Raw genomic sequence first — 57,671 nt, 5'->3', positions numbered from 1 at the left:
CCGCGTACGCCACACCCGCGCACGCGCATGCCGACACCTGCGCACCCGCGCACCGTCACGACTCGACGCTCGCCGTCGCGACGCAGCGCACGACCCGGCCACCGGCGGCGCGGACGGCACGGACCGCCTCCGCCATGGTCACCCCGGTGGTGACGACGTCGTCGACGAGCACCACGTCACGCCCGGCGACCCCGACCGCCCGGAGCGTGCCGACCGTGGCGTCCACCCGCTCGAGCGCCGTCCGCTCCTTCTGGCCCGCGCCACGCGGCCGGGCACCGCGGAGTCCGACGCCGGGCGGCCCGGCAGCACGCTGCCGCCGCAGCCGCCCGGTCCGGCGGACACCCCCGCGAGCGAGGAGCAGCACCACGGTGTCGAACCCGCGCCGCCGCCGCCCACGCGGTGACGGCGGCACCCGGAGCACGAGCGTGCCCGGCGGAGCGTCCGCCAGTGCCCGGCGCACCAGCGCCCCGGTCGGCCGCCCGAGCGGCGCCGCGACGTCCACCCGCCCTCGGAGCTTCAGTTCGAGCACCAGGGTGCGGACCAGCCCCTCGTACTCGAAGGCCGCGTCGAGGCGGACACCCCCGACGAGCCGGACCCGACCCGGACGCTCCGCGAGGTCGGCGCGGCAGGAGTCGCACAGGGGCCGGTCGCGCGCACCGCAGCCGAGGCACGAGACGGGCAGGAACAGGGCGACGACGGCGAGGAACGCGTCGCGCCAGGGGTGTGGAGCGGTGGTCATGGGGCGATCCTCGCCGCGGGAGGCACCCGGCCGGGCGGATCGTGCGGAACGGTGGACGGGCCTCCCGGCCGGTGCTCCTGTGGAGGAGCGGACGGTCAGCGCTGCGTGCCGAGCACGGACGCCGTGACGCCCGTGCGGTCCCAGCCTCCGCCCGTGGACTGCAGGACCTGCCCGTCGGCGGTCCGCAGGAGCAGCGTGCCCCCGCTGCCGCCGGCGATCTGCGTGGCCCGGCCGTCCGGCCGCTGCAGCACCGTCGACTGCCCGCCGATGGTGGAGCGGACGATGCTCGGACCGCTCGAGGTCTGCCCGAGGGACGCGACGTCGAGGTCGCTCACCCACGTCGCCCCGACCGCGGTGCCGGACGCCGCCTGCAGCCGCACCGGGGACCCGAGCGCCGTCGGTGTGCGGTCGGAGTCCCGGGTGATCGCCATCACGTACAGGGCGGGCCCGTCGTCGGTGTCGATGAGCGCGAGCGCCCGGGTGGAGTCGCGGGACACCTGGAACGACACGAGGTCGCCGTCCGGCAGCGTCGAGGACACCTGGTGCGGGTCGCCGCCGAGGCCGTACGCGGTGATCGCCCGGGTGTTCGTGGACTGTGCCGTCCACACGAAGCCCTGGTCGTCGATGGAGGGTGCGATGAGGTGGTCCCGCGCGTCGATCCGGAGCGGCTTCTTGCCGCTGCGGACCACGAAGACGCCGTCCGCGTCCCCGACCGCAGCGTCGGCACCGGACGCGCTCAGCGCGATCGACGTCGGGTCGAGCTTCGCGATCGCGTCACCGAGGCCGCTGCCGAGCTTCGCGACGTCGCCCGTGCCCGGGGCGGCGAAGCCGACGGCGCCGTCGTCCTCGACGAGGGGACGCGGGTCGACGTCGGGGTTGACGACGGCGCTGGTGCCGCTGGAGTCGGGCACCGAGAAGCTGGCGCCCTCGATGGTGAGCTCGACCGAGGAGATCGTCGCGACGGACGACAGGGACCGGGCGAGCTGCTCCCGCATCCGGACCTTGTCCACCGTGGTCGCCCGGAGCGCGTCGCTCGACAGGTCGACCTGCGCGCTGCCGTTGTCCACGGTGACGGCGTTCAGCGAGAGCTGCGTGCCCTCGGGGAACGAGGACACCACGGCGCCCTTCAACCAGTCGGCCGGTCCGGAGAGCAGCGCGCTGGCGATGCGGGTGCTCGTGGAGGAGCGGGCGAGGAACCAGCGCTCGTCGGGCACGAGGTAGCGGTACGTCGGGTCGTAGAAGTACAGCGCGTGCGCCTGGAACACCTGCTCGAAGCTCACCGGCGTGAGGATGACGCCGTCGGGCGCGTAGGCGATCCGCCACTCGCCGTCTTCCTTCACGAACTGGAAGGTCAGCGTCGAGGAGGTCGGGCGGACGGCCTGGGTGTACTCGCCGTCGGCGTCCACCGTGGCACTCGCGGTGAGCGTGTACGTGAGCTCCCGGGTGCCGGTGCGGTCGACCGCGCCGCTGCCCTGCCGGATCGTGACGCTCTGACGGGGGTTCCACTTCTGGGCGAAGGAGTCGCTGAGGAACTCCCGGGCGATCGCGTAGTTGTCCTGCGCACCGGTCGCGGCGTCGATGAACTGCCGGAGGATCGTGTCCTGGTCGGCGCCGGGCGTCGGGCTGTTCGGGCGGAAGTCGACGCCGGAGACCGATTCGTCCTTGAGGCTCTGGCCGTCACGGACGGGGCCGCCGGTCGGGATGGCGGCGCACCCGGCGAGCACCACGACCGCCACGGCGGCGAGGACTGCGGCGAGCGCGCGACGAGGACGTGTGCTGGTCATCGGGGGCCGCCTTCCCGGGGTCCGTCGTACGGTTCGTCGAGCTCCGGCAGCGGGATCGCCGACGTCGCCGTGGGCTCCTGGCCCTGCCGCGGCACGGTGAGCACGAAGGCCGAGCCCTCCCCCGGCCGGGACCACACGTCGATGCGGCCGCCGTGCAGGTTCGCGTCGCCGAGGCTGATCGCGAGTCCGAGCCCGGTCCCGCCGATGGTCCGCTTGCGGCTCGGGTCCGCGCGCCAGAACCGGTCGAACACCCTGGCGGCGTCTTCCGGCGGCATCCCGACCCCGTGGTCACGGACGGCGATCGCGACGGTCCGGGCGTCGCTGTCCACGACGACGTGCACGGGCTTGGCGTCCCCGTGCTCGATCGCGTTGCCGACGAGGTTCCGGAGGATGCGCCGGATCCGCCGGGCGTCGAGCTGCATGGTGGTGTGGCCGCCGGGGGTCGCGAGCCGCAGGTCGACGCCGAGGCGGTCGGCGAGCGGCCGGAACTCGTCGACGATGTCGGCGGTCAGTGACGCGGGCTGCACCGGCTCGGTCTCGAGCTCGACGGCCTGGGCGTCGTACCGGGAGATCTCCAGCAGGTCGGCGAGGAGCAGTTCGAACCGGTCGATCTGGTCGTGCAGGAGCTCGGCGGAGCGACCGACGGCGGGCTCGAAGGCGTGGCGGGCGTCGTAGAGGACGTCGCCGGCGAGGCGGATCGTGGTGAGCGGGGTCCGGAGCTCGTGCGAGACGTCGGACACGAAGCGCTGCTGCACTCGGGAGAGCTCGGCGAGCTGGGTGATCTGCCGGCTGACCGCGTCCGCCATGCCGTTGAAGCTCCGCGCGAGGGTGGCGACGTCGTCCTGTCCCTTGACGGGGATGCGTTCGTCGAGGCGTCCGGCCGCGATCTTCCGGCTGGTCTCGGCAGCACCGCGGATCGGCACCACGACGAGCCGGACCACGAGCGAGGTGACGAGGGCGATGAGCACGATGAGTGCGACACCGCCGATGGAGAGCGTCTGCGACACGAAGTCGAGGGTCTGCTGCGCGTCGGCGAGGTCGTAGACCAGGTAGAGCTCGTACTGGCCGGCGCTCGGGATCTGCAGCGTCGACCCGACTGCGAGGCCCGGTTCGCTCCGGCCCTCGTCCTCGAGCCGGACCGCCTGCAGGCTGAGGTTCCCGGAGTTCTTCCCGACGGCCTTCCGCAGTGAGTCGGTGATCACCGCGTCCGGGAAGTCCTGGCTCGCGATGTTCTGCAGCGTCTGCGCCGTCGACTGGTTCGGGGACCGCTCGATCGCGATGCTCGTGCCGCCCGGGCTCGTCGTGTTCGACAGGATCGCCCGCTGCGCCTCGTTCTGCAGGGTCTCCAGCTCGGACTGGTTGTTGTCCTCCGCGGCGGTGGCCGCGTCGAAGATCCCCTGCGCGACGTTCGTCGCACGCGCCGACTCCGCCTCGATCTGGTCGCGGCGCTGCGCGTACACGTTGCTCGAGATGCTCAGCATCACCGCGGTGCCGATGATGGCGACCGCGAGTCCGGTGGTGGTGACGGTGATCGCCACCGACCGGAACATCAGCGACCGGCGCCACAGGTACGCGATGCCCCGCCAGCCCCGCCGTGCCCAGGTGCGCAGGCGGCGGCGCGCCCGACCGAAGGACGTCAGGCCGGACGATGCGGGCACGGTGCTCAGGCTCCCCCGGCGCGGTAACCGACGCCGCGGACGGTGGTCACGATCCGCGGGTTGTCCGGGTCGTGCTCGATCTTCGCGCGGAGCCGCTGGACGTGCACGTTCACAAGGCGGGTGTCCGCCTTGTAGTGGTAGCCCCAGACCTGCTCGAGCAGCATCTCGCGCGTGAACACCTGGTTCGGCTTCTCGGCGAGGGCGCGGAGCAGGTCGAACTCGAGCGGCGTCAGCGCGATGACGGCCTCGTCGCGGCGGACCTCGTGCCCGGGCACGTCGACCGTGAGGTCACCGACGTGCAGGACGGCCGCGTCGGAGGCGGTCGGGCGCAGCCGGGTGCGGATGCGTGCGACGAGCTCCTTCGGGTTGAACGGCTTCACGACGTAGTCGTCGGCGCCGTTCTCCAGGCCCGCGACGACGTCCGAGGTGTCGCCCTTCGCGGTGAGCATGATGATCGGCGTGCCGCTCTCCGCGCGGATGCGCCGGCAGACCTCGATGCCGTCGATGCCGGGGAGCATCACGTCGAGGAGCACCAGGTCGGGCTTCGTCGCGTGGAAGGCGTCGACGGCGTCGTTGCCGTCGCCGCTGAACTCCGGCTCGTAGCCCTCGGCGCGGAGGACGATGCCGATCATCTCGGCGAGGGCCTGGTCGTCGTCGACGACGAGGATGCGCGGTGTCATGTGATGTGGACTCCGGGTGGCGTGCGGTGGTGCCGGGCAGGCACCTCTCGTTCACAGTAGCCGAGGGCCTGCCCGAACACCGCGCGCAGCGCGCACCCGCGTGCGAGCGCGCAGCGCGGGCAGCGCACAACGCGCGCGAGCGCGCAGCGCGGCCGGGGTCAGTACCGGTAGTGGTCCGGCTTGAACGGCCCCTCGACCGGCACGCCGATGTAGGCGGCCTGCTCCGGGCGGAGCGTGGTCAGCCGCACCCCGAGCGCATCGAGGTGCAGGCGCGCCACCTTCTCGTCGAGGTGCTTCGGCAGGACGTACACCCCGGTCGGGTACGCGTCGTGCCGGGTCCAGAGCTCGATCTGCGCCAGGACCTGGTTCGTGAACGAGTTGCTCATCACGAAGGACGGGTGCCCCGTGGCGTTGCCGAGGTTCATCAGGCGCCCCTCGCTGAGCACCAGGATCGACCGGCCGGTGGGCAGGCGCCACTCGTGCACCTGCGGCTTGATCTCGATCTTCTCCGCACCGGGCAGTGACTCGAGCCCTGCCATGTCGATCTCGTTGTCGAAGTGCCCGACGTTCGCGACGATCGCCAGGTGCTTGAGGCCGAGCATGTCGTCGACGCCGACGACGCCGAGGTTGCCCGTGCAGGTCACGACGATGTCGACCTCGCCGATGACGTCCGAGAGCCGTGCGACCTGGTAGCCGTCCATCGACGCCTGCAGCGCGCAGATCGGGTCCACCTCGCTGACGATCACACGGGCACCCTGGCCGCGCAGCGCTTCTGCCGCGCCCTTGCCGACGTCGCCGTAGCCGACGACGAACACGACCTTGCCGCCGATCAGGACGTCGGTGGCGCGGTTGAGGCCGTCGGGCAGCGAGTGCCGGATGCCGTACTTGTTGTCGAACTTCGACTTCGTGACGGAGTCGTTGACGTTGATCGCGGGGAACTTCAGTTCACCGGTGCGAGCGAGTTCGTACAGGCGGTGGACGCCCGTGGTGGTCTCCTCGGTCACGCCCTGGATGTCCGCTGCGATGCGGGTCCAGCGGTCCGAGGACTCCGTCAGCGAGGCTGCGATCGTGTCGAGCACGATCCGGTACTCGGCGCTGGCGTCCGGGCCGGCGTCCGGCACCCGGCCGGCCGCTTCGGCGTCCGCGCCGGTGTGCACGAGCATGGTGGCGTCGCCGCCGTCGTCGAGGATCAGGTTCGGACCGGCCCACTCCGCCCCGGCTTCGGCTGCTTCGGCGCTCCAGTCGAAGATCCGGTTGGTGCACCACCAGTAGTCCTCGAGCGTCTCGCCCTTCCACGCGAACACCGGGACGCCGGCGGGGGCGTCCGGGGTGCCGGTCGGGCCGACCGCGATCGCCGCGGCGGCTTCGTCCTGCGTGGAGAAGATGTTGCAGCTGGCCCAGCGGACCTGTGCGCCGAGCGCCGTGAGCGTCTCGATGAGCACGGCCGTCTGCACCGTCATGTGCAGCGACCCCGCGATGCGCGCACCGGCGAGGGGCTGCGACGCACCGAACTCCTCACGCAGGGCCATGAGGCCCGGCATCTCGTTCTCGGCGAGGCGGATCTGGTGACGACCGGCCTCGGCGAGGCCGAGGTCGGCCACGCGGAATGCTGCTGCGGCCTGGGTTTCGGTGGGCATGGGGTCAAGTCTCCCACGGTGACCGTGAGCGACGTCACGGACGCGGGTCGCGCCTCCAGACCGGCCGGGAGGCTCGGATCACCCGGGTGGGCCGGCCTGCGCGGCGGGTCGTCCGCTCAGTCGACCGCGCGCTCCTCGCGGAGCGGCTCACGGCGGATGACCTGCCAGCCCTGCGGGACCCGCAGGCGGGCGGCGTGGCGCGCGCAGAGGTCGTACCCGTGCGGTTCGACCCGGGTGGAGAGCGGTCCGACGACCACCATCGAGTCGCCGTAGTCGTACGTCAGCGTCGCCGAGGCGCTCGCCCCGCAGGCGACCTTGCTGCAGATCCGCACTTCCATACCGATGTCGACCATACCGAACCCGTCCGTGTCCGTGCCGCCGCGTACGATGTGGGGATGCGCCGCAAGCCCCGACTCGTCACCCCGGTCGACCGCGCCCGGGGGCGCTCCCGGCACGGCCGCGGGTACCGCTCGAGCATCACCGGACCCGACCTCGCCCCGATCATCACCCGGGCCGAAGCGTTCGACCGCATCGTCGGCGACACCGCGCACTACCTGCTCGGCCTCTGGCCGGACGAACTGCACGGCGTCGTGTTCCAGGTCGCGGACATGCCGACCGACCCGACGCTGCCGGACCGGATGCCGCGCTGGCGGGTCGAGCACGACGCCCGCCGGGTGACCGTCTTCCGGATCCCGGTCGAGCGCGTCACACGCTCCCCGGAGAAGGACGACACCGACCGGCGGGTGATCGTCGAGACCGCCGTGTTCCGCGCGGTGGCCGAGCTCATCGACAAGGACCCGTGGGACCTGGCGCCCGACCGCTACCGGCACTGGTGAGCGCCGGGGGCCGCGTCCGGAGTGGACGCGCACCGGCGCGTCAGGGGTAGACGCGCACCGGGGTGGAGACCTCGGTCGACGCGCGGATCGGGAACCCGGCGACGCCGCCCTGTCCCGCGTACGTGACCCCGGCGACGAGTCCCTTCGCACCGGTGATCGTGAGCTGTCGGCTGTAGGCCACGCCCACCGTCTCGGTCGATCCGCTCGGGACCTGCACCGTGGACCGGTCGTCGCCGGAGCGGATCACCACGGAGGCGTCCTCGGTCGTCGGGTTGACGATGTTCAGCAGGCCACCGTCACCGGGGGCGACGGCGGTCGTGGTGGTCGCGCCGAGCGGCTCCGCGGACGCGAACCAGCCGAGGTCGGTCTGCTCACCGTCGGTGGTCGTCGTGGTGCGGGCGCCGGCGACGACCGGGACGGTCGAGCTGACCGTGAACGAGTAGCGCCCGTCCGGGAAGTCGTCGAGCGCCACGTCGGTGACCACGCCGGGTTCGGCGGTGGTGTTCACCGTGGTGCCGCCGCCGTCCGCGGTGGTGATGCCGAGCGTGACCCTGGCGGCCGTCGTGCCGGGGACGAAGAGCCGCACGATCGGGGCTGCGTCGGCGGTGTCGTCGCCGCGCTGCGCGTCCTCGGCGCCGCGGAGGACGACACCGGGGATGACCTGGCTCCGCGCGGGAGCAGCGCCGCCGGAGACGATGTCGAACCCGCCGGGGGTCAGCGTCCGGACGACGGTCTCCTGCATGTGGGCGACGATCTGCCCGCCGGAGGACGCCACGTGCACGACGGTCGAGCCCTGGTCGGAGACGAAGCCGGAGAGCGGCACGACCTTCTGCGAGTTCGGCGCGACGACGATGCCGGTGGTGCCGGGCGCGCTGACCGTGCCGGTGGCGTCGTAGATCGTCAGGTCGACGGTCGCGTTGACGTCGGTCGGGTTCGCGAGGGTGATGAGGCTCGTCCGCCCGGTCTCGGTCGAGCCGCCGACGAGCCAGGTCGACTGGGTCGGGTCGTCGCAGGACGCGGCCGCGACGCCGACGAGGTCCCCGCTCGACACGCTCTGGTAGCTCGACCCCGCGACCTGCGGCGTGGTCTTCCCCGCCGGGGCCGTGAGGAGGGTCGGGTCGCTGCTGCCGGTCGACGATGCGGCGAGGTCGGACCGCTCGACGGTCCGGCCGGTCGTCGCGGTGGCGACCGTGGCGGTGCCGACGGTGCTCGCGGTCGTCGCGTCGTTGCCGGCGTCGTCGGAGAGCCGCAGCGCACTGCCGGCGCAGACGCGCTCGGCGTCGGCGGCGACCGGGGTGACGGTGCGGCCGGCCGGCTGCCCGGGGGCCTCCGTCGTGCCGATGGCGTTCGCGGCGGCGATGGTGCCGGCCGCGACGACCACGGCGATCGCGGTCGCGGTGCCGCGCAGGATCCAGCGGCGAGCGGGGGTGGTCATTCGTCGCGCTCCTCGTCGAAGGTGGTCGCCGGTTCGTCGGCCTCGAGCACGTTCGAGGTCGCCCGACGGCGGCGCGGTGCGGTGGGGACGGCGAGGAGCGCAGCTGCGCCGAACACCACGCCGAGGACCACGAGGTAGAGCGCGTGGGTCGCCTTCGCGGCAGCCGAGCCGGTCCCGGTGCGGTCGACGTCGCCCTCGTAGTGGAACAGCGACCCGGTGGTGGTCTCGCCGATGCTCGTGAACAGCGCGTTCTGGCCGATGGCCCCTGCTGCACGGTCGTGGACCTGCTGGGCGAGGTCGTCCTCCGGGGCGTCGTCGAGCAGCACGAAGCTGATCCCGAGCTCCTTGAGCGCCGGCCTCGGGTCGTAGCCGCTGCGGCTCGCGAGGTTGCCCGCGAGCGTCGCCAGGCGGGAGCCGGCGGGGCTCAGGGAGAGTGCGGTGGCGTCGAGCGTCGACTGGTCGTCGAGCGTCGAGCCCTGCCCGCGTTCGAGCGACACCGCGAGGGATCCGTCGGTCTGCGGGTCGACCACGAGCGTGCCGACGTCGGGGTTCGCCTGCGCCTCGGCGTTCACGTACGCGCTGAGGACCCGTCCGGTGGTCGGTTCGATGACCGCGTTGCCGAGGTAGAACGCGGCGAAGGCCGGTGCGACCGCGACGCCGGCGAACACCGTCGCGACGAGACCGACGACGGGCGCCTGGCGCGGCACCGTGTCGATGCCGATGCAGGCGGCCACGACGATCGCGAACCAGTACACGCTCAGCCCGCTGCCCGGCCAGACGATCGTGGTCGTCGCGCCGACACCGGTCACGGTGAGGTGCGTGGCACCGAACGCGGTGGCGAACCCGAGCAGCGCGGCGATCAGGGCGAACCCGGCGACCGACCAGCGGTGTCCGAGCATCGACCCGATGGCGGTCGCGGCGATCGGGAGCGCCAGGACCGCCAGGGCGATCGGCAGCGCGGCGACGACGACGTCGAGCGGCGTGCTGACCGGCAGCCAGCCGTTCCAGTCGGGCAGGGGCTGGCCGATGGCGAGCTGCAGCGCGGAGGGTGCACGGGTGGCGGAGGGGACGCCCGGGTCGGCGAAGACCGCGAGCGGGTTGCCCCTGGCGACCTGCGCGAGCACGAGCGGCACGAAGAGGACCGCGGCGGGCACCGGGATGAACACCCGGCGGTGGGCGTGCCGCCAGCCGACGGCCAGCGCGACGAGCCACCCGACGAGCAGGACCGGCAGGAGCGACGGCGCGGACGCGGCGACCCCGGCGAAGAGCAGCGACGCACCGGAGGCCGAGGCCCACGAGCGGTGCGCCTCGAGCACCGTGAGGAACAGCCAGGGCAGGAGCACGTGCGCGATGACCGCGCCGAGGTGCCCGGTCGTGACGCCGCCGACGAGCGCCGGGGCGATCGTGTAGAGCGCCGCGCCGATCACCGGCACCCACGTGCGGGTCGTCAGCTTCCGGACGACGAACCAGGCGCCGAGCGCCGAGACCGGGAACGAGAGGAGCACCACGATGACCACCGCGGTCGACGGGGACCAGAACGTGATCGACCCGAGGACTGCGAGGACCGCGGCGAAGGGGTCGCTCGGGCCGGTGAACCCGGTGCCGAGCGTGTGCCAGCCGTAGCCGACGTTCTGCCACAGTTGCGACACGGTGGTCGACAGGGGCAGCAGCCCGCCGCCGGTCAGCGCGGGCGAGCCGAGCAGCGGGAAGAGCGTGACGACGCTGAGGAGCGCCGCCGCGAGCACGACCCAGATGCCGCCGTCCCCGAGGAAGGACGCGCGGGCGACCGGGGCGTCCTCCACCCGGGCGAGCTCGACGTCGCGGGAGGTGGTCCGGTGCTCGTGGACCCGCCGCCAGCTGACGCGCAGGGGTTCCACGGCGGCCCAGCCGAGCTGCTTCGTGCGGGCGAGGGACTTCCGCGAGCGTCCGGCTCCACCGCCGAAGGCGACGGCGAACGCGGCGGCGAGCTCCCCGGACACGGCCGCGGGGTGCTTCGCGACGAGGTGCCCGATGGCGCGGCCGATCGCGAAGGGCACGAGTGTCAGCCAGTGGATCCAGAGGACCCCGGCCGGCGCGTACGTCATTCGGCGGTGCAGCTGGGCCTGGCGGTGCAGGCGGACACGACGGCCCTCGGAGACGCGCTTGCGGCCGAACTCCTCGATCGGGCCGGCGCTCGTCGCGCGGGCGTCCGGGACGACGGCGACACGGTGGCCGGCGAGACGGACGCGCACGCAGAAGTCGAGTGCGGCGTCGACGTCCGGCAGGGCCTGGTCGAACCCGCCGAGGGCGACCCAGACCGAACGACGGACGAGCATCCCGCCGGCGGCGACCGCCAGGACGTCGGTGTGCCGGTCGTGCTGGCCCTGGTCGAGCTCGTCCTGCACGAGGGTCAGGGAGCGGCCGAAACGGGTCATGCTCTCGCCGAACGCGCGGATGCGCGCCGGGTCGGTGTCGGAGACGAGCTTCGGGCCGGCGACCGCGACGGACGGGGCGATCTCCACGGCGGCGAGCATCTCGGCCAGCGCGGTCGGGGCCGGGGCGTTGTCGTGGCCGACGAGCCAGAGCCACTCGTCCACGGCCTCGTCGGACTCGGGGTGCGGCGCGGCCTTCTCGCCGACGGCGACGGCGTCGCCGAACGAGCGGCCCGCCGGGATGCGGGTCAGCTGGGCGGATCCCCCGAACTCCAGCTGGGCGGTCGACCCGTCGGTGGAACCGACGTCGACGACGACCAGGTTCTCGGGGTGGCGGGTCTGGTTCGCGAGGGCGGCCAGCGTCCGGTCGAGGTGGTCCGCCCCGTTCGCAACGACGAGGATCGCGGTGACACGGGGCTGAGCGGAACTGGGCTGCATGACGGGCGTCACTCTACGGTCTGGAGGCCCGGCAGCAGTCCGACGGATCGGCGTGCCGTGAACCTGTGGCCGGGATCAACGCCCGGTGCACGCCTAGGCGCGCTTGCGGAGCTTGCGGCGCTCACGCTCGGAGAGGCCGCCCCAGATGCCGAAGCGCTCGTCGTTCTCGAGTGCGTACTCCAGGCACTGCGACCGGACCTCGCACGAGGTGCAGATCTTCTTCGCTTCGCGCGTCGAGCCGCCCTTCTCGGGGAAGAAGGCCTCCGGGTCGGTCTGCGCGCAGAGGGAGTCCGCCTGCCAGGCGAGCGGGTTCTCCTCGTCGTCGGTCTCCGGACGTCGGACGCCGGGGACGCCGAGCGCCACGGGGTCGACGTGCCAGTCTTCCGGAACTCCGGCGTGGAAGTCGGAACCGCTCACCCTGATCACCCCTTGGTTCATCTCGCTCGGTCGTCATCTCGGGACCCTGCCGTGATGTCGTTGCCTGTAATTACAGCGGTGTGATTCCCTGGAGTCAAGTCGCGGATCATAGAAGGCACTGACCGTTCCGGCGTGTCATGTCCCCCATTCGGGCGTGTCGCGCCGGTTCTGTCGGCACCTCGGGGGACAGTCCGCGCGGGCGGTGGCGCCGCGCCCGCGCCCGCGGTGGGCCCGCGCCCGCGGTGGGCGCGCGCCCGCGGTGGCCCCGCGCCCGCGGTGCGGACTGGCTTCGCACAACCGGAAGCAGCCCGAACCACGAACGTCCGTGGTTCGGGCTGCTTCCGGTAGTGCGACGCGTCGGGGCGCGATCCCGTGCTCAGCCGACGCGGCGGCGGGCCTCCCAGGCGCTGGTGACCATCGCGTCGAGCGTGTGGCGCATCGCCCAGTCGAGGTCGCGGGCCGCTGCCTCGCCGGTGGCGACGATGCGCGCCGGGTCGCCCGGACGACGCGGGGCCACCTCGGGCTCGAACGCGATGCCGGTGCCCCTGGCCATGGCGTCCATGATCTGCCGGACGCTCACGCCGTCGCCGCTGCCGAGGTTGTAGGCGCGGTCGAGGGTCTCCCCCGCCTCGAGCTTCGCCGCCGCGATCGCGTGCGAGTGCGCCAGGTCGGCGACGTGCACGTAGTCGCGCACGCAGGTGCCGTCGGGCGTCGGGTAGTCGTCGCCGTTGATCCGCGGGGTGCGGCCGGCGAGCAGCGCGTCGAAGACCAGCGGGAAGAGGTTGTGCGGGCTGGCGTCGTAGAGGTCCGGCTCCCCCGACCCGACCACGTTGAAGTAGCGGAGCGACGTCGTGGTGAAGCCGCGTGCGACCTCCATGTCCCTGAGGAGCCACTCGCCGATGAGCTTCGACTCGCCGTAGGGCGACTCCGGGTTCTTCGGCGTGGACTCGACGACGGTCTCGACGTCCGGCGTGCCGTAGACCGCGGCGCTCGAGGAGAACACGACCTTGTCGACGCCGGTGTCCGCCATCGCGCGGAGGAGCGTCGCCATGCCGGTGACGTTCTGCTCGTAGGTGTGCAGCGGCCGCTCGACGGAGACCCCGGCGTACTTGTAGCCCGCGACGTGGACCACACCCGTGACGCCGTGCTCACGGATGGTGCTGGCGAGGAGGTCGCCGTCCAGGATCGTGCCCTCGACGAAGGGAACGTCGTCGGGCACGAACGCCCGGAACCCGCTGGAGAGGTCGTCGAACGCGACCGTGTCGATGCCGGCCGAGCGCAGCGCCCGGACGACGTGGGATCCGATGTACCCGGCACCGCCGGTGACCAGCCAACTCATGTCCGCCACGCTAGCGGACGGGCGGGCGCGGGCAGCCGCGCGACCCGTGCGCGATCCCGCACGGGGTCTACACGCCGGTGGCGATGAAGACGGTCGAGGTGAGTCCGCTCGTCGAGTCCGCCTCCACCGTGACGTCGCCCTCGTCCGGCGTGATGAAGCACGACTCGCCCTGGCGCAGCAGCGTCGCGGACTGCGCGCCGACGAGGGTCACGACGCCCTCGGTGCAGATCGCGATCGAGGGTCCGGCCAGCGGGGCGACCCCGCCGGTGCTCAGGCCGACCGGGCGGCCGTCGCCGGTGACGCGGACGAGCGCGAAGCCCACCCCCTGCGGGGCGAAGCGGTCGACGCCGACGGCGAGCTGCTCCGGCTCGAGCACGGGTGCGGGGTACGCGGTGAAGTCGAGGACGCGGAGGAGCTCCGGCACGTCGACGTGCTTCGGCGTGAGGCCTCCGCGGAGCACGTTGTCCGACGGCGCCATCAGCTCGATGCCGAGACCGTCGAGGTACGCGTGGATGTTCCCGGCCGGCAGGTACATCGCCTCGCCGTGACGGAGGGTCACGCGGTGCATCAGGAGCGACACGACGATGCCGGGGTCACCCGGGTACGACTCGGCGAGCTCGGCGGCCGTCGCGGTGTTCGGGGAGTGCTCGGCGGCGTCCTGCGCGAGGTGGCTCACCGCGTCGACGATCGCGAGCGCCGAGGGGTCGGCGGTCTCGAGCCACCGGACGGTGTCCTCGAGGCCCTGCTGCAGGTGTGCGGTGAGGGGGCCGAGGCGGCCGCTGCCGGCGTCGAGCGCCGCGACGTCGGCCATGGTCTCCTCGACCGGGCGGAAGCCGCTCAGCGCCTCGAACCGCTCGCTGAGCGCGACGACGAGCTCGGGCTTCGGGAACGGGTCCTTGTAGTTGCGCGCCGGGTCGTCGATCGGGACGCCCGCCGCCTCTTCGCGGTCGAAGCCCTCACGGGCCTGCTCGGGCGTCGGGTGCGCCTGCAGCGACAGCGGTGCCGCCGCGGCGAGCAGCTTCAGCAGGAACGGCAGCCCGGTGCGGTCCGTGCCGAGCGCGGTCTGCGGCTCCGCGGCGATCCAGTCGAGGACCGTGTCGGCGCCGCCGACCATCGCGGGGTTGACGACGACGCTCGGGCTGCCCGGGTGGGCGCCGAGCCAGAGTTCGGCCTGCGGGGCGCCCGTGACCGTCCGTCCGAGGAGCTCGGGGATCGCGGTGACGGAACCCCAGGCGTAGTCACGCGGGGTGTTGGTGATGCCGAGGAACATGTGCAGAGCGTATCGGCCGGGCGCACCGCGTTAGCCTGGACCCCGTGACGAACACCTGGCCGTTGGCCCGCGGAGCCGTGCCCGAGCGGGAGGCCTTCGCCTTCGGCGCCACCGTCCTCTTCGTCGTGTTCGCCGGTGACGCCGTCCCGAACACGCTCACCTGGTTCGGCGCGGCCGCACTCTGGGCCCTGGCGGCGGTGTGGGGCATCACGATCACCGTCCGCGCGAAGCCGACGATCGCCCGGACGCCGCGGGCGCTCTGGATCTTCCTCGGCTGGTGTCTGGTCTCGGTCGTCTGGTCGCACTGGTGGGCCGCGACGCTCGCCAGCATGGCCGCGCAGGTGCTCTGCGCGCTCGTCGCGTTCGTGATCGCCTCCACACTGACGTGGCGCCGGATCCTCGACGCGGTGAGCCTCGCGATGCGGTGGGTGCTGATGCTCTCGCTGCTGTTCGAGGCCGCCGTCGCGGTGTTCGTCCGGCACCCGATCGCGCCGATCTGGACCCACTACGGCAACCGGGACATCCCGGACGCGTTCTACTTCTCCCGTGCCGAGCTCTTCACGGGCGGCCGCATCCAGGGGCTGCCCGGCAACGCGAACCTGCTCGCGATGGTCGCGCTCCTCGCAGCCATCGCGGTCGCGATCCAACTCGCCGAGGGCCGGATGCGCCGCAACCAGTCGATCGGGTGGCTCGTCGTCGCCGCCGCGGTGTTCGTCCTGACGCGCTCGTCGACGGTGATCGTCGCCGCGGCCGTCGTCGCCGTGGTGTTCCTGCTGGCGGTGTGGATCCGCCGGGTCCCGACCGAGCGGCGCACCCCGCGGTACCTGCTGATGACCGGGGTCGCCGTGGTGATCGTCGTCGCGGGCGTGCTCGGTCGCGGTGCGATCGCCGGTGTCCTTGGCAAGAGCTCGGACTTCACCGGCCGCGGCGAGATCTGGACGAAGGTCCTCGGGCTGATCGACGTGCACCCGGTCGTCGGGTGGGGGTGGATCGGCTACTGGTGGCCGGACGTCTCGACGCTCGCCGACCTGGCGCACCGGAAGGGCGTGACGTACCTGCAGGCGCACGACGCGTACCTGGACCTGTGGATGCAGACCGGGCTGATCGGGCTGCTCCTCTTCGCGATCTACGTCGTGACGACGCTGTACCGCTCGTGGGCGTGCGCCACCCGGGTCGGGTTCGACGCCGGACTCCGGCCGCGGCCCTTCGACCCGGTGTCGCTGCTGCCCCTGCTGGTCGTCGTCGCGCTGCTCGTGCAGTCCTTCGCCGAGTCGAGGCTGCTCTACCAGGGCAACTGGATCCTCTTCGCGCTCATCGCGATCAAGTCGCGCATCGTGCTCGTCGGCGAGGAGCCGGTGTCGGTCGGCGACGGCCCCAGGACGCCCCCGGCGAAGCGCGAGTTCCGCTGGGCCGCGACGCGCTGACGCCGACCGGCTGACGCGGTCCCGCCGACCAGTGACCGCTGGTCAGCGGCGGTCGAGCAGGACGCTGCACGGCAGGGTGGCACCCCACGGGGCCGTCCGCACCTCGACCGACCCGGCCGGGTCAGCACGGCAGACCTCGAGCTGCGCGGTGATCTGCGGCGCCCAGAGCGGACCGTCGTCGCGACGGGTGTTGCCGGGCGCGACGGACGACACCGCGGCGGCGACGACCACCGCGATCGCAGCCCACCCCACCACCGCGGCGACGACCGTGCCGACCCTGCCGGCGGTGCGGCCGGCCGCCCGCGACCCGCGTGCCGGGACCCGGACGGACCAGTTCCGCCGGTCGATCAGGACCGACGCCGCGACGACGACCGCGGACACGAGCAGCATCGCCGCCGCGGCCGCGTAGCGGAGCGGCGCCGACGCGGTGAAGTCGGTGACGGGCAGTTCGCCCCAGCGGAGGTCGGCGGACTCGTTGGCGACGAGCGCCGCGGTCCAGACGACGACGGACCCGGCGGCGAGCGCGGCGACGAGGACGCGGGCCCGCCACTGCCCGAGGACGACGGCCGCCACGAGCACGACGGCGATCGCCACCAGGGGCCAGACGAGGACGCCCCAGCCGTGGTGCACCACCGCGGTCGCGACCGAGCTGAGGTCCCAGGTCCACGCGCCGGCGAGCGGCTGCAGGAGGTACCCGTGCACGACGTCGGCGACGGTGGGGTGCCCGGGGCGGGAGATGCGCGTGTCGGTCAGCGCGGAGACGACCTGGACCGCGCCGGCGAGCACCGTGACGACCGTGACCGGCAGGGCCAGCAGCCGGGCACGTCCGCGCCACCACGCGAGGACGAGCAGCGGCGCGAAGAACAGCGTCTGCGGCTCGGTCAGCACCGCGCCGAGCGCGAGCGCCGCGACGGCCGCGGACCCCCACCACGTCCGTGCCCGGTACGAGAACAGCCACGGGACCAGCAGGAGCATGTACCAGTGCAGGTTCGCGGCGTTCCCGCCGACCTCGTACGGCGCGATCGGCAGCACGACCGGCACGGCCGCGAGCACCACGCGCAGCGGCCACGCGGGCACGACGTCGCGGGCGAGCAGGAACACCGCGGCGGCGACCACCCCGACGATGAGACAGGACGCCGCGGAGACGGTCACCGCGTAGTCCTCGACCGGGCGGCGGAAGCCGAGGTCGACGACGAGTCGGGGCAGCAGGTGCAGGTACCCGGCGTACGGACGGAACAGTGAGCCGGCCTCGCCGTACGCGAGGCGTTCGCGGAGGAACACCCCGCCGTCCTCGGCCCACACGGTCCCCCGCGTCGTGGGCCCGAGCCGGTACCAGGCGAGCGCGGTCGCGGCGACGGCGACGACCACCGCGGCGAGCGCCGTCAGCAGGGTCCTCCGAGCGCGCTCCATCGCGGATCGACGTTACCCGAGATATCGCACCTCGCGATATGCAGGGGCGCGATACACACCGGGGGTGCGAGAGGATGGTCCGGTGACGGACGGCAGGGTGACGCGGCGAGCGCTCGCACGCCGGTACCTGTCCGCCTGGATCGGCTTCTCGGCCGGCGGGCGCTTCAGCCAGGCCCTCGCGACCGTGATCCTGCTCTTCGCGTTCGGGCAGCCCACCGTCCAGGCGCTCGTCGGCAGTGCCGGCACCTGGGCCATCACCGTGACGCTGGTCGTCCTCGCCGGCCTGAGCCTCCTCGGGCAGCGCTACCGGATCGAGTGGCACGGCGTCCTCCCGCTCTCCCTGATGGCCTTCGTCGGCTACTGCGCGCTGAGCGTGCTGTGGAGCCAGTACTCGTGGGTGGCGCTCCGCGGGTTCGTGGCGACGGCGTGCTTCATCGGCCTCGGCCTGTACCTGGCGCTCGGCCGCGACCTGGTGCAGGTGATCCGGGCGTCCGGCGACGCGTTCCGGATCCTGCTCGTCGTGGCCCTCGGCCTCGAGGTCCTCTCCGGCCTGGTGCTCGACGTCCCGATCCCGGCCTTCGGCATCCACGGCGACATCGCGTACGGCGGCCCGATCCAGGGCATCGGCGGCACCCGCAACTTCATGGCGTTCGTCGCGGCGATGGCGCTGGTGACGTTCGTCGTGGAGTTCCTCACCCGATCGGTGACGATGTGGCGTGCGCTCGGCTCGACCGCCCTCGCGGTGATCGCCCTGATGCTCTCCCAGTCCCCCATCTCCGGCCTCGCGATGATCGCCCTCGCCGTGACGGCGCTCGCGCTGTGGTCACTCCGGCACGCTCGCGCGTCGACCCGTCCGGTGGTGAACGGGGTGCTCGGGGGTGCCGTCGTGCTGATGCTCGTCGTCGCGGTGCTCTTCCGGCACCGGGTGCTCGCCGAGATCGGTGCTGCCGGCGGGACCGCGACCCGGCTCGGCCTGTGGTCCCAGATCCGCCTGCTCACCGAGCAGTACCCGATGCAGGGCTGGGGCTGGGTCGGCACGTGGCCGCACGAGCCGGTGTTCCCGTTCGTCACGCTCGTCGACCCGGACGGCGCGCGGTTCACCTCCGGCCTGAACGCCTTCGTCGACGCCTGGCTGCAGATCGGCCTGGCCGGGGCCCTGATCCTCCTGATCACGGCCCTCCTCGCCTTCGGTCGCGCCTGGGTCACCGCGACGACCTTCCCCGGCGTCGCCTACGTCTGGCCGGCCGCGGTGCTGGTGCTCCTCGGCGTGACGAGCGCGGCGGAGAGCTACCTGCTGCACGGTGCCGGACTGATGGTCTTCACGACGGTGCTGGTCGTCGCGGCACGACGTCGGTCGTGGCGTCGGCACCTCCCGCGCTCCGAACACCTCTCCTGAGCCGCTAGCGTGGCCGGGTGCACCCCCGACTGCTCGAACGGACCGCCATGTGCGTGGTCGCGGCCGTCTTCACGGCGCTCAACCTGCTGCTGAAGCTCCCGTGCTCGGTCCCCGGGCCGGCCGACGTGCCCCGCGGCGCGTTCGTGTCGCAGTACGGCTGCTGGTCCGACGTCGCCGCGCTCTGGAACAACCGCCAGCTCGCCGGACACGTCTTCCCGTACGTCACGGGCTCCGAGCTCGGCAACGGGACCGTCGAGTACCCGACCCTGACGGGGGTCTGGGTGTGGCTGACCGGGTTGCCGGTGGGCTCGGCGCGCGGGTTCCTCGTCGTCACCGCGGTGGTCGCCGCGGTCCTCGCCGTCGTCGTCACCCTGCTGCTCATCCGGGTCGCCGGCCGGCGCGCCTGGATCTGGGCGGCGACGCCCCCGCTCGCGCTGTACGCGGTCTACAACTGGGACCTCCTCGCGGTGGTCTGCACGGTCGCCGGGGTCGTCGCGGTGCTCCGCGCACCGGCGTCCTGGTCGCCGCTCGTGCGGTACACGGTGGCCGGTGCGGCGTTCGGCCTCGGGGGTGCGTTCAAGCTGTACCCGCTGATGTTCCTCGCCCCGCTCGCCGTCGCCGCGCTGCTGGACGCGGACGCCGCACTCGGTGCCCGGGTCCGCCGCACGGCCGCCGCGCTCGGCGCCGGGATCGGGGTGCTCCTCGCCGCGAACGTGCCGTTCATGCTGATCAACTTCCCCGGGTGGGCCTCCGTCATCCGGTTCCAGGCCGACCGACCGATCGGGGCCTCGACCCTGTCGATCTGGTACTACGGCTTCCTGCCGTGGTCTGGCGACCTGGACGGACCGTTCCAGCACACGATGAGCGTGATGTCGACGGCCGCCACCGCGATCGGCATCCTCGTCGTGCTCGCGGTCACCGTGGTCCTCGGGCTCCGACGCGGGACCACGCCCTGGGTGCAGTCCGCCGCGGCGCTCCTGGCGGTCTACATGGTCGCGAACAAGGTCGCGTCACCGCAGTACGTGCTGTGGCTGCTGCCGTTCCTCGTGGTGCTGCGCATCGGGGGCTGGTGGATCGCGGCGTACCTCGTCGCGGACGTCTGCGCGGTGGTCGGGTTCTTCCGGAACACGTACTACACGGCGCTCGGCGCCGGGATGCAGACGTGGGCGTACCAGGCGATGACGGTGGGCATCTGGGGACGTGCGGCACTGCTGGTGGCGTTCGTCGTGCTGTTCCTGCGCGCCGAGGTCGTCACCCCGCCACTGCTGCGCGGAGCGGACGAGCAGCCGCAGGCCGACGACCAGCAGGGCGACGAGCAGCAGCTGGACGGCCAGCCGCCTACACGCGGACGGCGGAGCGCCCGAACCGTCGCTGCAACCCCCACTGCGTGACCCGGAGCATCGCCTCGACGACGATGGCCTGACTCATCTTGGAGACCCCGCGCACGCGGTCCCGGAACCGGATCGGCACCTCGACGATCCGCCCGCCGAGGTCGTGCACCCGCAGCGTCATGTCGACCTGGAAGCAGTAGCCCTTCGAGTCGATCTCGTCGAGCGCCATCCGGGCGATCGTGTCCGAGCGGTAGACCCGGAAGCCGGCGGTGATGTCCCGCACGTCGATCCGCAGCATCCACCGTGCGTAGGCGTTCCCGCCGCGACTGAGCGCCTGGCGGTACCAGGGCCAGTCGACGACCGAGCCACCGGGGGTCCAGCGGGACCCGATCGCGAGCATCACGTCCTCGGAGCCCTGCACCGCGTCGATCAGCGCCTGGAGCCGGTCGGCCGGGTGCGACCCGTCCGCGTCCATCTCCACGAGCAGGTCGTACCCGTGCTCGAGTCCCCACCGGAAGCCGGCCACGTAGGCGGTGCCGAGCCCGAGCTTCCCGGTGCGCCGCAGCAGCCGCACGCGGTCGTCCCGCGCGGCGATCGCCTCGACGACGTCCCCGGTGCCGTCCGGGCTGGCGTCGTCCACGACGAGCACGTGCGCGTTCGGGACGGCGTCCAGCACCGCGGCGACGATGTGCGCGACGTTCTCGGCCTCGTCGTAGGTGGGGACGATGACCAGGGCCGTACCAGGGGTCATCGGTTCGTGATGCGGTGCTTCACCTTGGCCGCGACGCTCCGGGGCCCCTCGGTGCGCAGGTAGTGCGCGACCCGGCCGATGTCGTAGCGGACGCCGTACAGCTTCTGCCGGTCCGGCACGCGGACCCGCATCTCGTGCGGCGCGGGCAGCCCGGCCTGGGCGCGGACGGTCTTGTCCGCCGCACGGACCGGGTTCCGGCAGAACTCGACGAGCGGCTCGAGCACGTTCTGCCAGGTGAAGTCCTGCCGCACGCGGGTGACGTTCTCCAGGTAGGTGGCACGGGCGTCGTCGTCGAAGAGCACGGTCTCGAGGGCGTCGGCGATCGCGGTGGCGTCGCGCTCGTGCACGACCTCCCCCAGGTGCTCCTGCGCGACGAGCTCGGCGAACGAGTCCCCGTCCGTCGTCACGATCGGCAGGCTCGCCCAGAGGTAGTCGAGGATGCGCGTGCGGAACGAGAACGTGGTCTCGAGGTGCTCGTAGTGCGTGGAGACGCCGGCGTCGGCCTCGGCGAGGTACGCGCCGCGCTCCTCGTACGGGATCCACGACTCGTTGAAGAAGACGTTCTTGCCGGTGAGCCCGAGGTCCTCGGACTCCTTCCGCACCTTGGCGACGATGTCCATCTCGGGGACGTCGGGGTTCGGGTGCTGGACGCCCATAAAGAACAGGCGGACGTTCGGTCGGCGCTCGGCGAGCTCGCCCATCGCACGGACGAGCGTGATCGGGTCGAACCAGTCGTAGATGCCGCCGCCCCAGACGACGAGCTTGTCGTCCGGGCCGATGCCGGGCACGACGCCCTTGACGACGTTGTGCGTGTGCACGGGCGGGGTGGCGGACAGGCCGAACGGCACGACGCCGATGAGGCTCCGGAGCTCCGGGTCGCGCGAGTAGGTCCTGGCGTTGATGCGCCCGGACCCGGCGAGCTGGCCGAGCCAGAACAGGCGCTGCCGCTCGGAAGCGCAGATGAAGTAGTCGCCGAGCTCGAGCTGGTGGTTCAGCGTGTCCGAGGCGTCGAGGATCTGGCGGTCCCAGGCGTCGACGTCCTCGCTGCGGCCCTGCTCGAGCTGCTCGAGGTGCAGCGGGTCGTAGACGTCGACCACGAGGATCTTCGCCGTCGACTCGAGCACCGGGAACAGGCGGAGCGCGTGGCCCTGCACGATGATGACGTCGGCCCAGGCCTCGTGCTCGACCATCTGGCGCGGGTGGCGGTGCGGGACCGTCACGACGTCGTAGGCGGGGTCGATCTGCACGGAGCGGGTCAGGCTGATGACGCGGACGTCGTGCTCGCCGGAGAGCTCCTTGGCCATGTTCGTGGCGCGGATCGCGGGGCCGGCCATCTTCTCGCCGATGGCGTCACCGGTGACGATGAGGATGCGGCGACGCTGCCCGACCTCGAGCACGCCGAGCGAGTGCACGATCTTGTCGTACCCGGCGAGGTAGTGCTCGATCGGGTAGGCGGGCTCGTCGCGGTTGCCGAAGAGCCCGAGGAGTTCCCGGTCGCTGCGCACGCGGGTGGCCTGCACGAGGCGGCGGGACTCCGTCATCGAGGGCAGTTCCTCGACGAAGCGGTCGATGCCGAACACGCCGGCCATCGTCGTCTTCGACACCGGCATGGTCGACTCGGCGTCGTTGCCGGGGCGACGGATGTCGAGCGAGGCGGAGTCGAGCTCGCCCCGGCCGACGGCGCGACGGACCGCGAGTGCCAGGGCACCGGGCAGCGCGGTGCGCAGCTGCTCGTCGCCGAGGTTCTTGTAGAGCGTGAAGAGGGCGTTCCGCTCGAGCAGGTACGTCTCACGGAAGTCGCCGAGCTTGTTCATCGACGCGTGGTGCTTGTGGAACGCGACGGACTTCGGCTGGTAGCGGAAGCGCCAGCCGAGCAGGTTGAGGCGCCACCCGAGGTCGACGTCCTCGTAGAACATGAAGTAGCGGTCGTCGAAGCCGTCGAGCTGCTCGAACAGGTCGGCGCGGATGAACATCGCGGCGCCGGTGCCGAACAGGACGTCGGTCTCGTTCTCCCAGCGGCCGGTGTCGGGCGAGCCGGCGAACGGCTTGTAGCCCATGCCGTACCAGGTCATCGCCGCTTCGGTGAAGTCGACGTTGACGCCCTCCCAGTCGAGGACCTTGCTGGCGACGGCGCCGATGTCGCGACCGGACGCGAAGGTCGCCATCGCCTCGCGGATCCAGCCGGGGTCGGGGCGCGCGTCGTTGTTGAGGAACGCGACGTACTCGCCGGTGGTGTTCGCGACGCCGAGGTTGCAGCCGCCGGTGAAGCCGAGGTTGCCGCCGGACTCGACGAGCGTGAAGGGGAGGTCCGACGCCTTGAGCCGGCCGACGTGCTCCGGACCGGAGTCGTTGTCGACGACGATGATCTCGAGGCGGTCCGCCGGCCAGTCCTGCTCGGTCAGACCGACGATGCTCGTGAGGGTGTCGTCGGTGCCCTTGTAGTTCACGAGGACGACCGAGACGACCCCCGTCCTGCGCTCGCTCACTCGAACCCTTTCGTCACACGGATGTTTCCCGCACGGTTCGGCCCAGAGCGGACCGTCACGACCGGCGTCGTGCGGTGAACACCCTACAAGGCCGGGCCGTGAAGACGGACCGGACACGGACCGGGAGCGAGACCCGGACCCACCGGCAGCGAGACCCGGACCCACCGGCAGGGAGACCCGGACACGGACGGCCAGCGACACCGGGCGCCGAGAGGACTGGGGCATGATGGACGGATGCCCGCTCCGCTCTCCCCCACCGGGACCGAGACCCCCGGGACCGAGGCCGTCCACCCGGACGACCGCGGTGCCGGTCTCTACCGCGCCCTCGCTGCCGGCGACCGTCGTGTCGGCCCGCGCGGCACCGTCGCCTTCGCCGTCTCCACCGCCGACGTCGACTCCGGCGCCGGTGACGTGTACGTCGCGCTCGGACTGGGCAAGTACCTCGAGCGGCTCGGGTGGGGCGTCCAGCTCTGGCCGATGGAGCAGTGGGACACCCCGGTCCCCGAGGACGTCACGGTCCTGGTGTCCATGGTCGAGTCGTTCGTGCCCGGGCTGGTCCCGGAGCACACTGCGCTCGTCGCCTGGGTCCGCAACTGGACCGACACCTGGGCGGACCTGCCGTACCTCGACGAGTTCGACGCCGTGTGGGCGTCCTCGACCCGTGCGGTGGAGCGGATGGCCGCGAAGCACCGTCGCCGCGTGTCGCTGATGCCGATCGGCGTCGACCTCGAGCTCTTCGACGGCACGCAGCACCAGAACGACACGACGCACCAGAACGGCACGCAGCCGCAGAACGGCACGCAGCACCAGCCGCAGGACACGCACCGGGGCACGCACCCGATCGACGTCGTCACGACCGTGAACTTCTGGGGCGCCGAGCGCCTCGGCACCGCCGCCATCGACGTCCTCGCCGAGTCCCGCGACGTCGTCTGGTACGGCGCGAACCGGGAGCACCTGGTACGGTCCGAGCGCATCGACCACCGCGGCATCGCGTCCTTCTTCGACCTCCCCGCGGTCTACGCGTCGAGTGCGTTCGTCGTCGACGACCTCATCCCGCCCGCCCGGAAGTACGCCACGCACAACTCCCGGCTGTTCGAGGGCCTGGCCTCCGGCGCGCTCGTCGTGACGAACTGCGCCGACGGTCTCGCGGACCTCGGCCTCGAGGACGTCCCGACCTACCACGACGGCCCGTCCCTCGTCGACGCGGTCGGCGAGCGGGACGACGACCTGGTCGCACGCCTGCGTGCGGTGGTCGTCGAGCGGCACTCGTACGCGGCACGCGCGGCGGTCGCGGACGCCGCCCTCACCGAGATCGTCGCGGAACGCGCGGGTCGGCCGGGTGCCCACCGCGGCGCCTTCCTGACCTGGACGACGCACCTCCGCGAGCAGCTGCGCCGGACCGAGCGCGAGCGCGACACGCACCTGTCGGGTGTGCACGACATCAACGGCCGGCTCATCACCGCCATCGAGGACGCCCAGCGCGCCGCCGCGGCCTCCGACGCCACGATCCGCACCCTCAGCGAGGAGCGGGACCGTCTGGCACGACGCCTCGACGAGGTCACCCGCAGCCGCACGTTCCGCCTGGCCGAGCGCATCGCCCGCATCACCGGCCGACGCTGACCCGGACCGGCAGGACCGGTCACCACGCGCCATGGGCGCGACCACGGACGGACGGGAGGCCCGGTACCAGCTGGTACCGGGCCTCCCGTCCGTCACGTGGTGAGGATCACCGCATCACTTGACCGTGAGCGTCTGGCAGACGCTCACGTTGGCGCCCGCCCCCGTGTTGATCGCGAACGCGCACACCTTCGTGGACCCGGAGGCCTTGCCGGTGAGCGTCGTCGAGAACGCGTGTCCCGAACCGAACGCGCTGTAGGTCGTCGCGAGCGACGCCTTCGCCTGGTCCGCCGCGATCGACGCCGCAGCGGTGTCGTTCAGGTAGACGTGCACGCGGATCGCGTCCTTGGTGTCCGGGTCGATCGCCCAGCCACGGACCTTGACCTGCCCGGTGGCCGGCGAGGAGACCTCGTCGAGCAGCAGGGTCGGGGACCCGGTCGCCGCGGCGACCTTCTGGCAGGTGCTCGTGTTCGATCCGCCGCCGGTGTTCTTCCCGATCGCGCACACCGTGTGCGTGCCGGGGCCGACGCCGCTGAGGGTCTGCGTGAACGCGTGGTTCGCGCCGTACCCGGGGTAGGTCGTCGCGAGCGACGCCTTCGCGGTGTTCGCACTGCCGGTCGCCACGGTCTTGCCGTCCACCGTGTAGGTCATCGCGACCGCGGACACGGTGTCCGGGTCCACGGCGGAACCGCTGATCGCGATCTTGCCGAGACCGGCCGATGCCGCCGAGTCGATGCCGACCTTCGGCGAACCCGTCGGGGTCGAGAACGACTTGCAGATGCTGGCGTTCGAGGTGCCGGCACCGACGTTGATCGCGATGATGCAGAGCGTGTGCTTCCCGGCGGAGATGCCCGGACGCTCGAGGCGGTAGGCGTGCTGGTCGCCGTAGCCCGGGTAGGACGCGTTCAGGTTCGCCTTCGTCCCGTCGGCGGCGATCGAGGTGAGCGCCTTGCCGTCCAGGTAGAAGTGGACGCGGACGGTCCCGGTCGAGTCGGGGTCGATGGTCCAGCCGCGGGCGAGGAGCGTGCCCGGCGACTTCGAGGCGACCTCGTCGACCGCGAGCCACGGGTAGCCCGTCGGCTTCTTCACGGACTTCGACCCGATCTGCTTCCAGACGCCGGACGAGGTGTCCTTCGCCCAGGCCGTGATCGTGTGGGTCCCGCCCGCGACGCCCTTCCAGGTGCCGGTGTAGCCGTGGTTGTCGCCGTAGCCCGGCTTGACCTTGCCGACGTCGGCGCGCTTCGCGTTCGCGGTCAGGGTGCTGACGGCCTTGCCGTCGACACGGATCTGCACGGAGATCGACGCGTTCGTGTCCGGGTCGATCGCCCAGCCCCGGAAGGACAGGGTGTCCGCGGCGACGCTGGCGGCGTCGAGCGTGCCCATCGGCGTCCCGGACGGGACCGTCACGTCGCGGCAGTTCAGCAGCGAGTTCGCGCCGGCGCCGGTGTTGATGGCGAAGGTGCAGAGGTTGTGCTTGCCGGCGCTGACCCCGGTGAGGGTCGTCGTGAACCCGTGCGCGGTGTTGTTCGCGCCGAGGCGGCTGGCCAGGTCGGAGCGGGTGTTGTCGGCGGCGTCCGTCGACTTGCCCTTGCCGTCCAGGTAGTAGGCCACGCGGATCGGGGCGGTCGTGTCCGGGTCGGCGGCCCAGCCACCGACCGTGATCTGCCGGTAGCCGGCGGTCGCGGAGTCCACGCTGCCGATCGGCGACGACCCACCGGTCGGCGAGCCGAACCAGTCGGTGTACATCCGCCAGAAGTTCCGGTTGCCGTACGCGGAGCAGCTGTCGCCGGTGCCGTAGAGGTTCGACATCGCGGCGGTGTTCGGGGTGTACGGCGTGTAGATGTACAGCCCGGCGGTCGCCTGGTTCTTGATGTAGACGGTCTTCGTCCCGCACTTGCCGTTCGGGTTGTAGAGGATCGCGTTGTTGCGGCCGGCCTGGTACGCCCACGAGGTCGGGCTGGCCTGGTAGCGCTTGAACTGCAGCGCCGCCGCGTAGACCTGCTGGCCGAAGCCGTAGTACGCCGGGTCACACGGAGCGGTGTCCGGGCAGGCGAAGCCGGTGGCGTGCAGGTACATGTACGACGTCGGCTTCGACGTCGTGACGATCCCCTGCTCCTTCTCGAGCAGGACGAGGAGCACCTTCTGGCTGATGCCGCACGCGGCGCCGACCTGCGCGATGACCGTCGCGGCGGACTTGCTGCCGCCGGCGATCGCCGCGCACCGGCCGGAGACGGCCTTGATCGCGCTCATGTTCTGCGTGAAGTTCTTCAGGCAGGCCGGCCCCCCGGATGCCTGCTTGCAGCTCGGTGCCGCGCTGTTCAGGAACGACTGCACGCTCGAACCGCTCATCGCGGACCCGTTGTAGAAGTTCGCGTCGCTGATGATGTTGCCCGGGTCGAAGCCCGCAGCGGTGGCGGCTGACGCGGACTGCGTCGTCGTCGCCTCGGAGACGATCGTGCCGAGGGTCAGCCCGCTCGCGGCGACGGCGAAGGACGCCAGCAGCGCGAGCGTGGCCCGGAATCGGGGCCGAGACGCTGATCCGTCTCGGTCCCTGGTCATGAACAGTCGCATCACGGCACCTCCGCCGTCATCGGGTCGGATGTCGTCGACTGCGTGCCGACGGTGTACTTGAGCGTGACCGACCAGTTCCCGGTGCTGATCTGCCCCGCGGGGAACGTGGCCTGCGCGCAGCTCACGGACGAGGCGCTCGCGGACGGCGCGCTCGTCGTGGTGCGGGTGGTGCCGCCGTTCTTCGCGGTGAAGGTGCAGGTGCCCTTCGCGTTCGTGGTGCCGGAGACGAGTCCGGCGGTCTGCAGGGTCTTCGAGCCGGCGTCCCAGGACGCGAAGGTCACGATCGCCGTCGCCGGGAAGTCACCGGGGTCGGTGTCCGCCTGACCGGTCGAGCCGGTCCCCGGGAAGTCGCCGAGGTCGGTGTCGTCGTCGGAGGGCTCCGACGCGACGGCCGAGGGGCTCGTCGACGTGCTCGCGGACGAGGTGGCCGTGGGTGCGACCGTCGCCGACGAGGTCGGCGTCCGGGACGCCGACTTGGTGGGTGAGGGAGAGGGGTCGTCGCCGCCGGCGGAACAACCCGCCGAGAGGAGACTGAGTACACCGACCACCGCAAGCGCAGCGATCGGCCGAGACACGTGGTGCATGCTGCGGGCCGTCCTGTGGATGTTGACAAGGGTCCGGGTTGCGTCAACGGTAACCCCAAAGTCGAGCCTGAGGGTTGGATCTGCGCGCTTTCACCCCCGCACGGGGCGCACGGGACGCCCCGGGAGGGGTGAGTATGCTGTTCCGGTCCTGCCCCCACGAACGAAGAGACGCATGGTCGATCAAGCCCGCATGGCGACGCTCGCCGAGGAACCCCTCGTCGTGATCGGTGCTCCTCGGAGCGCCATCCGTGGAACGTGGCGGGAGCTCCGGGACGTCTTCGCGCAGCGCGAGATGCTCGGCATGCTCATCCGCCGCGACCTCAAGGCGCGCTACAAGGACTCGGCGCTCGGCTTCGTGTGGACGCTCGTCCGGCCGCTGACGCAGCTCCTCATCTACTACTTCGTGATGGGCCAGATCCTCAACGCCGCGAAGGGCATCGACAACTTCGCGATCTACGTCTTCACGGGCCTGACGGCGTACACGCTGTTCAGCGAGATCGTCGCCGGGTCCACCGGATCGATCGTCGGCAACAGCGGGCTGATCAAGAAGGTCTACGTCCCGCGCGAGGTCTTCCCGCTCGCGAGCGTCGGCGCCGCGATCGTGAACTACGCGATCCAGTTCGCGATCCTCATCGCCGCGACCGTGGTCCTCGGGATGTTCCCGTGGCACGGCGGACTGGTCTACCTGGTCCCGTCGCTGCTCGTCATCCTGGTGTACGGCTCCGCGGTCGGTCTCGTGCTCTCCGCGCTCAACGTCTACCTGCGCGACGTGCAGTTCGTCATCGACGTCGGCCTCATGGTGCTGCTGTGGGGATCGCCGATCGTGTACTCGTACTCGATGGTCGTCGACCGGCTGCACATCGGCTGGCTGCTCGCGATCTACACGAACAACCCGCTGACGCTCTCGGTGCTGGGACTCCAGAACGCGATCTGGCTGCACAAGCCGGGCATCGTCGACTACCCCGACCACCTCATGATGCGCCTGCTCATCGCACTGGTGATCGGGCTGTTCTGCCTCCTCGGCGCGCAGCGGGTCTTCTCCCGCCTGCAGGGCAACTTCGCACAGGAGCTCTAGACCATGGCCATCAGCACCCCGGTCGCCACGACGACCGCCACGGAGCCGGAGCGCCCCGAGGTCATCGTCGTCGACCACGTGACCAAGCGCTTCACCGTCCGCAAGGACAACACCATCCGCGAACGCATCGTCACGCTCGGACGCGCCGGCCGGAAGCACCGACAGGACTTCTGGGCGCTCGACGACGTCAGCGTCACGATCCGCGCCGGTTCCACGGTCGGCCTCATCGGCCAGAACGGGTCCGGCAAGTCGACGCTGCTCAAGGCGATCGGCGGCATCATCCAGCCGACGTCCGGCACGGTGTCCCGCCGCGGTCGCCTCGCCGCGCTCCTCGAGCTCGGCGCCGGCTTCCACCCGGACCTCTCCGGCCGCGAGAACGTCTACCTCAACGCGAGCCTGCTCGGCCTGAGCCGCAAGCAGACCGACGAGCGGTTCGACGACATCCTGGCGTTCTCCGGGATCGGCGACTTCATCGACACCCAGGTGAAGTTCTACTCGTCCGGCATGTACGTGCGACTCGCCTTCGCGGTCGCCGTGCACACCGACCCCGACGTGCTCCTCGTCGACGAGGTCCTGGCCGTCGGCGACGAGGCGTTCCAGCGCAAGTGCCTCGACCGCATCCGCACCTTCCAAGAGGCGGGCAAGACGATCATCATCGTCACCCACTCGCTCAGCCAGGTGCAGGAGATGTGCGACCGCGTCGTCCTCCTGAACAAGGGGAAGGTCCTGCACGACGGCGACCCGATCGGCGCGGTCAGCATGTTCCGCGACGTGCTCGAGGAACGTCGCGCCGGCGAGCTCAGCAAGGACGTCGCCGTCGGCCGTGGCACCGTGCTCGGCGCGACCGTGCACGCCGAGGGCAAGGGCACCCGCGACGGCGTGTACCCGGGCGACGACCTCGTGGTGGACATGGAGTTCGAGCACCTCGACGGCGTCACCGACTGGGAAGCCGCGGTCCAGATCAACAACACCGCCGGCCAGGTCGTGTTCGGCACCACCACCGGCATCATGGGGGTCCACCTGCCGCCGCTGCACGGCCGGAAGAAGCTGCGCATCCGGATCGCGGACACCGCGTTCGGCACCGGCAAGTACTTCATCAACGTGTCGATGATGGACTCCGCCGGGCGGCACCTGCACGACCTGCCGGAGTGCGACTCGTTCGAGGTCCCGGCCTTCGGCAACGCCGTCGGCACGGTCTACGCCGAGCCCTCGCTCGAGGACGTCGACTGACCCGGACCGCGGTCGTCGTCGTCAACTGGAACCACGCCGACCTGACCGTCCGGGCCGCGCGCGCCGTCCTCGCCGACGGTGCCGCCGACGACGTCGTGGTCGTCGACAACGGGTCCTCCGACGACTCGGTCGCGGTGCTCCGGCGCGAGCTGCCTGACGCCACGATCGTGGTCCGGGAGCACAACGGCGGATTCGCCGCGGGGGCGAACGCGGGCATCACGGCGACCGGTGCGGACATCGTGGTGCTCCTCAACAACGACGCGGTCCCCGCTCCGGGGTTCGTCGGGGCGCTCCGTGACCACCTGACGCACGCGGCGCCGGAGGTCGCGGCCGTGACGGGCCGCATCGTGCTCGCCGGACGCTGGGCGAGCCTCCCGTCCGGTGCCCGGCCCGGGCCGGACCAACGCGCGCTGGCCGGGCACGACGGCCGCCTGTGGGTGCCGTCGCCGGACGGGTCCGTCCGCCTCAACTCGACCGGCGTCCGCGTCGACCGGGTCGGCAACGGCTCCGACCGCGACTGGCTGGCGCCCGCGGACACCGTCGCCGCGACCACCGTCTTCGGTTTCTCCGGCGGGGCGAGCGCGCTCCGGCGCAGTGCGCTCGAGGACGTCGGCCTGCTCGACGAGTCCCTGTTCATGTACTACGAGGACACCGAGCTCTCCTGGCGCCTCGCACGGCGCGGGTACCGCGTCGAGTACGTGGCCGACGCCGTCGTCGAGCACGACCACTCGGCCTCCTCCGGCGTCCGGAGCGACCTGTTCGTGTACCGGAACGCACGGAACCGCGTCCTCGTCGCGCTCTGGCACGCACCGTGGCCGGTCGTCGGACGCGCCCTCGTGCGCACGGCGGGCCGTGCGCTGCGTGGCCTGTCGGGTGCGTCCGGTGCGTCCGGTGCGTCCGGTGGTCCGGGCGGATCGGACCGACGGGAGGCCCGGCTCGTCCTGGCAGCGCTCGGTGACGTCGTGCGCCACCTCCCCCGGCACCTCGCGCGCCGTCGGGCCGAGTCCGCTCGCGCCGTCGTGCCCAGCAGCCGGGTGGACACGGGGGCATGAGCCGAGCGCGATACGCTGGGTCGTCGTCCGTCGACGGCCCCGGCCCTGCTCCCGGCCCGGGCTCTGCCCACGGCCCCGCCCACGGCCCCGCCCGGAAGGAACCACGCGTGCCGCAGCTCACCGTCCTCATCGACGGGACCGCCGTACCGCGGAACCTCGGGGGCGTCGGCCGCTACGTCGAGGGCGTCGTGTCGCACCTGCTGGGCGCCGATCCCGCGCTCACCGTGCACCTCGTGGTCCGGAGCGAGCACGCCGCGCACTTCCGCGGTGTCGCCCCCGGGGTCACCGTGCACGTCGCACCGGCGTGGATACGCTCCGTGCCGCTGCGCTTCCTCTGGGAGCAGACGGGGCTCGTCGCCCTCGCACGCCGACTGCACGCCCGGGTGCTGCACTCCCCGCACTACACGTTCCCGTTCGCCTGGCGCGGCGGCTCGGTCGTCACGCTGCACGACGCCACGTTCTTCTCGAACCCGGAGTGGCACTCCCGGCTGAAGCGCACGTTCTTCACGTGGTGGAGCCGCCGGTCGCTCCGGAGCCGACCGATCGTCGTCGTCCCGAGCGAGGCCACCAGGACCGAGGTCCGGCGGGCCGTCCCGCGGATCACGGCCGACGTCCAGGTCGCGCACCTCGGCGTCGACCGCGCGGTCTTCCACGCGCCGGACGAGGCCGAGGTCGCCGACGCCCGGATCGCCGCCGGGCTGCCGGACGACGCCACGTGGATCGCGTTCCTCGGCACGATCGAGCCGCGGAAGAACGTCACAGCGCTCCTCGACGCCTACCGGACCGTCCGCGCCGAGCGTGCCGCCGCCGGGCAGGACACCCCGTGGCTCGTGCTCTCCGGGGCCCGCGGTTGGGACGACCAGGCGATCGCCGCCCTCGACGCGCTGCAACCCGACGACCACGTGGTCGAGGCGGGCTACCTGCCGCTCGAGGACCTCTCCGGCTTCCTCGGCGGTGCCGAGGTCGTCGTGTACCCGAGCCTCGGTGAGGGCTTCGGCCTGCCGGTGGTCGAGGCGATGGCCGCCGGCGCGTGCGTCCTGACCACGCGGCGGCTCTCGCTGCCCGAGGTCGGCGGCGACGCCGCGGTCTACACCGACGTGTCCGCTCCCGCGATCGCCACGGCGCTGGGCACCTTGCTCGCGGACACGGCGGTCCGCGACGAGCACCGGCGTCGTGCCGTGCTGCGGGCGGACGACTTCACGTGGGAGGCGACCGCGCGGGTGCACGTGGGCGCGTACGGTGCCGCGGCGGCTTCGTCGCGGGGCTCGTCTTCCGCTTCCTCTTCCTCTTCGTCGTCGTCGTCGTCGTCGTCTTCGTCGTCGTCCGGGGGCTCTCGATGAGCGCGCGGCCCCGTGTCGCGGTCCTCACCGTGACGTACAACACCGGCGAGACGATCCGGCCGTTCCTGGAGAGCGCCGCGCTGGCCTCCGACGGTCCGCTGCCCGTCGTCATCGCGGACAACGGCTCCGACGACCTCGACGCGCTCCGGGCGATCGCCGAGGCACACGGCGCCGTCGTGGTCTCCTCGGGCAGCAACCGCGGCTACGGCGGCGGGATCGACGCGGCCTTCGCGGCGCTCGACGACGTCCTGCCCGACGAACGGCCCGAGTTCATCCTGGTCACGAACCCCGACGTGGTGTTCCGCCCCGGCAGCGTCGACGAGCTCATCGCCGCCGCCGACCGGCTCCCCCGTGGCGGGTCGTTCGGGCCGCAGATCCTCGACGAGCACGGCGAGACGTACCCGTCCGCCCGGCAGCTCCCCTCGCTCCGGACGGGGCTCGGCCACGCGGCGTTCTCCCGCTTCTGGCCGGGGAACCCGTGGAGCCAGCGGTACTGGTCGACGACCCAGGTCGTCGAGCGGGACGCCGGCTGGCTCTCCGGCGCGTGCTTCCTCATCCGCACGTCGCTGTTCCGGCAGCTCGGCGGGTTCGACGAGTCCTACTTCATGTACTTCGAGGACGTCGACCTCGGGCAGCGGGTCGGACGCTCCGGGCACGCGAACGTCTACGTCCCGAGCGCCACGGTCGTGCACACCGGTGCCCACTCCACGTCGTCGAACCGTCGACGCATGGAGGTCGAGCACCACCGGAGCGCGTACCGCTTCCTGTCCCGGAAGTACCGGGCGTGGTGGCTGTGGCCGCTCCGCGTGGTGCTGCGCACCGGCCTCGCGGTCCGCGCGCGCTGGGTCACGCGCAAGTAGCGGCGCGCGCGGCGCGCGGCGCGCGGCCGGCGGCCGGCGCGCGGCGGCCGCGGCGCGGCCGGCGCGCGGCGCACGCGGCGCGCGGCCGGCGCGCGGCGCACGCGGCGCGGCGCGGCGCGCGCGGCCGCCGGCGGTTCGGCATGCCTGCGCACAACTGCAACCACTCCGAACCACGGATTCCCGTGGTTCGGAGTGGTTTTGGTTGTGCGGCGTATCCGCGGCAATGCCGCGGGCGCGCGGCTGCGCGCGGCCGCGGCGCCGCGGCGCGCCGCGTCAGCGCCGGCGGCGGAGCCGCTCGCGCTCGGCGCGCGCGGCCTCGACGAGCACCGCAGCCCGGGCATCGAAGGAGTGCTCGGCGGCGATCCGCGCGGCGACCGCGGCCCGCTCCGCGGGCGACGGCCACGCGTACGCGGGGTCGAGCAGCGCGGCGAGCGACTCCCGCGACGACGCGACCGCCAGCGTGGGGACCTCGAGCACGTCGGCGAGCCCCGCGACGGGGTCCGTGACGACGACCCCGCCCGATGCCAGCACGTCGAACACCCGGTTCGAGAGGAAGCCCCCGGCCGCCATGTCCGGCCAGTGGTCGTTGAGCACGACGCGGGCGTCGCGGTAGGCCGCCGCCACCGCTGTCCGGGAGAGCGAGGACTCCCCCGCCATCGCGGCCGGCAGCACGTCGGCCCAGCCCGGCCCGTGCACCCGGAGGTCCGCCCCGAGCGCCACCGCGTCGGACACGATCCGCCGCTCGGCACCGCGGGTCGACCCGACGAACACGACGCGCCCGGCGTCCGCCGACGCCCCCGGGGCACCCGGCGTGAACACCGCCGGGTCCGTGGCCTGCAGCAGGGTCCGCACCGGGACGCCCGCTCGCTCGGCGGCCGCGGCGGCCCACACCGGACCGGCGGCGAACACGGCGTCGAAGGAGCGGAGCTCGGTGTCCGCGACGTCGTCGGGGTGGCTGATCACCCAGAGGAGGTTGACGGACGCGGGGTTCGGCGGCACCCGGTCGAGGCCGCGGATCACCAGCGTCACGTCGTCCTCGGCGTCGTCGTCCCGGACGTGGGCGTCGCGGCGGTCGACGCGCACGCGCTGCCCGAGCCGCTCGAGCGCCTCGGCAAGCTCTGTCGCGAAGTGCACGTCGCCCCAGCCGTCGCCCTCGGGTCCGGCGGGAGCGGCGATCTTGAGCGCCCACGACAACTCCGTGTCGGCACGCGAACGGTCCACTGACGGCGACACCGGACGGGCGCCCCACGGCGGGAGCGGCGGTCCGGCGACGACGGCGCCGTCCTGCGCTCCGCGGTCCCGCCACGCGGTGAACGCGTCGACCGTGGCCGCGTCGATCGTCCGCCCGGCCTCGGCGTTCCGCCGCACGGACCAGACGAGGCGCACGTCTCCGGCGATCCGGTCGGCAGCGGCGCGGGTCCAGGCCGTCAGCGTCATCCGCTCGTCCGGGAGGCACGGTGCCGGCAGGAGCGCGGCCCGCGGCATCGAGACCACGGGCTGGTCCGCTGCGAAGACCGGCACGACCGGGATCGTGTCGAGGTCGTCCGGGTCCGCGGCGCCGACGGTCCGGCGGCCGTCGTCGGTCCGGCTGGCGCCCTCGGTCTGGCGGCCGTCGTCGGTCCGGCGGCCGTCGTCGGTCCAGGGCAGCGCGCCCGGGCGGAGCAGCAGGGCACCGTCGCGTCGGACGCCGTCGGGCATCCGCACCCGGGCCTGGACGACCTGGTCAGACCCGGCAGCGGCGAGCACCTGGAGGTCCTGGTCGGTCACGCCCACCGTCGAGTCGACGACGACGAGCACCCGGCCGACACCAGCGGCCACCCCGGCGTTGATCGCCGAGCCGATGCCGTCGACCGGGTCGGGACGCACCCAGGGCACGCCCCGCTGCTGGAGGTCCTGCGGTGACGCGTCGGCCACGTACCCCACCGCCCGGACGTCGACGTCCGGGCCGAAGGCGAGCCGGGCGGCAGCGACCATCGCCGGCAGCGCCGCGTACCGGTCCGAACGGCTGACGAGGAGCACCGTGACCCACTTGTCGGAGGCCACCGGCGTGCTCTGCCACCCGGCCACGCGGACGACGGACGCCGCCGTGTCGGACACGGGTCGGGCCTCCAGACCGGAGCCGGAGACCGTCGTGTTCGCACGGCGGCGTCGGAAGAGCGCCACGGGGCGTGTCAGGAAGCGAGCAGCTGCTGGAGGTAGACGCCGTACCCGCTCTTGGCGAGCGGCGCGGCGAGCGCGGCGAGGGCCGCGTCGTCGATCCAGCCGTTCCGCCAGGCGATCTCCTCGATGCACCCGATCTTGTGGCCCTGACGGTCCTCGATGACCTTGACGTACTCGGACGCCTGCATCATCGACTCGAACGTGCCGGTGTCGAGCCAGGCGGTGCCGCGGTCGAGGACCTCGACGCCGAGCGTGCCGGCCTCGAGGTAGCGCTCGTTGACCGTGGAGATCTCGAGCTCGCCACGCGCACTCGGCTCGATGGTCTTCGCAATCTCGACCACGTCGTTGTCGTAGAAGTACAGGCCGGGGACGGCGTAGTTCGACTTCGGCTCGGCCGGCTTCTCCTCGATGGAGACGGCGCTGAAGTCGTCGTCGAACTCCACGACGCCGTACGCCTTCGGGTCGGCCACGTGGTACGCGAAGATCGTGGCGCCCTGCACCTCGGTGTTCTTCTGCAGGCTCGTGCCGAGGCCGGTGCCGTGGAAGATGTTGTCGCCGAGGACCAGCGCGACGCTGTCGTCCCCGATGAACTCCTCACCGATGACGAACGCCTGCGCGAGGCCGTCCGGGCTCGGCTGCACGGCGTACTGGATGTCCATGCCGAGGGACGAGCCGTCGCCGAGCAGGGCACGGAACTGGTCGTTGTACTCGGGGGTGGTGATGACCAGGACCTCACGGATGCCGGCCATCATCAGCGTCGACAGCGGGTAGTAGACCATCGGCTTGTCGTAGATCGGCATGAGCTGCTTGCTGATGCCCTTGGTGATCGGCCAGAGGCGGGTGCCGGAACCGCCGGCCAGGATGATGCCCTTCATCGGGTCTCCTTCTTACTTCTTCGTCCGGAGGGACTCGGTGTAGGCGACGCACTCTTCGTACGTCGGCAGGAGGCCCTGCTCGGCGGCGTCGAGGAGCGTCGGGGCGCTGGTGTCCTTCTCGGACAGGACGGGCTCGCCGATGCCGTCCGGCAGCTCCAGGCCCACGGTCGGGTCGAGGATGCTGATCCCCTTCTCGCGCTGGGGGTCGTAATGGGCGCTGACGAGGTAGTTCACGGTGCTCTGGTCCTCGAGCGCGACGATCGCGTGGCCGAGGCCCTCGGAGAGGTACACGGCACGGCGGTCGACGTCGTCGATGCGGACCGAGTCCCACTGCCCGAACGTCGGCGAACCGACACGGATGTCGATGATGTAGTCGATGAACGCACCGCGCACGGCGGTGACGTACTTCGCCTGGCTCGGGGCGACGAGCGCGTAGTGGATCCCGCGCGCGACGCCGCGCGACGAGATCGACATGTTCACCTGGCGGAGGTCGAGGGGGTGGCCCACCGTGTCCTCGAGCACGTCGGCACGGTACGCCTCGAGGAAGGCTCCTCGTGCGTCGCCGTGCTGGACGGGGGTGAACTCCCACGCGCCTTGGATCTTCAGTTCGCGGATCTGCACCGGGGCAGCCTACCGCAGCACTCCAGGCGCCTTCCTGGTCAGCAGACGGACCGTCAGGACGAGGGTGAGGGCGAGCACCACGACGGCGAGCACGGTGACGACCCGGGCGACGACGAGGACCGCGCTCGACCCGGCGACGGGTGCCTGCAGGTCGAGGATGGCGAACCACACCCACGCGGCCGGCAGGGTCCACACGACGGTGAGCACCGAGGACGCGATCCGGCCGAACCCGGTGAGGCCGATCGCCATCGGGATCGCGAGCACCGGCATCACGGCGAGGAGGTACCGGGCGTGTGCCGAACCGCCGCTCATCGTGAACCGGACCTGTGCGACGACGACGAGCAGGACGACAGCGGCGAGCATCGCGGCGACGAGCCAGTCGGCGCGGATGTCGGCGCGGATGGAGGACGCGCGGGCGGGCGTTGCGCCGCCGCGGGCAGCGCCGCCGCGGGCAGCGCTGCCGCGGCCCGCGCTGCCGCGGCCCGCGCTGCCGCGGCCCGCGCGTCGGACGACGCCGACCACCGCGGCGGCGAGCGCCAGCGCCAGCGGGCCGAGCAGCAGCAGCCAGGTCCAGGCGCCGTCCTCGGCGAGGTGCCCGAGGAACACCGAGAACAACCCCGTCCAGAAGTCGTGGTCGGTGAGCACCTCGGACGCGGAAGCGGTGTGCCGGTGCAGGTGCTCGGCGGCCCACTCCGGGTGCGACCCCTCGGCATTGCCGGTGAGAGCGATGTTGCGGAGGTAGAACCACCCGGCGGCGAGGACGGGCACCAGCGCCGCGACGGCTGCGGCGACGAGGCGCCCCCACCCGTCCCAGAAGCGGGAGCCCGGCGCCGAGCGGGAGCCCGGCGCCGAGCGCGAGCCGGAGCGCGCCGCGAGGACCAGGGCGACGACGACCGCGACGACGAACACCGCGAAGGACGCCCGGCTCAGCATGCCGAGCCCGGTGACGACCCCCGCGACGACGACCAGGCGCGTCGAGAGGCCCCGGCGGAGCGCGGTCGCGCCGACGGCGATCGCGAGCGCGGCGAGGATCGTGTTCGGCAGGTCGTTGTAGACCGCGCCCCCGACGAGCAGCAGCATGCTCGTGCAGGCGATGACGATCGCGGCGACGGCACCGACGGCCGGTCGGCGCGGCACCACGCGGAACCCGGCGAACCCGGTGGCGAGGACGGCTCCCCCGGCGAGCAGCGCGTTCACCGAGCGCCCGGCGAGCACCGCGGCGTACGGGTGTCCGCCGTCCCAGAGCGGCCCGACCACCGGGGCGACGAGCGCGTAGAACAGCGGCGGGTGCTGGGCGACCCACTGCACCGGCGGGACGATGCCGAAGGGCGGCCGGATGGCGAGTCCCTGCTCGAAGACCGGCAGGTGCCCGTGCCAGAGCCCGATCGCGTAGTCGAGGTGGGCCGTCTCGTCCGCGGTGTTCAGCGGGGCGGCGCTCCAGCCGACCGCGAGGGACGCGAGGACGGCGAAGACGGCGGCGGTGATGACGACCGCCGTGGGCAGCCGTGGCAGGAAGCGTCGCACGGTGAGCGATTCTCCCACGGGTCCATCGGTCGTTCGCTTAGGCTGTCATGGCCTCCTCGCACCTGGAAGCCGTGCGCCCGCATCCCGAAACGAGATACCGCAGCCCCGTGAAGCTCTTCATCCAGATCCCCTGCCTCAACGAGGAGAACACCCTCGCCAGCGTCCTCGAGACGATCCCGACGCAGATCGACGGCATCGACGAGATCGAGGTCCTGGTCATCAACGACGGCAGCACCGACCGCACGGTCGAGGTCGCCCGGGAGCACGGTGTCCACCACTTCGTGCACCACACCACGAACATGGGCCTCGCCCGTTCGTTCCGCGACGGCGTCGACTACGCCCTGCTGCACGGTGCCGACATCGTCGTGAACACCGACGGCGACAACCAGTACCCGCAGGCGCAGATCGCGGAGCTGGTCCAGCCGATCCTGCGGAAGGAAGCCGACATCGTGATCGGCGACCGGCAGACCCGCACGATTGAGCACTTCTCCGGCTTCAAGAAGCTCATGCAGCGCTTCGGGTCCTGGGTGGCCAGCCGAGCGGCGGGCCTCGACCTGCCCGACGCGGCCAGCGGCTTCCGCGCGTACACGAAGTACTCGCTGATCCGCCTGAACATCGTCACACGCTTCAGCTACTGCATGGAGACCATCGTGCAGGCCGGCTACAAGCGGCTCGCGATCGCGTCCGTGCCGATCACGACGAACCCGAAGACCCGCGAGTCCCGGCTGTTCAAGAACATCTGGCAGCACATGTTCCAGTCCGGTTCGGCGATCGCCCGCGTCTACCTGATGTACCGCCCGATGGCGCTCTTCGCCTGGGTGGCCGTGGTCCTCGGCGGACTCGGGGCCTGGCCGTTGATCCGGTACCTCGTGCTCCTCTGGACGAACACCGGCGGGAACCACCTGCAGTCGATCATCCTCGGCGTGGTGCTGCTGATCACGGCGGTGCTGTCGCTGGTCATCGGCGTCGTCGCCGACCTCACCCGGTTGAACCGCACCCTCGCCGAGGAGCAGCTGGACCTGCAGAAGCTGCAGCGGTATGGCGACTGAGGCGCGGACGCTCTCGATGAGCACCCGCGCCGCCCTCTGGATCCGTCGTCCGGGGGCCTGGGTGGAGATCGCGTCGTGGGCCGCGCTGGTGGCCTTCGTGCTCTTCACGATCGGGCCCGCCCTGCTCGGGCACGGCACCTTCCTGAACACCGGACTCCTCAACCGCTTCACCCCGTGGGCGGACACGTTCCAGTCGACGACGCAGTCGAGCAACGTGTTCGACAGCGACACGATCGACAGTGCCGCACCGCAGGTGTCGCTGCTGGTCCGTCTCGCGCAGGAAGGCGTGTTCGGCGCCTGGAACCCGTACGTCGCCGGCGGCACCGAGCTCGGCGGCCTGCCCGACTCCGGCGCGTGGTCCCCGCTCTCCCTGCCGTGGTGGGTCCTGCCCTTCTCGTACGCACCGGGCGCCGTGAAGCTGCTCGAGATCGTCGTCGTGACGGTCGGCATGGCGCTGCTGCTCCGCCGCTGGGGCGTCCCGCGCGCCGGCTGGCCGATCGCCGCGATCGTGTACTCGGCCTCGGGGTTCATGGTCGCGTGGACGAACTGGCCGCAGACCCGCGTCGCGGCGTTCATCCCGCTGCTCTTCTGGGCGATCGACCGTGCGGCGACCGAGCGGAAGCTCCGAGACGTCGTCGCCGTCGGGGTCGCGCTCGCGTGCATGCTCCTCGGCGGGTTCCCCGCGATCGTCGGGTACGCCCTGTTCACGGGGGGCATCTACTTCGTCGCGCGCAGCATGGTCGCGCTCCGGAGCGTCCGCGGGGTGCTCGTCAGCGCGGCGATCGCGGTCGGCGGCATCGTGTTCGGCCTGTTCCTCTCCGCGTGGCAGCTCCTGCCGTTCGCGGTGAACGCGGCGAACGTCATCGACTTCGGCGCCCGCGCGCAGTCCGGCGGCGGTGGGACCCTCGGGTACCTGTCGCTCGTCAGCTCGTGGGTGGCCGACATCGCCAACGACGAGAGCCGCGGCGACGCCTGGAGCGGTCGCAACCCGGTCGAGACCGCGTCGTTCGTCGGCATCGCGGTGGTCGTCCTGATCGCAGCGGCGCTGCTCGTGCGCCCGCGGGTGCAGCGTGCGGCCGGCATCGTCTGGATCCTCCTCGGCCTCCTCGCCCTCAGCGTGGTGCTCGTCTACGTCGGCGGCCCGGTCCTCGCGGCGATCCGTGAGCTCCCCGTCTTCGACTCGAACCCGATCGGGCGCATGCGCTGCATCGTCGGGTTCCTCGCGGCCGCACTCGCCGGCATCGGGTTCGGGCGACTGGTCGAGCCCGAGCACCTGCTCGACGAGCTCCGTCGGCTCCGCTCGTCGCGCCCGGTCGCCTGGATCGGTCGCGGCCTGGTCGTCCTGATCGTGCTCGCCGCGGCGGCCGGCGTCGCCTACCAGACGCGGATGGCGCTCTACTCCGTCCCCGTCCCGCACCTGCACGAGCTGAAGGTGGACGTCGTCCGCACCGCGGTGATCGGCGCGCTCACCGCCCTGGCGATCGCGCTGGTCTGGTTCTTCCGGTCCCGCGTCCTCGCGGCGGTCGCCGGCGTCGGGGTCATCGCGATGGTCGTCGTCCCGGCGATCTCCTCCGTCCAGGCGTGGTGGCCGATCGCCCCCGTCTCGACCTTCTACCCGTCGACGCCGGCGCTGAAGTACCTGGAGAACCACCTCACCGACCAGGAGCGCTTCGCCACCGCAGGCCAGGCCGGGTTGCCCGGTTCGGCGTCGTACTTCCAGATCCGCTCCCTCACCGGGCACACCTTCCAGACGCAGGAGTGGAAGCAGCTCATGACGGCGATCGACCCGGACGTCTACGTCACACCGACGTACTCGTCGCTGCGGCCGACGAACCTGCCGTCGACGATCTCCTCCCCGCTCCTGGACCGCCTCGCGGTGCGCTACGTGATCTCCGACCCGTCGGCGCCCCTCGTCGGCCAGGCCGACCCGAGCACGCCGTCGACCGCGTGGGCCGACCTCACGAAGGCGAACCCGTCGGTCGACTCCCCGAGCAACACCGGGCCGATCAACGGCATCGAGTTCACCGGTCCCCCGGCGCCGACGAACTCGGCCGACGGCATGGACCTCACCGTGTCGATCGTCGCCGACGACACCGGCAAGACCCTCACCTCCACCGAGACCTGGGTCCCCGGGCTCGGCGGTGGCCGCGCGGTGGCGCTCGAGGGCGACGACATCCCGGCGTCCACGTCGTGGCACGCGGAGATCACGGTCACCGGCCAGGACAAGCGCGTCCCGATCGGCACGGACGCGGACGGCAAGGCCGCGATCACCGTCGTCCGTCCGAAGGCCGGCGACGACGTCACGGTCGCGCACACCGGCGACGCGACGATCTACGAGCTCGGCGGGACCGACGACCGGGTCCGCTGGGCGTCGTCGCAGACCGTCGTCCAGAAGGCCGCAGACCGTGTCGACACCCTCGACGACCCGGCAACCCCGGCGGACGAGGTCGTGCTGAGCAAGCCGACGAAGCACACGGCGGGTGGCGGCGATGCCGAGCTCGACGTGGACTCGAGCGACCCGAACGCGACCACGGTCGACGTGGACGCGGAGCAGGGCGGCTGGGTCGTGGTCGAGGACTCGCTGCAGCGCCCCGGCTGGAGTGCGACCGTCGACGGCAAGTCGACCCCGCTCGTCGCCGCTGACCACGCCGGCGGTGCCGTCTGGGTGCCGGCGGGCAAGCACACCGTCGCCGTCTCGTACACGGTCCCCGGTCTGTCGGCCGGTCTGGTCGCGACCATCGGCTCGGTCCTCGTCGCGATCGTGGTCGGCGTGCTCGTGGTGGTGCTCGGCCGACGCCGCCGCCGCGCGGGACCCGGCGCCGAGCCGACCGGCAGCACTGAAATACTCGATTGACAGACGCTCCCCCTACAATCGGGAATCGATCCAACGCCAACGGCAACCCAAAGGAACCAGACCACGTGAAGATCCTCGTCACCGGCGGAGCCGGATTCATCGGCTCGAACTTCGTCCGCCGCACCCTGCAGGACGCCTACCCGGGGCTCGAGGGCGCCGAGGTCGTCGTCTACGACGCCCTGACGTACTCGGGCAACCTCGAGAACCTCGCACCGGTCGCGGACTCCCCCCGCTACACGTTCGTGCAGGGCGACATCACCGACGCCGCGAAGCTCGACGAGGTGATCCCCGGCATCGACGCGATCGTGCACTTCGCCGCCGAGTCCCACGTCGACCGCTCCGTCCGTGACTCCGGGATCTTCGTCGAGACCAACGTCGTCGGCACCCAGCGTCTCCTCGACGCCGCGCTCCGCCACGGCACCGCGCGCTTCGTGCACGTCTCCACCGACGAGGTCTACGGCTCCATCAGCGAAGGCTCGTGGGCCGAGGACCGCCCGCTCGAGCCGAACTCGCCGTACTCGGCGTCGAAGGCCGGCAGCGACCTCCTCGCCCGCAGCTACCACCGCACGCACGGGCTGAACCTCTCGATCACGCGCTGCTCGAACAACTACGGGCCGTACCACTTCCCCGAGAAGGTCATCCCGCTGTTCGTCACGAACCTCATCGACGACAAGCACGTCCCGCTCTACGGCGAGGGCAACAACATCCGCGACTGGCTGCACGTCGACGACCACACCCGCGGCATCGCGATGGTGCTCGTCAAGGGCCGCGCGGGCGAGATCTACAACATCGGCGGCGGGACCGAGCTCACGAACAAGGAGCTCACCGAGATGCTGCTCGAGGCCACCGGCAAGGACTGGTCCTACGTCGACCGCGTCGCCGACCGCCTCGGCCACGACCTCCGCTACTCGGTGGACATCTCCAAGATCCAGGCCGAGCTCGGCTACGAGCCGCAGGTCCCGTTCGAGCAGGGCCTCGCGGACGTCGTCCAGTGGTACCGCGACAACCGCGCCTGGTGGGAGCCGCTCAAGGAGCGCGCGGCGCTCGCATGACCCGGTACCTGATCACCGGCGCCGCCGGCATGCTCGGCCAGGACCTCCAGCAGGCCCTCGCCGGCCGTGACGTCACCGCGCTCTCCCGCGCCGACCTCGACATCACCGACCAGGACGCCGTCACCGCGGCGGTCACCGGCCACGACGTCGTGATCAACGCGGCGGCGTACACGAAGGTCGACGACGCCGAGTCCGACGAGGCGGCGGCCTTCGCGGTCAACGCCCGCGGCCCGGAGGTCCTGGCCACCGCCGCGGTCGCCGCCGGCGCGAAGCTCGTGCACGTCTCCACCGACTACGTCTTCGACGGCAACGGCACCTCGCCGTACGCCGAGGACGAGCCGACCGACCCGATCGGCGCCTACGGCCGGACGAAGGCGGCCGGCGAAGCAGCGGTGCGCGCGATCGCCCCGGACTCCTCGTACATCGTGCGGGCCGCGTGGCTCTACGGTGCCGGCGGTCCGAACTTCGCGAAGACGATGATCCGCCTCGCCGGGTCGCACGACACCGTGAGCGTCGTCACCGACCAGATCGGGCAGCCGACCTGGACGGGTGACCTGGCCCGCCAGATCGTCGCGCTCCTGGACGCGGACGCTCCGGCCGGCATCTACCACGGCACGAACGGCGGCCAGGGGTCCTGGCTCGACTTCACGAAGGCGATCTACACCGAGGTCGGCCTCGACCCGGAGCGGGTCCTGCCGACCGACAGCTCGGCCTTCGTGCGTCCGGCGCCGCGCCCCGCGTACAGCGTGCTCGGCCACGACGCCTGGTCACGCGCGGGGATCGCCCCGATGCGCGACTGGCGCGAAGCACTGCACGCGGCAGCCGAGGCGGGCGTGCTCAGTTCCTGAGACCCCCACCAGGCTCCGACCGGGAGGCCCTGCTCACGTCCGCCACGCGCGGCACGCGAGCAGGGCCTCCCGTCCGTTGCCCTGCCAGGCGCCGCTCTCCGGTCGAGACACCGCCGAACGGCCCAGACGCCGCCCCGGCCGGCGGCGTCTCGCCAAGTCGGCGGCGTCTCGCGAACTGGGCGGCGTCTCGCCACGTCGGCGGCGTCTCGCGAGCTCGGCGGGGTCTCGCCAAGTCGGCGGGGTCTCGCGAGCTCGGCTGCGGTCAGCGGGTGACGGTGCTGAGGCGCTCGTCCAGCGGCTCGACGGCCGCCGCGGGACGGAAGCGGTCGGCGGCGGCGGACGCGGCGGCCCGGCGCTCGGCGAGGAGCGCACGGTCGGCGGCGAGCCCGCGGATCGCGGCGGCGAGCGCGTCGGCGTCGCCAGCGGGGACGGCGACGACCGCATCGCCGAAGGCCCGGCGCTGCGGGGCGGTGTCGCTCGTGACGACGGCGAGCCCGGCTGCCGCGCACTGGTAGACCTTGTTCGGGACGACCTTGAGCGCCTTCGGGGTGGTGCCGGTGATGCCGATGCCGACGTCGTGGCCGGCGACCAGGGCGGGCAGGTCGGCGGCGTCCACCCACGGCAGCCACTCGGTCGGAGCGCCCCCGGCGGCCCGTGACTGCGCCTCGTCGAGGTCCTGGCCGCTGCCGATCATCGTGACCAGGACGCTGCCGTCGTCGGGCAGCGCGCCGATTGCCTCGCCGATCGTGCCGGCGCCCTGCAGTGGGGTGAAGAGGCCGTAGAAGACCACGCGGAGCGGGTCGTCGGCGGGTCGCTCCACCGCGTGCGCGCCGGCGTCGTACCAGTTCTCGGTGGCGCCGACCGGCACGACCACGGCCTTCTCCCGGAGCGCTGCCGGGACGAGGTCGCGGTGCTCGTCGGTGTCCAGGACGACGACGTCCGCGATGGTGAGCGCGGCGCGGTCGAGGAACCGCAGGAGGCGCTGTTTGAGGCCGCCGTCGCCGACACCGCGGTCCTGGGCGGTCGTCGCGGCGAAGATCAGGTGGTCGAGGACGATCGGGGTGCGCGGGAACAGCAGGCGTGCGAGCCACACGTCGAAGTGCCCCATGTAGCCGACGAGGACCGCGTCCGGACGGCCGGAACGCCGCACACGGAGCGCCTTGCCGACGAGGGCCGACCAGCTGCGGGCCAGGCGTCCGGCCATCGACAGCGCGCCCGAGCGGGACCCGAGCATCGCGACGCGGTCCTTCGTGGACAGGCCGAGCGGGACGTTCGCCTCGGCCACGACGTGCCCCCGTGCACGGAGGCCGTCGGCGAGCACTCGCACCCGAGGGTGATCCGCCGCCTGGTATGTTCCGAAGGCCAAGATCCGCACGTGGGCCGCCCTTTCTCCGTGGTCGCGCGCGCCGTCCCGGTCCTGGCGCACCCGATCAACCCTAGGTGAGAATGACCGACCTCCCCCAGCCCGCGAAGCGCTCCCGGACCAAGACCGTCGTCCGTGTCGTCGGCCTCGTCGTGGCCCTCGCGCTCTGCATCGCCTTCCTCGTGCCCCGCGCCGGTGACATCGCCGAGGCGTTCACCCGGCAGGAGCCGCTGACCCTGGTCGCCGCACTCGTCGCCGGCGCGCTCGCGACGTACATCACGTTCCTCTCGTGGCGCGCGCTGATGTCCGGCGCCGGCCACCACATCCCGATCGGCGCGGCGCAGCGGGTCTTCTTCCTCTCCCAGATCGGCAAGTACATCCCGGGGTCGGTGTGGCCGATCGTGGCGCAGGCGGACCTCGGACGCGAACACCGGGTGCCGGCGGCGCGCAGTGTCGCTGTGGGGATGCTCACGCTCCTCATCAGCTGTGGCGCCGGCGTCTCGGTCGCCGCCGTGACGATCCCGTTCGTGCAGCCGGACGCCTTCGCGCGCTACTGGTTCGTCGTGCTCCTGGTCCCGATCGTGCTCGCCGCGCTGCACCCGGCGGTCCTCCGGTTCGGGCTGCGCCTGGCGTCGAAGGTCACCCGCCGCGACCTCGGCACCATCGACCTCGGCATCGGCGCGATCGCCCGGGCGTTCGGCTGGGCGGCGCTGGCATGGGTCGTGTTCGGCGTGCACATCGTGCTCGTGCTCGCGCCCCTCGGGCACGTCGACCTCCGCGTCACCACGCTGACGATCGGCGCCTACGCCCTGGCCTGGCTCGTCGGGTTCCTGGTGTTCTTCCTGCCGGCCGGGCTCGGCGGTCGCGAGGCCGTGCTCACCGCGCTCCTCACCGCCGGCGTGCCGCTCGGCGCGTCCGCAGCGGTCAGCGTCGCCGTGATGTCCCGCGTGCTGCTCACCGTCGTCGACCTCGTCTTCGCCGGAGCCGCGGTGCTCGGCGAGCGACGTCGTCGTGCCGCGACCCGCGCCCGCACTCCGGGAACTCCCTGACCCCGCTGGTACGCTCTGGCGACGCGCCGGGCAGCCATCCCGCACGACCTTCGAGGAGCAACACCAGATGACCACTCTCCGCGTGATCGTCGACCAGGTGGTCGCACCGGTCCCCGGTGGCATCGGCCGCTACGCGGAGGAACTCACCCGGCAGCTCATCCAGACGGCACCCGCCGGCTGCGACGTGGAAGCCGTGGTCTCCGCCGTCTCCCCGGCCGAGGTCGAGCACCTGCGCACCCTGCTCCCCGGCCTGTCCGGTCTCGACCGCCTGGCGCTGCCCCGCCGTGAACTCGCGCTCGCCTGGCAGGGCGGCGTGGCCCGCGGCGCATCGCACGGCATGGTGCACGCCCCGAGCGTCCTCGCGCCCCTCGTGAAGCACAACCGCTTCCAGGAACCCGGCCGGCAGACGGTCGTCACGGTGCACGACACGGTCCCGTGGACGAACCCGGAGACCCTGACGCCGCGCGGCGTGCACTTCCACAAGGCGATGGTGAAGCGGGCGTACAAGTACGCCGACGCCGTCGTCGTCCCGACCCACGCGGTCGCCGGGCACCTCAACGAGATCCACCGGTTCGACGACCGGCTCCGGGTCATCGGCGGTGCGCCGAGCGGCCGGCTCCGGATCCCCGTGGACGCCGACCTCCGTGCCGAGCGGCTCGGCCTCCCCGAGCGCTACGTCCTCGCCGTCGGCACGCTCGAGCCCCGGAAGGGACTGTCGTACCTGATCGAGGCGATGGCGCACCCGGACGCGCCCGCCGACATCCCCCTCGTGATCTCCGGCCCCGACGGCTGGGGCGACGTCGACGTGATCGGCACCGCCGAGCGCGCCGGGCTCGCACCGGACCGCGTCAAGGTCCTCGGCCGCGTCGACGACCCGGACCTCGCCGTGGTCTACGACCGCGCGAGCGTGTTCGTGTTCCCGAGCCTCGCCGAGGGCTTCGGCCTCCCCGTGATCGAGGCGATGAGCCTCGGCACCCCCGTGGTGCACTCCGACGACCCCGCGGTGCGGGAAGTCGCCTCGGACGCCGGTGTGACGGTCGCTCGGGACCCCCGTGCCGGCTACCCGGAACGGCTGGCGCAGGCGATCTACCAGGTCGTCAACGACCCGTACCTCGCCGGGCAGCTCGCCGTCGCGGGCCCGGACCGGGCGCGGATGTTCGACTGGAACGACTCCGCCATCGAGACCTGGCAGCTGCACGCCGACCTCTGATCCGCCGCGGCTCGTCCCCCGACGCGGTCGCAGCGGGTCGTCCCCGACGCGGTCGCACCGCCTCGGTGTCAGGCGCCGAGGGAGTCCCGCAGGCGCGCGGCCTTCTCCTCGACGAGGCGCTCGAGGCCGTCCGCGTACTCCGTGAGCCGCGCGGCGACCGCGGGCTCGGCGGAGCCGATGATCCGCGCCGCCAGGAGCCCGGCGTTCGCGGCACCGTTGATCGCCATCGTCGCGACAGGGATGCCGGCGGGCATCTGCACGATCGACAGCAGCGAGTCGAGGCCGTCGAGGCGTGCGAGCTGCACCGGGACACCGATCACCGGCAGGGTCGTCATCGACGCCACCATGCCCGGCAGGTGCGCTGCTCCGCCTGCCCCGGCGATCACGACGCGGATGCCGCGCTCGGCCGCACCGCGCGCGAACCGGGTCATCTTGTCGGGCGTCCGGTGCGCCGAGACGACGTCCGCCTCGAAGGGGATCCCGAGCTCGGTGAGGATCTCCGCAGCCGCACGCATGGTGGGCCAGTCGGAGTCGGAACCCATGATGATCGAGACGAGCGGCGGGGTGGAGGCGGCGGTGTCGGTCACGGGACGAGCCTAGCGGTGCTGCACCGGGCCTCCAGGGCGGTGGTGACGCTCGCCGAGGAGCACCCGCGACCACGCGTCGCCGTCGGCGCCGAGCGTCCGTTCGGACGTCACCCAGCGGGTCGCCCGCTCCGGGGCGCGACCGGACTCGACCGCGGTGCGGACCGCGTCCCGCCACGCCGCGACGTCGTCGGGGACGAGGACCGCGCCGTGCTCCCCCGCCAGCCGGTACGACGGCCGGTCGGACACGACCGCGGGGAGCCCGAGGGCGGTGTACTCGAGGAACTTCAGGTCGCTCTTGGCGCGGTTGAACTCCTCGTCGCGGAGGGGTGCGACGCCCGCACGCCAGCGCGTCCGGTGGTCGACGAGCCAGCGGGCGAACGCCGGGTAGTGGCCGTCGGGGACCTCGACGCGGCGGTACCAGGCCGGGCCGTCGTCCTCGGTGACGCCGATGACCTCGAGGCGGATCGGGGTGCCGTCCGGCGCGGTGAGGTCGTCGAAGACGTCGCGGAGGAGCTCGAGGTCGGCGGCGTGGGTGAGCGTGCCCATGTAGAGGACACGGTGCTCGGGACCGCCGTCGTCCGGCTGCGCCGCTGTGCTGTCGGGTGGCTCCGGGACCCAGAGCGTCGGGTCGAGCGCGTTCGGGACGACCACCACGTCCCGGGCGATCGGCCGGACGACGTCCGCGAGCTCCGGCGTGCTGACCACGACGACGTCCGCGCCACGGACCAGCGCGTCGATCGACGCCAGGCGGTCCGGGTCGTACTCGGCGCGGGCCAGGCGGTCCCGGCCGGACGCGGTGAAGAAGTCGTCGTCGACCTCGGCCACGACGGCCACGCCCCGGTCGGCGGCCGCGGCCAGGAACGGCGCGACGCTCGCGACGGGGAGGATGTCCCGCTGGACGAGCACCGCGACGTACGGCCGCTCGTCGGAACCGTCGACGAAGGTCTCCGGGTCCACCTGGTGCACCTCGGCCGTCCCGCTCGCCGCGAGCTGCTCGGTCCGGCGGACGACGCGGACGTGGGCGGAGGCCGGGTGCGCCCCACCACCACCGGCGACGACGTACCCGACGAGCGGGAGCGGAGGGGGCGGCGGTGCCGGTGCCGCTGCCGGTGCCGGTGCGTTCTCGGGTGCACCGCCGGGGGCGATCCCCCGACGGACGCGTCCCGCGACGCGGCGGAGTCGTCCGGCGGCACGGCGGAGGGGGTCTGACATGCGGCCATTCTCCCGGAGGAGGACCACCGGCGGCGTCAGCGCACCGTCAGGGTCGTGCACCCGAGCGACGTGTTCCCGCCCTTTCCGATCCCGACCGCCGTCATGCACACGGTGCGCCGGCCGCTCGGTGCCACCAGCACCGCGGCGAGTCCGTGCCGCGTCCCCACCGCGTACGCGGCGTCCACGTCCGCGCGTGTCCCCGAGGCGGCGAACGACCCCGCGGCCTTCCCGTCCACGCTCACCCGGACCGTGACGGCCGACCCGGTCGCGTCCCGGTCGAAGGCCCACCCGCGGACGGTCACCCGCCGGTGCGCCGAGGACCGGACGCTGTCGCGGTGTGCGGCCGGCGCCGCTGCCGGCACGGTGACGGAGCGGCAGGTGGACTTCCGGTCGGTACCGGATCCGACGTTCTTCGCGACGGCGCAGACGGTGTGCTTCCCGGCGCCCCCGGGGACGGTGCCGGTGTAGCCGTGCGCGGTGCCGGTGTGCCAGACGCCGTCGACGTCCGCGCGCCGACCGTTCGCCGTCAGGGTCCGGACGGTCCGGCCGTCGACGGTGATCGCCACGCTCGTCGACGCCGACGGCTGGTCGGCGTCGAACGCCCAGCCGACGACGCCGATGCCGCCGGCCTGGACCGACACCGAGTCGAGCTGCCCGTACGGGTCGTGCCGGTACACCGTCGCCGTCCGGCACCCGAGCGCGGTGTCCGGGCCGGTGCCGACGTCGACGGCGGTGACGCAGACCTTCCTGGTGCCCTCGGTCGCGGGCACGGTGACGTCGAAGCCGTGCGGCGCGCCGACGCCGTACGCCGTGTCGACGTCGGGCCGGCTGGCGGCCGCGGCGACCGCTCCCACGGCCACACCGTCGACGGTCGCCCGGACGGTGACCGGATGCGTCGGGTCGTCCTCGTCGAACGCCCACCCGCGGATCCGCAGCGCTGCCGCGGTCCCGGTGAGCGACTCGAACGCGCCCTGCGGTGCGAGCGCGGCCGCGGGGACGCCGGGGACCGCGTTGGCGACGAGGGCCTGGGCGAAGGCCGAGTACCACTTCCCCGCGGCCGGGGCGCCGTTGCAGGTGCCGTCGCTCGCGCCCGGGGTCTTCACCCAGAGCAGGGCGTCGAGCGCCGTGCCGTCGGTGGCGACCCGGGGCGAGGTGCCGAGGCCGGCGCCGGGTCCGTTGCACCAGGTGCCGCGCCAGCCCTGGCCGTTGCGGGACGTGTCGATGACGTAGTGCGAGTTCCCGGTGGCCGCCGAGACCTTCTGCGCGTACGCCTGCTCCTGCGCGGTCGGGTAGTAGTTCGCGACGTTCGTGAAGAAGCCGCGGGCGTTCTGCACGCCGGCGCTGTTCAGCCGTGCGGCCATGGTGGCGGCCGGGACCCAGTTCGAGTTGCCGGCGTCGAGGTACGCGGGGACCCCGGCGGCGGTGAACGCGGCGACCTCACGGGCGAGGATCCGGTAGCGCTGCTGGTCGAGGGTGGTGCTGCACGCGGCGTTGCTGAGCATCGCGAGCGAGTCCGGCTCGACGATCACGGCGGCGCGCTTGCCGGCGACCCGGGCGACGACCTGGTCCACCCACGCGTCGTAGGTCGTCTCGTCGAAGCCGCCGGCCGAGTACCCGCCGCAGTCCCGGGACGGGATCGCGTAGGTGACGAAGACGGCCGTGGTGCCGGTCTGCGCGGCGCCGCCGACCGCGGTGTCGATGGTCTTCGTGAGCGTCGTCCCCTGTGCCCACTCCCCGAGCCAGGTCGCGACGGGGTACTGGGCGATGGTCGACGCCGCCCGGGCGCCGGCGGGGTCGGTGGTGGCGAGAGCGGTGGCGGCCTTCGCGGCCTCGCTCGTGGGCGAGCGGTACTGGCCGGCGCCGTAGAGGGACGCGGCGGACGCCTGGCGCATCGCGGCCGCGGTCGTCGCGGCAGCAGCCGTCGTCGTCGCGGCAGCAGCCGCAGCCGTCGCGGCAGCTGCCGAAGCCGTCGCGGCCGTCGCGGCCGTCGCAGCCGTCGCCGGCGGGGCCGCCGCAGACTCCGAGACGATCACGCCACCGGCGACCACGAGGGTCGTCGCGAGTGCGACGGCAGCACGGAACGGACGACGGCGCATGCGCTGGACCCCCTGGGGACGACGCCGTGGGACGGCACCCCCTGCAGGCGCCTCGGCCCATCCATGGCAACACGCGTCGTCGACGGCGACCACCGCCCAGTGCGGGTGCCACCCGAGGGGGTGTCCCCCGATCGGCGGACTAGTCGTCGAAGTGCGACGCAGCCGACCGCGCCCGGTACACGACGTCCTCGACGTCGTCCCCGACCACCGTCACGTGCCCGATCTTCCGCCCGGGCCGGGGCGCCTTGCCGTAGAAGTGGTACTTCGCCTCCGGGAACGCCTCGAGCGCCGCCGGGTACCGCGCGGCGAGGTCGCCGTCGGCGGGTCCCCCGAGCACGTTGATCATGACCGCCACGGGGGCGTGCATCCCGGTCGCCCCGAGCGGCAGGTCGAGCACGGCACGGAGGTGCTGCTCGAACTGGCTGGTCGTCGCGCCGTCGATCGACCAGTGCCCGGTGTTGTGCGGGCGCATCGCGAGCTCGTTGACGAGGATCCGCTCGTCGTCGGTCTGGAACAGCTCCACCGCGAGGACGCCGGTGACGCCGAGCTCCTCGGCGACGCGGACCGCGATCGACTCGGCGAGGTCGGCCAGGCGACCGGCGCTGTCCGGTGCCGGTGCGATCACCTCGGCGCAGACGCCGTCGCGCTGCACCGTCTCGACGAGCGGCCAGGCGACGATCTCGCCGGAGGGACGGCGGGCCACGGACTGTGCGAGTTCCCGGGTGAACGGGACGAGTTCCTCGACGAGGAGCGCCTGGTCGCCGCCCGCTTCGGCGACGGCGGTGAACCAGTCCTCGACCTCGGCCGGGTCGGACACCACGCGGACGCCCTTGCCGTCGTAGCCGCCGCGGGCGGTCTTCACGACGGCGCGGCCGCCGTGGTCGGCGATGAACGCGCGGAGCTCGTCCGGGTCCTGCACCGCGGCCCAGTCGGGCACCGGGATGCCGAGCTCGGTGAGGCGGGTGCGCATCTCGATCTTGTCCTGCGCGACGCCGAGCGGCGCGGGTCCGGGTCGGACGGCGACACCGGCGTCGACGAGTGCCCGGAGGACGTCCTGCGGCACGTGCTCGTGGTCGAAGGTCACGACGTCGACGTCCCGCGCGAACGCCAGGACCGTCTCGGCGTCGTGGTAATCGCCCTCGGCGGTGGCCGCGATCGCCGCGGACATGCCCGGCCCCTCCGCGAGCACCCGGATGTCGATGCCCAGTTCGACGGCGGCGGGGACCATCATCCGCGCCAGCTGTCCTCCGCCGATGACCCCGACCCGCAACGCCATGCTGAGTGTTCCTTCCGTCGCTCTCATCGTCCGACGAGCGCGAGTTGTCTACAATCCTCTTCGTCCGGTGTTCGACCGGGGAAGTGCCGGGACACCGGCCAGCCACAACTCTACGGATCCTGGAGACCTCGTGCGGCGACTCATTGCGCAGCTGGCACGCTTCGGCGTCGTCGGGGCGATCGGCTTCGTCGTCGACACCGGGCTGTTCAACCTGCTGCGTGCCACCGTGCTCTCCCCGGACGACGTGCACGCGGGGCCGTTCATCGCGAAGGTGATCTCCACGATCGTGGCGATCTTCGTGAACTGGATGGGCAACCGCTACTGGACCTTCCGCGACCAGCGCCGCTCGGTCGCCACCCGTGAGGGCATCGAGTTCGTCGTCGTCTCCCTCGGCGGCATGGTGATCTCGCTCGGCTGCCTCGGGCTCTCGCACTACGTGTTCGGCTTCACGTCGGCGCTCGCGGACAACATCTCCGGCAACGTGATCGGCCTGGTGCTCGGTACCGCGTTCCGGTTCTGGCTCTACAAGGTGTGGGTCTACCACCCCGACCGGACCGAGCGGCAGCCCGCGGACGAGACGACCGGGACCACGAGCACCACCGGCACCACCAGCACCACCTCCACGAGCGCAGCGCCCGCGACGGCCACCACCGAGCGATGACGGCACCGCCGCTCGCGCGCCGGGAGCGCGTCGCGATCGCCGTGCTCACCGCCGCCTTCGGGCTCTGGCTGGTGCTCTGGGCGGTCGTCGTCCCGCCGTTCCAGGCCCCCGACGAGACCGCGCACTTCGGCGCGGCGGTGCACGTCGCCACCGGCGGTGGTTGGCCGGCTCCCGGCACGCTCCACGTCTCGAACGCCCTGGTCGCGGCGCAGGCCGAACAGGCGGCGGGGCCGTCCTCGACCTGGTCGACGATGAGCGAGCTGCTCGCGGCGAACCCCGGCGACTCGGCGACCGTCGACCAGATGACCCAGCACCCGCCGACGGCCTACGTCCTCGACGCCGCGGTCCTCCGCATCGTGCACTTCGGGTCCCTCCGCTGGGACCACGCCCTCCTCGCGCTGCGCCTGTTCGACGCCGTGCTCGTGGCGCCCCTCGCCCTGCTCGCGTGGGCGACCGTGCGGCGCCTCACCCGCTCACCGCGGGCGGCCCTGGTCGGCGGGCTCGCGCTCTTCGCCACGCCGCAGCTCGCCTCGATCGGCGCGTCCGTCACGAACGACGCGCCGGTGATGCTGTTCGGCGGGGTCGTCGTGTGGCTCGCGACCCGGCTCCTCACCGGCGACCTCCGCCGGCGCACGCTCGTGGCGCTCGGCGTGGCGCTCGGGCTGCTCGTCTCGCTCAAGGCGACCGGGCTGCCGGCGATCCCGTTCGTCGCCCTCGTCGTCCTCGTCGCCGGCGCCGGCACGCTGTCGCTCGGTGTCCGGGCCCTGCGGGCGCTCGGGGCCCTGGCGATCGGCGGCGTGCTCGGCGGCTGGTGGTGGCTCCGGAACCTGCTCGTGTACCACGTGCTCCAGACCGACGGGTACTCCTCGATGCGGCCGCCACGGGCCTTCCCACCCGGTGAGCACCCCACCGTCGGGCACTTCCTCGACGTCGCGTGGGGCACCGTCGCGAGGACGTTCTGGGGCAGCCCCGGCATGCGCGCGCAGGTCAGCATCGGCGACCTGCTGACCGCCGTCCTGACCGTGGTGACCCTGGTGGTCGTGGTCGTCTGGGCGTTCCGCCGCGGCCCCGAGCGGACCGCCGTCGTCTGCCTCGCCGTGTTCCCGGCGCTCCTCGTCGCGCTGCAGATGCAGAACAGCGTCGAGTCGTACCTGACCACGACCGAGGTCGCCGCGACGCAGGGCCGCTACTACTTCCCCGGGATCGTCGCGCTCATCGCGATCAGCGCGGTCGCGTGGCGCCGCATCCCCCGGTCGACCGGCGGCCGCCGCGCGCTGGCCGTCGGCATCGCCGTCGCCGCACCGGTGGTCGGGCTCTACGGCCTGTCCGTCGTCGCGAGCTGGTTCTGGAACGCGGCCCGCTTCCCGGTCACCGCGGCCGGCATCGCCCGGTTCGAGGCGTCCGGCACCGTGCCGTTCGCCGCCGTCGTGGTCCTCGCGGTCCTCGTCGCGGCCGGCCTGGTGCTGACGGTCACGGCCGTCGCCCGACGCGGGTTCACCACCCAGCGCGCCTTCCGTCCGTGACCTGACCGACGGGAGGCCCGGTACCGGTCCCGTGGACCGGCACCGGGCCTCCCGTCGGTTGCTGTCAGGACCCCCTCCGGGTCAGCGACCCATCCCGCGCCGCGAGCGGGTCAGCGACCCATCCCGCGGTACGTGAAGCCGGCGGCGGTCCAGGCGTCGCGGTCCAGGCAGTTCCGGCCGTCGACCACGACGGGGCTCGCCACGAGCGCCGCGACGGCGGCCGGGTCGAGCTCCCGGAACTCGGTCCACTCGGTGAGCACGAGGACCAGGTCCGCGTCCTGCAGGGCCGCGGCCGCAGAGTCGACGTAGGCGATCTCCGGGTGGATGCGGGCGGCGGTGCCGTTCGCCTCCGGGTCGTACGCGGCGACCGTCGCGCCGAGCTCCAGCAGGCGCGCGGCGATGTCGAGCGCCGGGGAGTCGCGGACGTCGTCCGAGTTCGGCTTGAACGCGAGGCCGAGGACGGCGACGCGCTTGCCCGCGACGTCGCCGCCGTCGCCGCCGAGGAGCTCCTGGGCGAGGGTCACGACGTGCGCGCGGCGGCGCAGGTTGATCGCGTCGACGTCCGCGAGGAACTCGAGCGACTCCCCCACGCCCAGCTCGGACGCGCGGGCCTGGAACGCGCGGATGTCCTTCGGCAGGCAGCCGCCGCCGAAGCCGAGGCCGGCGTTCAGGAACTTCCGGCCGATGCGGGCGTCGTGGCCGATCGCGTCGGCGAGCGCCGTGACGTCGGCGCCGACGACCTCGGCGATCTCCGCCATCGCGTTGATGAACGAGATCTTGGTCGCGAGGAACGCGTTCGCGCTGACCTTGACGAGCTCCGCGGTCGCCAGGTCGACGACCAGGCGCGGGGTGCCCTCGGCGAGCGTGGTGGCGTAGACCTCGTCGAGGACGGCGACGGCCGCTTCGCCCTCGGCGCCGGCCGGCACGCCGTAGACCAGGCGGTCCGGGGAGATCGTGTCCTGGACGGCGAAGCCCTCGCGGAGGAACTCCGGGTTCCAGACCAGCGTCGCACCGGGCACGCGCTCGGCGACCTCACCGGCGAGCCGCGCGGCGGTCCCGACGGGGACGGTCGACTTGCCGACGATGAACTCCCCGGCGGACACGTGCTCGGTGAGCGCGGCGACGGCGGCGTCGACGTACTTCAGGTCGGCGGCACCGGTCGGGCCCTGCGGGGTGCCGACGGCGAGGAAGTGCACGCGTGCCCCGGCGACCTCGGCCATGTCGGTGGTGAAGCGGATGCGGCCGGAACCGATCGCCTCGGCGAGGATCTCCGGGAGACCGGGCTCGAAGAACGGGGCGTCCCCGGCTGCGAGTCGTTCGATCTTCACCGGGTCGACGTCGACCGCGACGACCTCGTGTCCGAGTTTGGCCATGGATGCGGCGTGCACGGCACCGAGGTACCCGCAGCCGATGACAGAGATACGCACGGGAAGACGGTACCGGGTTCTCGGCGCCGTTGCCTGCGCGCCCGGCGCTAGCCGCCGACGGGCCCCCACGACGGCCGGTCCGGCCCGCCCACGATCTCGTCCCAGTCCGGCTCCCGGTGGCGCCGTCGGGCCTCGTACGCCTCGACCATGTCGTGCAGCACCGCGACGACGAGGTCGGCGTGCGGGACGTCCGCGAGCACCACGGCAGGGTCGTCCCCGGGGAACACGAGGACGTCCCCGGAGCGGAACAGCCCCTGCAGGCCCCGGCGGCGCACCGTGACGTCGTAGCCCCGCGAGTGCAGGAGTTCCTGCCGTGTCCGGGTGCCGAGGCCGCGCACCACGACGAGCCGTCTCGTGGTCACGACGTAGCGCTGCGTCAGCCAGCGGACCAGGGGCACCAGCCCGCCGAACAGGACGAGGACGAGGACGAGCAGCGCGATCGCCACGTTGATCCACGCGAGCTGCGCCCGGAACACGCCGAACCCGAACCCGCCGGCGACCGCGACGACCACG

Annotated in this window: 45 protein-coding genes (1 of these 45 only partly in view); 18 read left to right on the top strand and 27 right to left on the bottom strand. The window is 72.6% G+C overall.

The window, feature by feature from the left end; genetic code table 11:
- Window positions 1-55: 55 nt before the first annotated feature.
- The 6 genes from EDF55_RS17000 to EDF55_RS16975 all read right to left on the bottom strand — a co-directional run bounded on the left by EDF55_RS17000 (window position 56) and on the right by EDF55_RS16975 (window position 6,851).
- Window positions 56-739: a phosphoribosyltransferase family protein gene (locus tag EDF55_RS17000; RefSeq protein ID WP_123656165.1), complete on the bottom strand. Its 684-nt coding sequence runs from the start codon at window positions 737-739 to the stop codon at window positions 56-58.
- A 95-nt stretch (window positions 740-834) separates the two neighbouring features.
- Window positions 835-2,523 (bottom strand): LpqB family beta-propeller domain-containing protein, encoded by a 1,689-nt coding sequence (locus EDF55_RS16995; protein ID WP_123656164.1) that lies wholly within the window; start codon window positions 2,521-2,523, stop codon window positions 835-837.
- A complete protein-coding gene (mtrB, locus tag EDF55_RS16990) occupies window positions 2,520-4,181 on the bottom strand; it encodes an MtrAB system histidine kinase MtrB (RefSeq protein ID WP_243698416.1) in 1,662 nt (553 codons plus the stop codon). Before mtrB ends, EDF55_RS16995 begins: the two co-directional genes overlap by 4 nt.
- Before the next feature lie 5 nt (window positions 4,182-4,186).
- The gene (gene mtrA / locus EDF55_RS16985; protein ID WP_123656163.1) at window positions 4,187-4,861 is read right to left on the bottom strand and encodes an MtrAB system response regulator MtrA; all 675 of its coding nucleotides are present in this window, start codon (window positions 4,859-4,861) and stop codon (window positions 4,187-4,189) included.
- Between the two features lie 158 nt (window positions 4,862-5,019).
- Window positions 5,020-6,498, bottom strand: coding sequence for an adenosylhomocysteinase (gene ahcY / locus EDF55_RS16980; RefSeq protein ID WP_123656162.1), 1,479 nt, complete (start codon window positions 6,496-6,498; stop codon window positions 5,020-5,022).
- A gap of 116 nt (window positions 6,499-6,614) precedes the next feature.
- Entirely contained in the window at window positions 6,615-6,851 is a 237-nt protein-coding gene (locus EDF55_RS16975; protein WP_395870539.1) for a DUF3499 family protein, read from the bottom strand.
- 42 nt (window positions 6,852-6,893) lie between these two features.
- Here EDF55_RS16975 and EDF55_RS16970 point away from each other — a divergent pair, with 42 nt between their 5' ends.
- Entirely contained in the window at window positions 6,894-7,334 is a 441-nt protein-coding gene (locus EDF55_RS16970) for a metallopeptidase family protein (protein ID WP_123656161.1), read from the top strand.
- Window positions 7,335-7,374: 40 nt separating this feature from the next.
- Here EDF55_RS16970 and EDF55_RS16965 read toward each other — a convergent pair whose 3' ends face one another.
- The 5 genes from EDF55_RS16965 to manA form a co-directional block, all read right to left on the bottom strand.
- On the bottom strand, window positions 7,375-8,769 hold the full coding sequence (locus tag EDF55_RS16965) for a DUF5719 family protein (RefSeq protein WP_123656160.1): 1,395 nt from the start codon (window positions 8,767-8,769) through the stop codon (window positions 7,375-7,377).
- Window positions 8,766-11,618: a glycosyltransferase family 2 protein gene (locus EDF55_RS16960; protein WP_123656159.1), complete on the bottom strand. Its 2,853-nt coding sequence runs from the start codon at window positions 11,616-11,618 to the stop codon at window positions 8,766-8,768. Before EDF55_RS16960 ends, EDF55_RS16965 begins: the two co-directional genes overlap by 4 nt.
- 93 nt (window positions 11,619-11,711) lie before the next feature.
- Window positions 11,712-12,056, bottom strand: a complete 345-nt coding sequence (locus EDF55_RS16955) for a WhiB family transcriptional regulator (protein ID WP_395867778.1) — start codon at window positions 12,054-12,056, stop codon at window positions 11,712-11,714.
- Window positions 12,057-12,411: 355 nt separating this feature from the next.
- Complete coding sequence (galE, locus tag EDF55_RS16950) at window positions 12,412-13,374, bottom strand: UDP-glucose 4-epimerase GalE (RefSeq protein ID WP_123656157.1); 963 nt, start codon at window positions 13,372-13,374, stop codon at window positions 12,412-12,414.
- A 67-nt stretch (window positions 13,375-13,441) separates the two neighbouring features.
- The gene (gene manA / locus EDF55_RS16945; protein ID WP_123656156.1) at window positions 13,442-14,644 is read right to left on the bottom strand and encodes a mannose-6-phosphate isomerase, class I; all 1,203 of its coding nucleotides are present in this window, start codon (window positions 14,642-14,644) and stop codon (window positions 13,442-13,444) included.
- A 44-nt stretch (window positions 14,645-14,688) separates the two neighbouring features.
- Between manA and EDF55_RS16940 the strand changes: the two genes are divergently transcribed.
- Window positions 14,689-16,068, top strand: coding sequence for an O-antigen ligase (locus tag EDF55_RS16940; RefSeq protein ID WP_123656155.1), 1,380 nt, complete (start codon window positions 14,689-14,691; stop codon window positions 16,066-16,068).
- A 42-nt stretch (window positions 16,069-16,110) separates the two neighbouring features.
- On the opposite strand, the gene EDF55_RS18945 is transcribed toward EDF55_RS16940, so the two are convergent.
- Complete coding sequence (locus EDF55_RS18945; protein ID WP_185017503.1) at window positions 16,111-17,478, bottom strand: hypothetical protein; 1,368 nt, start codon at window positions 17,476-17,478, stop codon at window positions 16,111-16,113.
- A gap of 82 nt (window positions 17,479-17,560) precedes the next feature.
- Between EDF55_RS18945 and EDF55_RS16930 the strand changes: the two genes are divergently transcribed.
- The gene (locus tag EDF55_RS16930; protein WP_123656154.1) at window positions 17,561-18,874 is read left to right on the top strand and encodes an exopolysaccharide production protein; all 1,314 of its coding nucleotides are present in this window, start codon (window positions 17,561-17,563) and stop codon (window positions 18,872-18,874) included.
- A 17-nt stretch (window positions 18,875-18,891) separates the two neighbouring features.
- Window positions 18,892-20,265: a hypothetical protein gene (locus EDF55_RS16925; RefSeq protein ID WP_123656153.1), complete on the top strand. Its 1,374-nt coding sequence runs from the start codon at window positions 18,892-18,894 to the stop codon at window positions 20,263-20,265.
- Here the strand turns inward: EDF55_RS16925 and EDF55_RS16920 are convergent.
- Both EDF55_RS16920 and EDF55_RS16915 read right to left on the bottom strand, forming a co-directional pair.
- Complete coding sequence (locus EDF55_RS16920) at window positions 20,213-20,956, bottom strand: polyprenol monophosphomannose synthase (protein WP_123656152.1); 744 nt, start codon at window positions 20,954-20,956, stop codon at window positions 20,213-20,215. The genes EDF55_RS16925 and EDF55_RS16920 overlap by 53 nt on opposite strands.
- A complete protein-coding gene (locus EDF55_RS16915) occupies window positions 20,953-23,442 on the bottom strand; it encodes a glycosyltransferase (protein ID WP_123656151.1) in 2,490 nt (829 codons plus the stop codon). Before EDF55_RS16915 ends, EDF55_RS16920 begins: the two co-directional genes overlap by 4 nt.
- A 234-nt stretch (window positions 23,443-23,676) precedes the next feature.
- Here EDF55_RS16915 and EDF55_RS16910 point away from each other — a divergent pair, with 234 nt between their 5' ends.
- Complete coding sequence (locus EDF55_RS16910; RefSeq protein ID WP_123656150.1) at window positions 23,677-25,062, top strand: glycosyltransferase; 1,386 nt, start codon at window positions 23,677-23,679, stop codon at window positions 25,060-25,062.
- Between the two features lie 114 nt (window positions 25,063-25,176).
- Here the strand turns inward: EDF55_RS16910 and EDF55_RS16905 are convergent, their stop codons facing one another.
- Together EDF55_RS16905 and EDF55_RS16900 are read right to left on the bottom strand one after the other, a co-directional pair.
- Window positions 25,177-27,618: a hypothetical protein gene (locus EDF55_RS16905; protein ID WP_123656149.1), complete on the bottom strand. Its 2,442-nt coding sequence runs from the start codon at window positions 27,616-27,618 to the stop codon at window positions 25,177-25,179.
- Between the two features lie 11 nt (window positions 27,619-27,629).
- Window positions 27,630-28,205 (bottom strand): hypothetical protein, encoded by a 576-nt coding sequence (locus EDF55_RS16900; protein ID WP_123656148.1) that lies wholly within the window; start codon window positions 28,203-28,205, stop codon window positions 27,630-27,632.
- Between the two features lie 181 nt (window positions 28,206-28,386).
- Between EDF55_RS16900 and EDF55_RS16895 the strand changes: the two genes are divergently transcribed.
- The 5 genes from EDF55_RS16895 (at window position 28,387) to EDF55_RS16875 (ending at window position 33,771) form a co-directional block, all read left to right on the top strand.
- Window positions 28,387-29,289 (top strand): ABC transporter permease, encoded by a 903-nt coding sequence (locus EDF55_RS16895; RefSeq protein WP_123656147.1) that lies wholly within the window; start codon window positions 28,387-28,389, stop codon window positions 29,287-29,289.
- A gap of 3 nt (window positions 29,290-29,292) precedes the next feature.
- Window positions 29,293-30,519 (top strand): ABC transporter ATP-binding protein, encoded by a 1,227-nt coding sequence (locus EDF55_RS16890; protein WP_123656146.1) that lies wholly within the window; start codon window positions 29,293-29,295, stop codon window positions 30,517-30,519.
- Window positions 30,438-31,571, top strand: a complete 1,134-nt coding sequence (locus EDF55_RS16885; RefSeq protein WP_221180780.1) for a glycosyltransferase family 2 protein — start codon at window positions 30,438-30,440, stop codon at window positions 31,569-31,571. The genes EDF55_RS16890 and EDF55_RS16885 overlap by 82 nt, the downstream gene beginning before the upstream one ends.
- 107 nt (window positions 31,572-31,678) lie before the next feature.
- Entirely contained in the window at window positions 31,679-32,911 is a 1,233-nt protein-coding gene (locus EDF55_RS16880) for a glycosyltransferase family 1 protein (RefSeq protein WP_123656145.1), read from the top strand.
- Window positions 32,908-33,771, top strand: a complete 864-nt coding sequence (locus EDF55_RS16875) for a glycosyltransferase family 2 protein (RefSeq protein WP_123656212.1) — start codon at window positions 32,908-32,910, stop codon at window positions 33,769-33,771. The genes EDF55_RS16880 and EDF55_RS16875 overlap by 4 nt, the downstream gene beginning before the upstream one ends.
- Window positions 33,772-34,044: 273 nt before the next feature.
- Here the strand turns inward: EDF55_RS16875 and EDF55_RS16870 are convergent, their stop codons facing one another.
- The 4 genes from EDF55_RS16870 to EDF55_RS16855 are packed head-to-tail and all read right to left on the bottom strand — an operon-like array spanning window position 34,045 to window position 38,951.
- Window positions 34,045-35,934 (bottom strand): glycosyltransferase, encoded by a 1,890-nt coding sequence (locus EDF55_RS16870; protein ID WP_123656144.1) that lies wholly within the window; start codon window positions 35,932-35,934, stop codon window positions 34,045-34,047.
- 8 nt (window positions 35,935-35,942) lie between these two features.
- Window positions 35,943-36,806, bottom strand: coding sequence for a glucose-1-phosphate thymidylyltransferase RfbA (gene rfbA / locus EDF55_RS16865; RefSeq protein ID WP_123656143.1), 864 nt, complete (start codon window positions 36,804-36,806; stop codon window positions 35,943-35,945).
- A 12-nt stretch (window positions 36,807-36,818) separates the two neighbouring features.
- Window positions 36,819-37,427 carry a dTDP-4-dehydrorhamnose 3,5-epimerase family protein gene (locus EDF55_RS16860; protein WP_123656142.1) on the bottom strand — a complete coding sequence of 203 codons (609 nt, stop codon included), beginning with the start codon at window positions 37,425-37,427 and terminating at the stop codon, window positions 36,819-36,821.
- Window positions 37,428-37,436: 9 nt separating this feature from the next.
- Window positions 37,437-38,951 (bottom strand): DUF2142 domain-containing protein, encoded by a 1,515-nt coding sequence (locus tag EDF55_RS16855; RefSeq protein ID WP_148079033.1) that lies wholly within the window; start codon window positions 38,949-38,951, stop codon window positions 37,437-37,439.
- 107 nt (window positions 38,952-39,058) lie between these two features.
- Between EDF55_RS16855 and EDF55_RS16850 the strand changes: the two genes are divergently transcribed.
- The 4 genes from EDF55_RS16850 (at window position 39,059) to rfbD (ending at window position 44,754) form a co-directional block, all read left to right on the top strand.
- Window positions 39,059-40,000, top strand: a complete 942-nt coding sequence (locus tag EDF55_RS16850; protein ID WP_123656140.1) for a glycosyltransferase family 2 protein — start codon at window positions 39,059-39,061, stop codon at window positions 39,998-40,000.
- Between the two features lie 16 nt (window positions 40,001-40,016).
- The gene (locus EDF55_RS16845; RefSeq protein WP_123656139.1) at window positions 40,017-42,854 is read left to right on the top strand and encodes a hypothetical protein; all 2,838 of its coding nucleotides are present in this window, start codon (window positions 40,017-40,019) and stop codon (window positions 42,852-42,854) included.
- A gap of 65 nt (window positions 42,855-42,919) precedes the next feature.
- Window positions 42,920-43,906, top strand: a complete 987-nt coding sequence (gene rfbB / locus EDF55_RS16840) for a dTDP-glucose 4,6-dehydratase (RefSeq protein WP_123656138.1) — start codon at window positions 42,920-42,922, stop codon at window positions 43,904-43,906.
- Window positions 43,903-44,754, top strand: coding sequence for a dTDP-4-dehydrorhamnose reductase (gene rfbD / locus EDF55_RS16835; RefSeq protein ID WP_123656137.1), 852 nt, complete (start codon window positions 43,903-43,905; stop codon window positions 44,752-44,754). Before rfbB ends, rfbD begins: the two co-directional genes overlap by 4 nt.
- A gap of 262 nt (window positions 44,755-45,016) precedes the next feature.
- Here rfbD and EDF55_RS16830 read toward each other — a convergent pair whose 3' ends face one another.
- Window positions 45,017-46,081 (bottom strand): glycosyltransferase, encoded by a 1,065-nt coding sequence (locus tag EDF55_RS16830; RefSeq protein WP_260236094.1) that lies wholly within the window; start codon window positions 46,079-46,081, stop codon window positions 45,017-45,019.
- A gap of 119 nt (window positions 46,082-46,200) precedes the next feature.
- Between EDF55_RS16830 and EDF55_RS16825 the strand changes: the two genes are divergently transcribed.
- Entirely contained in the window at window positions 46,201-47,166 is a 966-nt protein-coding gene (locus EDF55_RS16825) for a lysylphosphatidylglycerol synthase domain-containing protein (RefSeq protein WP_123656136.1), read from the top strand.
- Between the two features lie 67 nt (window positions 47,167-47,233).
- Window positions 47,234-48,376, top strand: a complete 1,143-nt coding sequence (locus tag EDF55_RS16820; protein WP_123656135.1) for a glycosyltransferase family 1 protein — start codon at window positions 47,234-47,236, stop codon at window positions 48,374-48,376.
- A 68-nt stretch (window positions 48,377-48,444) separates the two neighbouring features.
- On the opposite strand, the gene purE is transcribed toward EDF55_RS16820, so the two are convergent.
- The 4 genes from purE to EDF55_RS16800 all read right to left on the bottom strand — a co-directional run bounded on the left by purE (window position 48,445) and on the right by EDF55_RS16800 (window position 53,574).
- On the bottom strand, window positions 48,445-48,963 hold the full coding sequence (gene purE / locus EDF55_RS16815; protein ID WP_123656134.1) for a 5-(carboxyamino)imidazole ribonucleotide mutase: 519 nt from the start codon (window positions 48,961-48,963) through the stop codon (window positions 48,445-48,447).
- 9 nt (window positions 48,964-48,972) lie between these two features.
- Window positions 48,973-50,175 carry a glycosyltransferase gene (locus EDF55_RS16810; RefSeq protein WP_123656133.1) on the bottom strand — a complete coding sequence of 401 codons (1,203 nt, stop codon included), beginning with the start codon at window positions 50,173-50,175 and terminating at the stop codon, window positions 48,973-48,975.
- A 35-nt stretch (window positions 50,176-50,210) separates the two neighbouring features.
- Entirely contained in the window at window positions 50,211-52,271 is a 2,061-nt protein-coding gene (locus EDF55_RS16805) for a glycoside hydrolase family 6 protein (RefSeq protein WP_123656132.1), read from the bottom strand.
- Window positions 52,272-52,410: 139 nt separating this feature from the next.
- Window positions 52,411-53,574 carry a 5-(carboxyamino)imidazole ribonucleotide synthase gene (locus EDF55_RS16800; RefSeq protein WP_311316794.1) on the bottom strand — a complete coding sequence of 388 codons (1,164 nt, stop codon included), beginning with the start codon at window positions 53,572-53,574 and terminating at the stop codon, window positions 52,411-52,413.
- A 103-nt stretch (window positions 53,575-53,677) separates the two neighbouring features.
- Between EDF55_RS16800 and EDF55_RS16795 the strand changes: the two genes are divergently transcribed.
- Window positions 53,678-54,208, top strand: coding sequence for a GtrA family protein (locus EDF55_RS16795; RefSeq protein ID WP_123656130.1), 531 nt, complete (start codon window positions 53,678-53,680; stop codon window positions 54,206-54,208).
- Entirely contained in the window at window positions 54,205-55,731 is a 1,527-nt protein-coding gene (locus tag EDF55_RS16790) for a DUF2142 domain-containing protein (protein ID WP_123656129.1), read from the top strand. Before EDF55_RS16795 ends, EDF55_RS16790 begins: the two co-directional genes overlap by 4 nt.
- Before the next feature lie 110 nt (window positions 55,732-55,841).
- On the opposite strand, the gene EDF55_RS16785 is transcribed toward EDF55_RS16790, so the two are convergent.
- Together EDF55_RS16785 and EDF55_RS16780 are read right to left on the bottom strand one after the other, a co-directional pair.
- Window positions 55,842-57,158 (bottom strand): UDP-glucose/GDP-mannose dehydrogenase family protein, encoded by a 1,317-nt coding sequence (locus EDF55_RS16785; protein ID WP_123656128.1) that lies wholly within the window; start codon window positions 57,156-57,158, stop codon window positions 55,842-55,844.
- A gap of 47 nt (window positions 57,159-57,205) precedes the next feature.
- Window positions 57,206-57,671, bottom strand: the 3' portion of a protein-coding gene (locus tag EDF55_RS16780) for a PH domain-containing protein (RefSeq protein ID WP_165931557.1). Its footprint extends 83 nt past the window's final position; 466 of the gene's 549 nt are visible here — the last part of the coding sequence; its start codon lies beyond the right edge, outside the window — the gene reads right to left on this strand; it ends in the stop codon at window positions 57,206-57,208.

Origin of the sequence: Curtobacterium sp. ZW137 (assembly GCF_003762905.1) — a bacterium.
In the GTDB taxonomy this organism is placed as follows: domain Bacteria; phylum Actinomycetota; class Actinomycetes; order Actinomycetales; family Microbacteriaceae; genus Curtobacterium.
Note: the sequence above shows the minus strand (reverse complement) of the source record. Positions and strands in the feature narration are given on the sequence as shown.

Coding starts and splice junctions, on each gene's coding strand:
- EDF55_RS17000 (WP_123656165.1), bottom strand. CDS start 739: ATGACCACCGCTCCACACCCCTGGCGCGACGCGTTCCTCGCCGTCGTC.
- EDF55_RS16995 (WP_123656164.1), bottom strand. CDS start 2,523: ATGACCAGCACACGTCCTCGTCGCGCGCTCGCCGCAGTCCTCGCCGCC.
- mtrA (WP_123656163.1), bottom strand. CDS start 4,861: ATGACACCGCGCATCCTCGTCGTCGACGACGACCAGGCCCTCGCCGAG.
- ahcY (WP_123656162.1), bottom strand. CDS start 6,498: ATGCCCACCGAAACCCAGGCCGCAGCAGCATTCCGCGTGGCCGACCTC.
- EDF55_RS16975 (WP_395870539.1), bottom strand. CDS start 6,851: ATGGTCGACATCGGTATGGAAGTGCGGATCTGCAGCAAGGTCGCCTGC.
- EDF55_RS16970 (WP_123656161.1), top strand. CDS start 6,894: ATGCGCCGCAAGCCCCGACTCGTCACCCCGGTCGACCGCGCCCGGGGG.
- EDF55_RS16965 (WP_123656160.1), bottom strand. CDS start 8,769: ATGACCACCCCCGCTCGCCGCTGGATCCTGCGCGGCACCGCGACCGCG.
- EDF55_RS16960 (WP_123656159.1), bottom strand. CDS start 11,618: ATGCAGCCCAGTTCCGCTCAGCCCCGTGTCACCGCGATCCTCGTCGTT.
- EDF55_RS16955 (WP_395867778.1), bottom strand. CDS start 12,056: ATGAACCAAGGGGTGATCAGGGTGAGCGGTTCCGACTTCCACGCCGGA.
- galE (WP_123656157.1), bottom strand. CDS start 13,374: ATGAGTTGGCTGGTCACCGGCGGTGCCGGGTACATCGGATCCCACGTC.
- manA (WP_123656156.1), bottom strand. CDS start 14,644: ATGTTCCTCGGCATCACCAACACCCCGCGTGACTACGCCTGGGGTTCC.
- EDF55_RS18945 (WP_185017503.1), bottom strand. CDS start 17,478: ATGGAGCGCGCTCGGAGGACCCTGCTGACGGCGCTCGCCGCGGTGGTC.
- EDF55_RS16920 (WP_123656152.1), bottom strand. CDS start 20,956: ATGACCCCTGGTACGGCCCTGGTCATCGTCCCCACCTACGACGAGGCC.
- EDF55_RS16910 (WP_123656150.1), top strand. CDS start 23,677: ATGCCCGCTCCGCTCTCCCCCACCGGGACCGAGACCCCCGGGACCGAG.
- EDF55_RS16905 (WP_123656149.1), bottom strand. CDS start 27,618: ATGACCAGGGACCGAGACGGATCAGCGTCTCGGCCCCGATTCCGGGCC.
- EDF55_RS16895 (WP_123656147.1), top strand. CDS start 28,387: ATGGTCGATCAAGCCCGCATGGCGACGCTCGCCGAGGAACCCCTCGTC.
- EDF55_RS16890 (WP_123656146.1), top strand. CDS start 29,293: ATGGCCATCAGCACCCCGGTCGCCACGACGACCGCCACGGAGCCGGAG.
- EDF55_RS16875 (WP_123656212.1), top strand. CDS start 32,908: ATGAGCGCGCGGCCCCGTGTCGCGGTCCTCACCGTGACGTACAACACC.
- rfbA (WP_123656143.1), bottom strand. CDS start 36,806: ATGAAGGGCATCATCCTGGCCGGCGGTTCCGGCACCCGCCTCTGGCCG.
- EDF55_RS16845 (WP_123656139.1), top strand. CDS start 40,017: ATGAGCACCCGCGCCGCCCTCTGGATCCGTCGTCCGGGGGCCTGGGTG.
- rfbD (WP_123656137.1), top strand. CDS start 43,903: ATGACCCGGTACCTGATCACCGGCGCCGCCGGCATGCTCGGCCAGGAC.
- EDF55_RS16825 (WP_123656136.1), top strand. CDS start 46,201: ATGACCGACCTCCCCCAGCCCGCGAAGCGCTCCCGGACCAAGACCGTC.
- EDF55_RS16820 (WP_123656135.1), top strand. CDS start 47,234: ATGACCACTCTCCGCGTGATCGTCGACCAGGTGGTCGCACCGGTCCCC.
- EDF55_RS16810 (WP_123656133.1), bottom strand. CDS start 50,175: ATGTCAGACCCCCTCCGCCGTGCCGCCGGACGACTCCGCCGCGTCGCG.
- EDF55_RS16805 (WP_123656132.1), bottom strand. CDS start 52,271: ATGCGCCGTCGTCCGTTCCGTGCTGCCGTCGCACTCGCGACGACCCTC.
- EDF55_RS16800 (WP_311316794.1), bottom strand. CDS start 53,574: ATGAGAGCGACGGAAGGAACACTCAGCATGGCGTTGCGGGTCGGGGTC.
- EDF55_RS16790 (WP_123656129.1), top strand. CDS start 54,205: ATGACGGCACCGCCGCTCGCGCGCCGGGAGCGCGTCGCGATCGCCGTG.